Origin of the sequence: Aeromonas sp. QDB54 (assembly GCF_027707385.1) — a bacterium.
GTDB lineage: Bacteria > Pseudomonadota > Gammaproteobacteria > Enterobacterales > Aeromonadaceae > Aeromonas > Aeromonas hydrophila.
Genome location: NZ_JAPCIT010000019.1, coordinates 1 through 55,744 on the forward strand (window position 1 = coordinate 1; position 55,744 = coordinate 55,744).

At 60.9% G+C, this 55,744-nt stretch carries 55 protein-coding genes (1 of these 55 cut by a window edge); 18 read left to right on the forward strand and 37 right to left on the reverse strand.

Features of this window, described 5'->3' with window-relative positions; all coding sequences use genetic code 11:
- Positions 1 to 151: 151 nt before the first annotated feature.
- Genes PG881_RS17520 through PG881_RS17545 form a run of 6 tightly spaced genes read right to left on the reverse strand, consistent with a single transcriptional unit; the run spans position 152 to position 4,982 of the window.
- On the reverse strand, positions 152 to 1,330 hold the full coding sequence (locus tag PG881_RS17520; protein ID WP_270801692.1) for a tetratricopeptide repeat protein: 1,179 nt from the start codon (positions 1,328 to 1,330) through the stop codon (positions 152 to 154).
- 2 nt (positions 1,331 to 1,332) lie between these two features.
- Positions 1,333 to 1,995, reverse strand: coding sequence for an energy transducer TonB (locus PG881_RS17525; protein ID WP_101150412.1), 663 nt, complete (start codon positions 1,993 to 1,995; stop codon positions 1,333 to 1,335).
- A complete protein-coding gene (locus tag PG881_RS17530; protein ID WP_005321875.1) occupies positions 1,992 to 2,393 on the reverse strand; it encodes an ExbD/TolR family protein in 402 nt (133 codons plus the stop codon). The genes PG881_RS17525 and PG881_RS17530 overlap by 4 nt, the downstream gene beginning before the upstream one ends.
- On the reverse strand, positions 2,390 to 2,920 hold the full coding sequence (locus PG881_RS17535) for a MotA/TolQ/ExbB proton channel family protein (RefSeq protein WP_005307253.1): 531 nt from the start codon (positions 2,918 to 2,920) through the stop codon (positions 2,390 to 2,392). The genes PG881_RS17530 and PG881_RS17535 overlap by 4 nt, the downstream gene beginning before the upstream one ends.
- Positions 2,917 to 4,224, reverse strand: a complete 1,308-nt coding sequence (locus PG881_RS17540; protein WP_270801701.1) for a MotA/TolQ/ExbB proton channel family protein — start codon at positions 4,222 to 4,224, stop codon at positions 2,917 to 2,919. Before PG881_RS17540 ends, PG881_RS17535 begins: the two co-directional genes overlap by 4 nt.
- On the reverse strand, positions 4,221 to 4,982 hold the full coding sequence (locus tag PG881_RS17545) for a DUF3450 domain-containing protein (protein ID WP_270801705.1): 762 nt from the start codon (positions 4,980 to 4,982) through the stop codon (positions 4,221 to 4,223). Before PG881_RS17545 ends, PG881_RS17540 begins: the two co-directional genes overlap by 4 nt.
- Positions 4,983 to 5,191: 209 nt before the next feature.
- Between PG881_RS17545 and PG881_RS17550 the strand changes: the two genes are divergently transcribed.
- Entirely contained in the window at positions 5,192 to 5,968 is a 777-nt protein-coding gene (locus tag PG881_RS17550; protein WP_016352388.1) for a helix-turn-helix transcriptional regulator, read from the forward strand.
- A 64-nt stretch (positions 5,969 to 6,032) separates the two neighbouring features.
- Here PG881_RS17550 and glmS read toward each other — a convergent pair whose 3' ends face one another.
- Together glmS and PG881_RS17560 are read right to left on the reverse strand one after the other, a co-directional pair.
- Positions 6,033 to 7,865: a glutamine--fructose-6-phosphate transaminase (isomerizing) gene (gene glmS, locus PG881_RS17555; RefSeq protein WP_017410462.1), complete on the reverse strand. Its 1,833-nt coding sequence runs from the start codon at positions 7,863 to 7,865 to the stop codon at positions 6,033 to 6,035.
- A 55-nt stretch (positions 7,866 to 7,920) separates the two neighbouring features.
- On the reverse strand, positions 7,921 to 8,694 hold the full coding sequence (locus PG881_RS17560) for a DeoR/GlpR family DNA-binding transcription regulator (protein WP_017410463.1): 774 nt from the start codon (positions 8,692 to 8,694) through the stop codon (positions 7,921 to 7,923).
- Positions 8,695 to 8,817: 123 nt separating this feature from the next.
- On the opposite strand from PG881_RS17560, the gene blrA reads away from it, so the two are divergent.
- The 4 genes from blrA (at position 8,818) to creD (ending at position 13,297) form a co-directional block, all read left to right on the forward strand.
- Positions 8,818 to 9,492 (forward strand): beta-lactam response regulator transcription factor BlrA, encoded by a 675-nt coding sequence (gene blrA, locus PG881_RS17565; RefSeq protein WP_207138485.1) that lies wholly within the window; start codon positions 8,818 to 8,820, stop codon positions 9,490 to 9,492.
- A 34-nt stretch (positions 9,493 to 9,526) separates the two neighbouring features.
- Complete coding sequence (gene blrB, locus PG881_RS17570) at positions 9,527 to 10,948, forward strand: beta-lactam sensor histidine kinase BlrB (RefSeq protein ID WP_270801714.1); 1,422 nt, start codon at positions 9,527 to 9,529, stop codon at positions 10,946 to 10,948.
- Between the two features lie 75 nt (positions 10,949 to 11,023).
- Complete coding sequence (gene blaOXA / locus PG881_RS17575; RefSeq protein WP_270801719.1) at positions 11,024 to 11,818, forward strand: OXA-12 family class D beta-lactamase; 795 nt, start codon at positions 11,024 to 11,026, stop codon at positions 11,816 to 11,818.
- A gap of 117 nt (positions 11,819 to 11,935) precedes the next feature.
- Positions 11,936 to 13,297, forward strand: coding sequence for a cell envelope integrity protein CreD (creD, locus tag PG881_RS17580; RefSeq protein ID WP_270801722.1), 1,362 nt, complete (start codon positions 11,936 to 11,938; stop codon positions 13,295 to 13,297).
- Positions 13,298 to 13,347: 50 nt separating this feature from the next.
- Here creD and glmU read toward each other — a convergent pair whose 3' ends face one another.
- The 15 genes from glmU to mioC form a co-directional block, all read right to left on the reverse strand.
- Positions 13,348 to 14,709, reverse strand: a complete 1,362-nt coding sequence (gene glmU, locus PG881_RS17585) for a bifunctional UDP-N-acetylglucosamine diphosphorylase/glucosamine-1-phosphate N-acetyltransferase GlmU (protein WP_045525936.1) — start codon at positions 14,707 to 14,709, stop codon at positions 13,348 to 13,350.
- Between the two features lie 94 nt (positions 14,710 to 14,803).
- Positions 14,804 to 15,232 carry a F0F1 ATP synthase subunit epsilon gene (locus PG881_RS17590; RefSeq protein WP_005307217.1) on the reverse strand — a complete coding sequence of 143 codons (429 nt, stop codon included), beginning with the start codon at positions 15,230 to 15,232 and terminating at the stop codon, positions 14,804 to 14,806.
- Between the two features lie 18 nt (positions 15,233 to 15,250).
- Complete coding sequence (atpD, locus tag PG881_RS17595; RefSeq protein ID WP_005307215.1) at positions 15,251 to 16,639, reverse strand: F0F1 ATP synthase subunit beta; 1,389 nt, start codon at positions 16,637 to 16,639, stop codon at positions 15,251 to 15,253.
- A 33-nt stretch (positions 16,640 to 16,672) separates the two neighbouring features.
- Positions 16,673 to 17,539 (reverse strand): F0F1 ATP synthase subunit gamma, encoded by an 867-nt coding sequence (gene atpG / locus PG881_RS17600; RefSeq protein WP_011707909.1) that lies wholly within the window; start codon positions 17,537 to 17,539, stop codon positions 16,673 to 16,675.
- Positions 17,540 to 17,582: 43 nt separating this feature from the next.
- On the reverse strand, positions 17,583 to 19,124 hold the full coding sequence (gene atpA / locus PG881_RS17605) for a F0F1 ATP synthase subunit alpha (protein ID WP_011707910.1): 1,542 nt from the start codon (positions 19,122 to 19,124) through the stop codon (positions 17,583 to 17,585).
- A gap of 15 nt (positions 19,125 to 19,139) precedes the next feature.
- Positions 19,140 to 19,673: a F0F1 ATP synthase subunit delta gene (gene atpH, locus PG881_RS17610; protein ID WP_011707911.1), complete on the reverse strand. Its 534-nt coding sequence runs from the start codon at positions 19,671 to 19,673 to the stop codon at positions 19,140 to 19,142.
- Between the two features lie 13 nt (positions 19,674 to 19,686).
- Positions 19,687 to 20,157 carry a F0F1 ATP synthase subunit B gene (gene atpF, locus PG881_RS17615; RefSeq protein WP_011707912.1) on the reverse strand — a complete coding sequence of 157 codons (471 nt, stop codon included), beginning with the start codon at positions 20,155 to 20,157 and terminating at the stop codon, positions 19,687 to 19,689.
- Between the two features lie 52 nt (positions 20,158 to 20,209).
- Positions 20,210 to 20,452: a F0F1 ATP synthase subunit C gene (gene atpE, locus PG881_RS17620; RefSeq protein WP_005307205.1), complete on the reverse strand. Its 243-nt coding sequence runs from the start codon at positions 20,450 to 20,452 to the stop codon at positions 20,210 to 20,212.
- Between the two features lie 58 nt (positions 20,453 to 20,510).
- On the reverse strand, positions 20,511 to 21,293 hold the full coding sequence (atpB, locus tag PG881_RS17625; protein WP_270801731.1) for a F0F1 ATP synthase subunit A: 783 nt from the start codon (positions 21,291 to 21,293) through the stop codon (positions 20,511 to 20,513).
- Positions 21,294 to 21,301: 8 nt separating this feature from the next.
- Positions 21,302 to 21,712 carry an ATP synthase subunit I gene (locus PG881_RS17630; protein WP_270801734.1) on the reverse strand — a complete coding sequence of 137 codons (411 nt, stop codon included), beginning with the start codon at positions 21,710 to 21,712 and terminating at the stop codon, positions 21,302 to 21,304.
- Positions 21,713 to 21,902: 190 nt separating this feature from the next.
- Entirely contained in the window at positions 21,903 to 22,811 is a 909-nt protein-coding gene (locus tag PG881_RS17635) for a ParB/RepB/Spo0J family partition protein (protein WP_011707915.1), read from the reverse strand.
- On the reverse strand, positions 22,808 to 23,611 hold the full coding sequence (locus tag PG881_RS17640; protein WP_011707916.1) for a ParA family protein: 804 nt from the start codon (positions 23,609 to 23,611) through the stop codon (positions 22,808 to 22,810). Before PG881_RS17640 ends, PG881_RS17635 begins: the two co-directional genes overlap by 4 nt.
- A gap of 26 nt (positions 23,612 to 23,637) precedes the next feature.
- Positions 23,638 to 24,264 (reverse strand): 16S rRNA (guanine(527)-N(7))-methyltransferase RsmG, encoded by a 627-nt coding sequence (gene rsmG / locus PG881_RS17645; RefSeq protein WP_270801736.1) that lies wholly within the window; start codon positions 24,262 to 24,264, stop codon positions 23,638 to 23,640.
- Positions 24,265 to 24,284: 20 nt separating this feature from the next.
- Positions 24,285 to 26,174, reverse strand: a complete 1,890-nt coding sequence (gene mnmG / locus PG881_RS17650) for a tRNA uridine-5-carboxymethylaminomethyl(34) synthesis enzyme MnmG (RefSeq protein ID WP_270801738.1) — start codon at positions 26,172 to 26,174, stop codon at positions 24,285 to 24,287.
- Between the two features lie 509 nt (positions 26,175 to 26,683).
- Entirely contained in the window at positions 26,684 to 27,133 is a 450-nt protein-coding gene (gene mioC / locus PG881_RS17655; protein ID WP_270801740.1) for an FMN-binding protein MioC, read from the reverse strand.
- A 382-nt stretch (positions 27,134 to 27,515) separates the two neighbouring features.
- On the opposite strand from mioC, the gene PG881_RS17660 reads away from it, so the two are divergent.
- From PG881_RS17660 to fhuB, 5 genes are all read left to right on the forward strand, one after another.
- Entirely contained in the window at positions 27,516 to 29,624 is a 2,109-nt protein-coding gene (locus PG881_RS17660; RefSeq protein ID WP_029305116.1) for a TonB-dependent siderophore receptor, read from the forward strand.
- A 79-nt stretch (positions 29,625 to 29,703) separates the two neighbouring features.
- Positions 29,704 to 31,362, forward strand: a complete 1,659-nt coding sequence (locus PG881_RS17665) for a multidrug ABC transporter permease/ATP-binding protein (RefSeq protein WP_270801745.1) — start codon at positions 29,704 to 29,706, stop codon at positions 31,360 to 31,362.
- Between the two features lie 22 nt (positions 31,363 to 31,384).
- Entirely contained in the window at positions 31,385 to 32,149 is a 765-nt protein-coding gene (locus PG881_RS17670; protein WP_005307174.1) for an ATP-binding cassette domain-containing protein, read from the forward strand.
- 34 nt (positions 32,150 to 32,183) lie between these two features.
- A complete protein-coding gene (locus PG881_RS17675) occupies positions 32,184 to 33,068 on the forward strand; it encodes an ABC transporter substrate-binding protein (protein WP_270801825.1) in 885 nt (294 codons plus the stop codon).
- Positions 33,065 to 35,047, forward strand: a complete 1,983-nt coding sequence (gene fhuB, locus PG881_RS17680) for a Fe(3+)-hydroxamate ABC transporter permease FhuB (protein WP_270801749.1) — start codon at positions 33,065 to 33,067, stop codon at positions 35,045 to 35,047. Before PG881_RS17675 ends, fhuB begins: the two co-directional genes overlap by 4 nt.
- A gap of 71 nt (positions 35,048 to 35,118) precedes the next feature.
- Here the strand turns inward: fhuB and mnmE are convergent, their stop codons facing one another.
- The 8 genes from mnmE to PG881_RS17720 form a co-directional block, all read right to left on the reverse strand.
- Complete coding sequence (gene mnmE / locus PG881_RS17685; RefSeq protein ID WP_270801750.1) at positions 35,119 to 36,480, reverse strand: tRNA uridine-5-carboxymethylaminomethyl(34) synthesis GTPase MnmE; 1,362 nt, start codon at positions 36,478 to 36,480, stop codon at positions 35,119 to 35,121.
- A gap of 109 nt (positions 36,481 to 36,589) precedes the next feature.
- Positions 36,590 to 38,236: a membrane protein insertase YidC gene (gene yidC / locus PG881_RS17690; protein ID WP_011707925.1), complete on the reverse strand. Its 1,647-nt coding sequence runs from the start codon at positions 38,234 to 38,236 to the stop codon at positions 36,590 to 36,592.
- A gap of 5 nt (positions 38,237 to 38,241) precedes the next feature.
- On the reverse strand, positions 38,242 to 38,490 hold the full coding sequence (gene yidD / locus PG881_RS17695; RefSeq protein ID WP_010635605.1) for a membrane protein insertion efficiency factor YidD: 249 nt from the start codon (positions 38,488 to 38,490) through the stop codon (positions 38,242 to 38,244).
- A complete protein-coding gene (rnpA, locus tag PG881_RS17700; RefSeq protein ID WP_016352406.1) occupies positions 38,457 to 38,816 on the reverse strand; it encodes a ribonuclease P protein component in 360 nt (119 codons plus the stop codon). The genes yidD and rnpA overlap by 34 nt, the downstream gene beginning before the upstream one ends.
- Complete coding sequence (gene rpmH, locus PG881_RS17705) at positions 38,816 to 38,950, reverse strand: 50S ribosomal protein L34 (protein ID WP_005307156.1); 135 nt, start codon at positions 38,948 to 38,950, stop codon at positions 38,816 to 38,818. Before rpmH ends, rnpA begins: the two co-directional genes overlap by 1 nt.
- 269 nt (positions 38,951 to 39,219) lie before the next feature.
- On the reverse strand, positions 39,220 to 39,954 hold the full coding sequence (locus PG881_RS17710) for an amino acid ABC transporter ATP-binding protein (protein WP_017410488.1): 735 nt from the start codon (positions 39,952 to 39,954) through the stop codon (positions 39,220 to 39,222).
- Between the two features lie 87 nt (positions 39,955 to 40,041).
- Positions 40,042 to 40,710 (reverse strand): amino acid ABC transporter permease, encoded by a 669-nt coding sequence (locus PG881_RS17715; RefSeq protein ID WP_011707929.1) that lies wholly within the window; start codon positions 40,708 to 40,710, stop codon positions 40,042 to 40,044.
- Positions 40,711 to 41,469 carry an amino acid ABC transporter substrate-binding protein gene (locus tag PG881_RS17720; protein WP_005307144.1) on the reverse strand — a complete coding sequence of 253 codons (759 nt, stop codon included), beginning with the start codon at positions 41,467 to 41,469 and terminating at the stop codon, positions 40,711 to 40,713.
- 315 nt (positions 41,470 to 41,784) lie between these two features.
- Between PG881_RS17720 and dnaA the strand changes: the two genes are divergently transcribed.
- The 4 genes from dnaA to gyrB all read left to right on the forward strand — a co-directional run bounded on the left by dnaA (position 41,785) and on the right by gyrB (position 47,856).
- Positions 41,785 to 43,155, forward strand: a complete 1,371-nt coding sequence (gene dnaA, locus PG881_RS17725) for a chromosomal replication initiator protein DnaA (protein ID WP_005307141.1) — start codon at positions 41,785 to 41,787, stop codon at positions 43,153 to 43,155.
- Positions 43,156 to 43,238: 83 nt separating this feature from the next.
- Complete coding sequence (gene dnaN, locus PG881_RS17730) at positions 43,239 to 44,342, forward strand: DNA polymerase III subunit beta (RefSeq protein WP_011704048.1); 1,104 nt, start codon at positions 43,239 to 43,241, stop codon at positions 44,340 to 44,342.
- A gap of 2 nt (positions 44,343 to 44,344) precedes the next feature.
- A complete protein-coding gene (gene recF, locus PG881_RS17735; RefSeq protein WP_043161801.1) occupies positions 44,345 to 45,448 on the forward strand; it encodes a DNA replication/repair protein RecF in 1,104 nt (367 codons plus the stop codon).
- A complete protein-coding gene (gyrB, locus tag PG881_RS17740; protein WP_016348869.1) occupies positions 45,445 to 47,856 on the forward strand; it encodes a DNA topoisomerase (ATP-hydrolyzing) subunit B in 2,412 nt (803 codons plus the stop codon). The genes recF and gyrB overlap by 4 nt, the downstream gene beginning before the upstream one ends.
- Positions 47,857 to 47,972: 116 nt before the next feature.
- Here gyrB and PG881_RS17745 read toward each other — a convergent pair whose 3' ends face one another.
- Positions 47,973 to 48,350 (reverse strand): VOC family protein, encoded by a 378-nt coding sequence (locus PG881_RS17745; protein WP_270801758.1) that lies wholly within the window; start codon positions 48,348 to 48,350, stop codon positions 47,973 to 47,975.
- A 66-nt stretch (positions 48,351 to 48,416) separates the two neighbouring features.
- Positions 48,417 to 49,121, reverse strand: coding sequence for a helix-turn-helix transcriptional regulator (locus tag PG881_RS17750; RefSeq protein WP_270801761.1), 705 nt, complete (start codon positions 49,119 to 49,121; stop codon positions 48,417 to 48,419).
- Between the two features lie 234 nt (positions 49,122 to 49,355).
- Between PG881_RS17750 and PG881_RS17755 the strand changes: the two genes are divergently transcribed.
- Together PG881_RS17755 and PG881_RS17760 are read left to right on the forward strand one after the other, a co-directional pair.
- Positions 49,356 to 49,769 (forward strand): Hsp20 family protein, encoded by a 414-nt coding sequence (locus tag PG881_RS17755; protein ID WP_016348872.1) that lies wholly within the window; start codon positions 49,356 to 49,358, stop codon positions 49,767 to 49,769.
- 92 nt (positions 49,770 to 49,861) lie between these two features.
- On the forward strand, positions 49,862 to 50,299 hold the full coding sequence (locus PG881_RS17760) for an Hsp20 family protein (protein ID WP_270801763.1): 438 nt from the start codon (positions 49,862 to 49,864) through the stop codon (positions 50,297 to 50,299).
- A gap of 73 nt (positions 50,300 to 50,372) precedes the next feature.
- On the opposite strand, the gene PG881_RS17765 is transcribed toward PG881_RS17760, so the two are convergent.
- Positions 50,373 to 51,623, reverse strand: a complete 1,251-nt coding sequence (locus tag PG881_RS17765; RefSeq protein WP_270801767.1) for a valine--pyruvate transaminase — start codon at positions 51,621 to 51,623, stop codon at positions 50,373 to 50,375.
- 282 nt (positions 51,624 to 51,905) lie between these two features.
- Between PG881_RS17765 and PG881_RS17770 the strand changes: the two genes are divergently transcribed.
- Positions 51,906 to 52,139, forward strand: a complete 234-nt coding sequence (locus PG881_RS17770; RefSeq protein WP_016348875.1) for a hypothetical protein — start codon at positions 51,906 to 51,908, stop codon at positions 52,137 to 52,139.
- Here the strand turns inward: PG881_RS17770 and PG881_RS17775 are convergent.
- Entirely contained in the window at positions 52,069 to 52,893 is an 825-nt protein-coding gene (locus PG881_RS17775) for an AraC family transcriptional regulator (protein WP_270801770.1), read from the reverse strand. The two genes, PG881_RS17770 and PG881_RS17775, sit on opposite strands and share 71 nt — an antisense overlap.
- Positions 52,894 to 52,985: 92 nt before the next feature.
- Here PG881_RS17775 and PG881_RS17780 point away from each other — a divergent pair, with 92 nt between their 5' ends.
- On the forward strand, positions 52,986 to 54,113 hold the full coding sequence (locus tag PG881_RS17780; RefSeq protein ID WP_270801773.1) for a multidrug effflux MFS transporter: 1,128 nt from the start codon (positions 52,986 to 52,988) through the stop codon (positions 54,111 to 54,113).
- Positions 54,114 to 54,209: 96 nt separating this feature from the next.
- On the opposite strand, the gene PG881_RS17785 is transcribed toward PG881_RS17780, so the two are convergent.
- Together PG881_RS17785 and PG881_RS17790 are read right to left on the reverse strand one after the other, a co-directional pair.
- Positions 54,210 to 54,893, reverse strand: coding sequence for a response regulator (locus tag PG881_RS17785; RefSeq protein ID WP_011704058.1), 684 nt, complete (start codon positions 54,891 to 54,893; stop codon positions 54,210 to 54,212).
- Between the two features lie 30 nt (positions 54,894 to 54,923).
- On the reverse strand, positions 54,924 to 55,744 hold the 3' portion of the coding sequence (locus PG881_RS17790; protein ID WP_017410498.1) for a sensor histidine kinase. It continues 1,768 nt past the right edge of the window; 821 of the gene's 2,589 nt are visible here — the last part of the coding sequence; its start codon lies beyond the right edge, outside the window; its stop codon occupies positions 54,924 to 54,926.

Below are 55,744 nucleotides of genomic sequence, written 5' to 3' on the forward strand. Positions count from 1 at the left end.
AAGCTGGCTCATCAGGTTGGCGTGTTCCGCCGTGCTGGTAGGGGCGCATTATAGGGAGCCGCGCCGCGATGACAAGGGGAATTTTGCAAAAATGCGTTCGTTTGCTGAAAAAGCAAGCTGAAGCCTCTAAAACAAGGGCTTCAGCCTGCTTTCACGCCGCTTTTTTGCTCAATTCTTCGCTTTGCGCCTGGATATAGTTGACCCAGCTGGTCGCCCGCTGCTGCCAGTTATCCTGCTGCTGCAGTTCACGGGCCAGCTCCAGCGCCTGTGCATACTGCTCTTTATTGAGATGTGCCTGCACCAGCAGTGCCTTGGCGCGATTACCTTGCTCGCCTTTCACCGACTTGATAGCCGCGAGCTGGGTCATGGCCGCATCCGTTCTGCCTTGTTGCAACAGCAGCTCGGCGGCGCGCATGGCCGCCTTGGGTTGGGCATGCTCGCGGGCGAGCAGCTGCCAGCTGTCAACGGCCTTCGGCCACTCGCGCGCCCCTTCCCACAATTGAGCCAGCAGTTGCTGATTCTCGGCGCTCTGTTTCATCTGTCCCTTCGCCATGGCCGTTTCCAGCAGACGGGCACCGCGATAGGGCAGTCCCTGCCAGGCATAAAGACGGATCAGCTGGTTGCGGGTGGCGGCATCATCCATCAACTTCCTGTCGATGGCAGTTTGCAGCAGCGCCAACGCCTGATCGCCGCGCTTGGCGGAGAGGTTGAGCGACACCGCCTGCTGCCACCACTTGCTCTCTGTCGGCTCGTGGCGGATCAGCTCGGCGGCCTGATCGGCAGCTACACCATAACGTTGCTGGGCGGTGAGGGCCGAGAGGCGGATGATCGCAGCCTGCTTCTGCCAGCTCTTCTTCAACAGCTGTTCACTCTGGCTGGCCGCCTCACCGTACTGCTTGTTGTGGTAATAGAGGCCGGCCAGACGCAGGCGCAAGGCATCGTCAACCTTGATGGCCAATGCGGCCTTGTAGCTGGCGATGGCGCCGGCCCAGTTGGATTGCTGGGCCTGGATGTCACCGCGCAGCCGCAACAGTTGCAGCTGTTGCTGCTCGGGCCACTCTTTATAGGCCAGCGCCTGTTCCACGTAGCGGCTTGCTTGGGCGGTCTGCTGCAGGTTGGCGGCCAGGGACGCCTGCAACTGAGCCAGCCAGGCGCGCTCGGCCTCGGAATTGGGCTTGAGGCCGGATGCCTTGCTCTGGGCCTGTTGCCACTGCCCGGATTGATAGAGCTTCATGACGGGCTCCAGCTGGCGGGAGAAATGAGGGCTCACCTCCATCGCCAGACAGGCTTGGCTGACCAGGGCCAGCACACAGATCCAGATCCGCAACATAGTTATGACTCCAGTTTGAATTTGAGCGTGATGACTTGCACCAGCTTGTCGGTGGCGCCCGGTCTTGGCTGGTAGCGCCACTTGTTGATCGCCTGAATGGCCGCCCGCTCGAACTGACGCTTCGGCTTGGCCTCGACCACTTCCACATCCTGCACTCGGCCGTCGGCATCGACGCTGAAACGCAAGGTCACCGACCCTTCGATGCCGGCCTGCTGGGCCCGATAGGGATAGACCGGCTCGATCCGCTGCAGCGGCATCAACATGTCACCGGCGCCAATCCCGGCCCCCTGTTGCTGACCATGGAAATTGCCGCTCGCGACCGGGCTAGGGCTGGTCGCAACGCCAGGGGCATAGACCTGCACCGCACTGAGGCTGGAGACCAGATCCAGGCTCGGCTGCACCGAGGGCAGCGGGGCCGCCGCAGGCATAGGCAGCGGCGTCGAGGCCAGCGCGGCAGGCGGCTCCGGCAAGGGTTCCGGCTCCTGGGGTACCGGGCGCTCGCGCACCTGTACTTCGGTCACCTCGTTCTGCATGTTGATGACGATGGATTTCTGCTCGGCGCTCGCCTTCTCCCCTCTGGGCGGCTCCACCAGGGTGGCCATGAACAGCAGGATCCCCAGACTGAGGGCAATCCCCAGTCCCAGGCTCATCAGCTTGTATTTCATTTCGGTGCCACCGCCACGGCGATGTTGGCGATACCCGCCGCCTTGGCCTCATCCATCACCCGCACCACCTTGCCGTGGGGCACCCGCTCGTCGGCCTGGATCACCAGGCTGGCATCGGGCTGTTCCGCCAGCAGGCGGGCGATACTGGCCTGCACCCGCTCCACGTCGATCTGCTTGCGGTCGAGGAAGATCTGCCCCTGGGCGCCGATCGCCAGCATGATGCTGGAGGACTTCTGCGCCTTGGCCTGACTGGCCTGGGGCCTGTGCACCTCGAGCCCGGCTTCGCGCACGAAGGAGGTGGTGACAATAAAGAAGATCAGCATGATGAACACGATATCCAGCATGGGGGTCATGTCGATCTGCACTTCGTCGCGCTGGCGTTTGGATTGCCGTCTCATTGCATTACCTTCTCTTCTCGCAGGCCGTCCCGGGTTTTGGCCAGCGCACGCTTGGCCTGGCTCTCGAGCCGGCTGAGTAACAACACGCCGGAAAGCGCGACCACCATGCCAGCCATGGTGGGGATGGTGGCGCGGGAGATCCCGCCTGCCATGCTCTCCGGGTTAAAGCGGTTGGCCGCAGCCAACGCATCGAATACGCCTATCATGCCGGTCACGGTACCCAGCAGCCCCAGCATGGGGCAAAGCACCACCAGGGTGCGGATGAAGATCAGATGACGGTTGAGCTCAAGCTCGGCCTCGGCCAGCCAGCGCCCGCGGATCGCCCGCGCGTGCCAGCTGTGGCGCTCGCTACGGGCCTGCCAACGGCCAAGCAGCTGGCGCTGCAGCGGGGCAAACCCCAGGTTGAGGTAGAGCAGCCGCTCGATCATCAGAATCCACATCAGCACCAGCAGGGCCAGAATGACCCAGAGCACCGGGCCGCCGCGGCCCATGAAGCTCTGCAGCTGTTGCCAGATGTCGAGCATCATGCCGCCCGCTCCATCCCGTCACGGTTGCTTTCGGCCCGCTCGGCCAGAATGCCGGCCACCTGCTGCTCCAGCACGTTGGAGAGTTCGGTGAAGCGGGATTGCAGCAGGCTGTGGGCCAGGATCAGCGGAATGGCCGCTACCAGACCCTGTACCGTGGTGACCAGCGCCATGGAGATGCCGCCCGCCATGATCTTGGGATCGCCGGTGCCGAACTGGGTGATGGCCTGGAAGGTGCCGATCATCCCGGTCACGGTGCCGAGCAGACCCAGCATGGGGGCGATGGCCGCGATCACCTTGACCATGCCGATGCCGCGCTCCATGCGAGGGGTCTCCTGCAGAATCGCCTCGTCGAGACGCAGTTCGAGGGTCTCCATGCTCAGCTCGGGGTGCTTGTCGGCCACCGTCAGCACCCGGCCGAGGGCGTTGTCGGCATGATATTCACCGCTCTTGAGCTGGCGACGAACCCGACCCAGTTCGCGGGAGAGGCTCCACAGCCTTACCCCGGCGATCCCCAGGCCGATGGCGGCCAGCAGCACTATGATGGCGCCGACCTGGCCACCCTGCTGGACTTGCTGCCAGAAGGTGGGGGCTTGTGCCAGCATCTCCAGCAGGGTGCCGTGGGAGGGATCCAGCGGCAGCGCTTCCCCCTCCTTACCCTGATAGGCGGCCGCGGCGGAGAGCATACTGCCGGGCAGACCCAGCACAGGGCTCAGGCCTTCGGCGGTGGGTTGCAGGAAGCCTGCGCTCCCCAGCAGAGCAAAGCTGCCGACCCGGGTCAGCGGCTGCTCGCTGGCAGCCCCCTGGGCATCGAGCACCTTGCCGGTGAACTGGGCAACCCGGCCCGATTCGCGGATCTCTTGCAGCAGGGTGGCGGGCAGCAGGGCGAGGGCGGCGCGATCCGGCACCTGCTTCTCCTGCGCCATGGCCTTGAGCGGGGCGAGGCGATCTGGGTACTGGCCCTCGACGGCGGATTCACTCAGCAGCTTGACCGCATCGCTGGCCCCCTGACGGGTCACCGCGAAGATCTCGTTCATGTCGCCGGAGGCCTGCTCCCACTCAGCGTTGAGCTCCACCAGCTGTTTTTCATTGGCCGCGAACTGACTTGCCAGCTGCTTGCTGAGGCTCTGGGCCGCAGCCAGCCTGGCACGGGCACTGTTCAGCTCCTTGGAGACAGACGCCAGATCCTGCTGGGCCTGCTGTTCACGGGCTTGCTCCTGCTGCTGCCAGGCTTCATCGGCAACGGCAGTGGTGGTGCCCAGAGAGAGGGCAATGGCGAGGGGGAACCACTTCATGGTGATGCTCATGACTGGGCCTCCTGACCACGGCTGACGGAGAGGGGGACATTCAACAACTGGGGAACCTTCTTGTCGGCAGCCATCTCCAGCGCCTCGGCGATGGGAGAGAGCCACTGGCTGTCGAGGGCTTGCCATTGCTTGCTCTGCGCAGACCAGCGCCATGCCTGGGAACGATCGGCGGTCATCGCCAGCAGGGAGACCCGACCCACCGCCAGCACATCGACCCGGCGCGGTGCGCCGTCCAGCGCCAGCTCAGTAGAGTAGCTATCCAACCGGCTGCCGTATTCGGCTTCAATCTGGTAGGCCTGCAGTAGCTGGCGGAACTTCTCCGCCTCGCTCACGTCGGCGCGGGCCAGGGTCACTTTCAACAGTTCAACCCGCGCCAGGCGATCTTCCTTGCGCAGCGGCATGTCATTTTGTACCAGCTGCTCCAGATCGGCCTGCATCTGCAGCATCAGCGGGATCAGGCCCTGCCGGGTCTCTTGTACCGCCTCCAGCTGCTGGCTCAGCTTGCCAAGCTCATTTTGCTGATCGGCCACCAGAGACTGCATGTAGCGGTTGTAGGCTTCCAGATCGCGCAGTTGCAGCTGGGCATTTTGCAGCTCCAGCCGGGCAGCAACGGCCGCATCGGCGGCTTTTTCCACGCGCTGCTGGGAGGCTTTCCCGGCAGCTATGCTGTTTTTCAGTGCCGGTGCGACCAGCTCGTCGGCGCCAGCAGCGAAGTGGACTGACAGTGGCAACAAGGCCAAACCCCAAAACTTATTCATGATATAAATCTTAACAATGATAACTATTCTCATTGTCTCAAAGAGTGGGGGCAGTGGCAATCAGATGATTTTGTTGGCCTTCGGCCGAAAAAACAGGATAATTTTTAAGCAAGCACGGGAGTCACTGGCGTTGGTTCTCACCACACCAAATTAATAAATAAAAAATATCTTTTCGATCAATGTGATAGAGATCGAAAAAGGAGAAGTTCATGTTCAACGATGCGATCTGGGAACACATCGATCGGTTCACCAAGGCCAAGAAGACCAGCGACATCCAGCAGCAGCTGGAGCGCTTCAGTCATCAGATGGGCTTTGATTACTTCCGTTTGCTGATTATTTTCCCCATCAGCATGCAGAAATCCCATGTGGCGTTGTTCAACAACTGCCCCACCAGCTGGTTCGATGCCTATTCAGAGCGGCACTACCTGACCCAGGACCCGGTCGTCTTCCTGGGACTGAAGCAGACCCAGCCCATCTTCTGGAACAAGCTCGACTGCGACTCTCCCTGGCTGCCCAGCGCCAGTCGGGAGGTGATGAACCTGGCGGCCGACTTCGGGGTGAGAAACGGTGTCTCCTTCCCGCTGCACACGCCACAGGGGGAACACGGCATCCTCTCGTTCATCAGCAAGGAGAAGTCCAATTCCGATCTGATGTTTGAAAACGTTCCCTTGCTGTCGTTTTGCGCCAGCTACATCTTCAACTCGGCGCTGCAGCTGATAAAGAGCAGGCCGGATCTGATGAAGTACCTGACCGAGCTGTCAGATCGGGAGAAGGAGTGCCTGTTCTGGGCCAGCGAGGGCAAGACCTCCTGGGAGATCGCCACCATCCTCGGCATCAGCGAGCGAACCGTGAACTTCCACCTCAATCAGGTCACCAACAAGACCGACTCGAAGAACCGCAACCAGGCGATCGCCAAGAGCATCTCCAGCGGCATCATAGTGCCCTCGCTGGACGACGTGACCATCACCAACCTGCGGCTGTCATAGCAACCACCGAGCCAGACAAACAAAAAGAGCCGCAATGCGGCTCTTTTTCATTTCCGGCGACGGCTTATTCCACGGTCACGGATTTTGCCAGGTTGCGCGGCTGATCCACGTCGGTGCCCTTGATGAGGGCAACGTGGTAGGAGAGCAGCTGCAGCGGCACGGTATAGACGATCGGCGCGATCATCTCTTCCACGTGGTTCAGGCTCATCACCCGCATGGTTTCGTCGCTCTTGAAGCCGGCGTCGGCATCGGCGAACACGTAGAGGATACCGCCACGGGCGCGCACCTCTTCCACGTTGGACTTGAGCTTCTCCAGCAGATCGTTGTTCGGCGCCACGACGATGATGGGCATCTCGGCATCGATCAGCGCCAGCGGGCCGTGCTTGAGCTCACCGGCGGCATAGGCCTCGGCGTGGATGTAGGAGATCTCTTTGAGCTTCAATGCCCCTTCCATGGCGATGGGGTACTGGCTGCCACGACCGAGGAACAGGCTGTGGTGCTTGTCGGCAAACTCTTCGGCCAGGGCTTCGATATCCTTAGCCAGCGCCAGGCTCTCTTTAATACGCAGCGGCAGGGCTTGCAGCGCCTTGACCAGTTCGGCCTCGGCGGCGGCACTCAGGTTACCACGGCAGTGACCGACCGAAGCCACCAACATCAGCAGACCAGCCAGCTGGGTGGTGAACGCCTTGGTGGAGGCCACCCCGATCTCGGCACCAGCCCGGGTCATAAAGGCCAGATCCGATTCACGCACCAGGGAAGAGCCCGGCACGTTGCAGATGGCCAGCGAGCTCATGTAGCCGGACTCCTTGGCCAGGCGCAGGGCGGCCAGGGTGTCGGCGGTCTCGCCGCTCTGGGACAGGGTCACCAACAGGCTGTTGGGGCGCACCACCGACTTGCGGTAGCGGAACTCGGAGGCGATCTCCACGTCGCAGGAGACGCCGGCGATCTCTTCAAACCAGTAGCGCGCCACCATGCCGGAGTTGTAGGAGGTGCCGCAGGCGACGATCTGGACGTGCTCGACCTTGTCGAAGATGGCGCGGGCGCCGTTGCCGAACGACTCGACCACCACGTGATCCGAACCCAGACGACCTTCCAGGGTATTGGTGATGGCCTTGGGTTGCTCGTAGATCTCTTTCAGCATGTAGTGACGGTATTCACCCTTGTCACCGGCATCGTGGGAGAGCTCGGACTCCAGCTCCTCGCGCACCACGGCCTCGCCGTGGGTATCGAAGATGTGTACGTCGCGGCGGGTCACTTCGGCCACGTCACCCTCTTCCAGGAAGATGAAGCGGCGGGTCACCGGCAGCAGTGCCATCTGGTCGGAGGCGATGAAGTTCTCGCCGATGCCGCGGCCGATCACCAGCGGGGAGCCGGAGCGGGCCACCACCACACGGCTGTCGTCACGGCTGTCCATCACCACGGTGCCGTAGGCGCCGCGCAGCTGCTTCACCGCTACCTGCATGGCCGCCAGCAGGCTGGGAGCGGATTTCAGCTCGTGGTGCACCAGGTGGGCAATCACCTCGGTGTCGGTGTCGGAGCTGAACACATAGCCCAGCGCCTTGAGCTCTTCACGCAGCTCTTCATGGTTCTCGATGATGCCGTTGTGCACCACCACGATATGCTCGGAGACGTGAGGGTGAGCGTTGCGCTCGGACGGCTCGCCATGGGTAGCCCAGCGGGTGTGGGCAATGCCGGTACCACCGTGGACGGACTGCTCTTCCAGCGCCTTGGCCAGCTCGGCCACCTTGCCCAGCCGACGCACCCGCTGCAGCGGCTGGTTGGCGCTGAACACGGCGACACCGGCCGAATCGTAGCCACGGTATTCCAGACGGCGCAGGCCCTCTACCAGGATTTCAGCCACATCACGTTGGGCGACGGCCCCGACGATGCCACACATACACTTCTCCTTGAGACGTAAGACGTTAATTCGGTTGGATAATGGTTTGTTCAGGTCAAACGGCCACGGGGGCGCAAATCAGCTGGATCCCCCTGGCCTGGATCTGTTCTCTGGCCGCACTGGCCAGCCCCTCGTCGGTCACCAGGGTATGGATGCCGGACCAGGGCAGTTCGAGATTGGGGATCTTGCGGCCGATCTTCTCCGACTCCACCATGACGATGACCTCCCGCGACACCTCGGCCATGACCCGGGAGAGGCCCACCAGCTCGTTGAAGGTGGTGGTACCGCGCTCCGGATCGATGCCGTCGGCACCGATGAACAGCTGGTCGAAGTCATAGGAGCGCAGCACCTGCTCCGCCACCTGTCCCTGGAAGGATTCGGAGTGGGGATCCCAGGTACCGCCGGTCATCAGCAGGGTGGGTTCGTTCTCCAGCTCGCGCAGGGCGCCGGCCACGTTGAGGGAGTTGGTCATCACGATGAGACCGCGCTTGTTGCCCAGCATGGGGATCATGGCGCTGGTCGTACTGCCGCTGTCGATGATGACGCGATTGTGATCACGGATCCGTTCGGCGGCGGCTCGGGCGATCGCCAGCTTTCGTTTCGAAACTTGCTCGGGATTGCTCTCCACCACCATCTCTGAGGGCAGGGGAACGGCACCACCGTAACGGCGCAGCAGCAGGCCACCGGTCTCCAGCACCGCCAGATCTTTGCGGATGGTCACTTCGGAGGTGGCGAAGTGTTTGGCCAAGGCATCGACGCTGACTTCACCTTGCTCCTGCACCAGGCTCACTATGGTGTGACGGCGCTGCTGAGTATTACGTTTGGTCATCTTTAAGTTTCGATTCGAAAGAATGGCGAAATATTAATACCTTTTTTGAAAAAATCAAACGGCAAATAGGATCCGATTTGGTTCGATGCCAGAATGGGGCTGCTGATTTGCGACGAGGATGCCATGCAAAAACGAACCATCTGGCTGGTGGAAGATGAAGCCAGCATCGCCGACACCTTGATTTATGCGCTGCAGACCGACGGTTTCGAGGTGGAGTGGTTTTCCCTCGGCCAGCCGCTGCTGGCACGACTGGAACAGACGCGACCCGACTTCCTGATCCTGGATGTGGGGCTGCCGGACATCAGCGGTTTCGAGTTGTGCAAGCAGGTTCGGGCACGGTGCGATACCCCGCTGATGTTTCTCACCGCCCGCAGCGAGGAGATAGACCGGCTGATCGGACTGGAGATCGGCGCCGACGACTATGTGGCCAAGCCCTTCTCGCCGCGGGAGGTGTGCGCCCGGGTGCGGGTCATCCTGCGCCGCAGCCAGCCGGCCACGCCCCCGCCGAGCCAGTTGCTGGCGCTGGACGAGGAGCGGGCCCGCATCAGCTTTCACGGCCAGCCGCTGGCGCTCACCCGTTACGAATATCTGCTGCTCAAGACCCTGATGCTGGCGCCGGGCCGGGTCTACTCCCGCCAGCAGCTGATGGATCTGGTGTGGAGCGGGGCGGAGGAGAGCCTGGATCGTACCGTGGATACCCATATCAAGACCATCCGTGCCAAGCTGCGGGAGCGGGATCCCCACGCCAACCTGATCCTGACCCATCGTGGGCTGGGCTACAGCCTGGAGCTGGCATGAACAGACAGTGGCCTGACACCGGCCGGAGGACGCCATGAGGATTGGGCTGCAACTGCTGTGCGGGCTGGTGTTGATCTTCGCGCTGGCCGCCTGGTTCGTGCTGGAAATCTTCGTCGAGGAGATCAAACCCGGGGTGCGCAGCGCCACCGAAGATACCCTGGTGGACATGGCCCAGATGCTGGCACCGCTGGCGCTGGATGACCTGCAGGAAGGCAAGATGGCGGATGGCCGGCTGGCCAGCGCCTTCGCCCGCCTCAACCAGAGCCCCATCAACGCCCTGATCGACGGCCACCTCAAACAGCAGGCGGAGTACCGCATCTATGTGGTCGATCGATGGGGCAAGGTGGTGTACGACTCGGACGGGGTGGATCTGGGCAAGGACTACTCGCGCTGGAACGACGTCTATCGCACCCTGCGCGGCGAATACGGCGCCCGCAGCACCCGCAGCGACCCCGACGATCCCGCCAGTTCGGTGATGCACGTGGCCGCGCCACTGCGGGAGGGGGACGACATCCTTGGCTCCCTCACCGTCGCCAAGCCGAACCGCACCCTGCTGCCCATGATAGAGCGCAGCGAACACCAGCTGCTGCAGGGGGCGGCCCTGCTGCTGTTCATCTCGCTGCTGATCGGCGCCCTGCTGGTGTGGTGGCTCAACCGCGCCATCGGCAAGCTGGTGCACTACGCCGATGCGGTCAGCCAGGGTCAGCCCGCCAGCCTGCCGCGCCTCTACAGCCCGGAACTGGATCGGCTCGGCCGCTCCCTGGAAACCATGCGCCGCCAGCTGGACGGCAAGGCCTACATCGAAGCCTATGTACACAGCCTGACCCACGAGCTCAAGAGCCCGCTGGCCGCCATTCGCGGGGCAGGGGAAATACTGACCGAGGCCCCGCCGCTGGACGTGGCAAAGCGCTTTATCGGCAACATCAATCTGGAGACGGCCCGCATGCAGCAGCTGATCGAGCGGATGCTGCAGCTGGCCAAACTGGAGTCGGGGCAGGGGCTGGACAGACAGGCCGTCGAGCCGGCCAGGCTGGGCAGACAGGTGCTCGATGCCCGCCAGATCCTGGCCCAGCGCCGTCAGGTGACCCTGCACGCCGAATTGGGGGAGGCCCAGAAACAGAAGTGGGACTCGCTGCTGGTGGAGCAGGCGCTCGGCAACCTGCTGGACAACGCCCTCGACTTCTCCCCCATCGGCAGCACCCTGGCGCTGAGCGGGACCATGGAGGAGGGGGGTTACTGCTTCCGGGTGCGGGATCAGGGGCCCGGCATTCCGGACTATGCCCTGCCGCGCATCTTCGAGCGCTTCTATTCGTTGCCCAGACCCGACAAGGGCAAGAGCAGCGGCCTCGGGCTCAGCTTCGCCACCGAGGTGGCGCGCCAGCACGGTGGCCGGTTGACCCTCGCCAACCAGCCTGACGGCGGGGTGCTGGCCGAGCTCTGGTTGCCGGCGGGCTGACACTTCACACTGGCCACATAAAGCGGCGCTATGCTGATGTTTTCCCAGCGAACTCAATGTGCTCAAGGAGACCCCATGTCCCGCCTTCTGTTATCCGGCCTGCTCGGCACAGGCCTGCTGTTCTCGCTGCCCGCCAGCGCCGCCGCCGGCTGCTTTCTCTATGCCGACGGCAACGGCCAGACCCTCTCCAGCGAAGGGGATTGTTCAAGCCAGCTGCCACCCGCGTCCACCTTCAAGATCCCGCTGGCGCTGATGGGCTACGACAGCGGCTTTCTGGTGGACGAAGAACACCCGGCACTGCCCTTCAAACCCGGTTACGACGACTGGCTGCCCGCCTGGCGGGAAACCACCACCCCGCGCCGCTGGGAAACCTACTCGGTGGTCTGGTTCTCCCAGCAGATCACCGAATGGCTGGGGATGGAGCGCTTCCAGCAGTACGTCGACCGCTTTGACTACGGCAACCGGGATCTCTCCGGCAATCCTGGCAAGCACGATGGTCTGACCCAGGCCTGGCTCAGTTCCAGCCTTGCCATCAGCCCACAGGAACAGGCCCGCTTCCTCGGCAAGATGGTGAGCGGCAAGCTGCCGGTGTCGGCGCAGACCCTGCAGTACACCGCCAACATCCTCAAGGTGAGCGAGATCGACGGCTGGCAGATCCACGGCAAGACCGGCATGGGCTACCCGAAGAAGCTGGATGGCAGCCTCAACCGGGAGCAGCAGATCGGCTGGTTCGTCGGCTGGGCCAGCAAGCCGGGCAAGCAGCTCATCTTCGTCCATACCGTGGTGCAGAAACCCGGCAAGCAGTTCGCCTCGCTCAAGGCCAAGGAAGAGGTGCTGGCCGCCCTGCCGGCCAAACTGAAAACCCTGTAATACCCAGACCGGCGCCAGGCGCCGGTTTTTTTATCCCCTTAACCCCCGCTTCACACAGCCCCATCTCCGCTTCACCCACGACTGTCACACTCGGTTCCATCAACAAGGAGACGTGTCATGGTCAAACAGATATTCAGCCACAAGATCTTTCTGCTGCTGTTGCTCAGCCTGCTGCTGATGGTGCCGGTGCAATCCATCATGGAGCTGAACCGGGAGCGCCAGGCCTATCGCAGCCAGGCCATCCACAGCATCATGGCCAGCAGCAGCGGCCCGCAGCGACTGCTGGGGCCGGTCGTGGTGCAGCCTTATACCCGCACCGTCACGGTGGAGCAGGATGGCAAGCGCTTCGAGCGCAAGCTGCAGCTCTACCGCTACCTGCTGCCGGAGCAGCTGGATGTGCAGGCCAGCATGGAAGTGACCCCGCGCAAGCTCGGCATCTACCAGGCCCAGGTCTATCACACCCGGCTCTCCCTCTCCGGGCGACTGCCTGCCGAACTGAACGGTAAAACCCTGATCAGCGGCGAGCCGGATCTGACCGTCGATGGCGCCGATCCCGCCCTGGTGGCGGGCAAACCCTATCTGAGCCTGGTGCTGTCCGATGCCCGCGGCATCAACCGGGTGCCTGAGCTGCAACTGGGGGAGCAGCGCATTCCGTTTGCTCCCGGCGCCCTGCTGGGTGACGGGCTGGCTGGCATCCATGCACCGCTTGCCACCCTGCCGGGAGCAGACGGCGCCTTTCACATCGAGCTGGATCTGCAGGGGATGAACCAGCTGGAAGTGGTGCCGATCGGCCAGGACAGCAGGCTCAACCTCGCCAGCAACTGGCCCCACCCCAACTTCATCGGTGACTTTCTGCCGGGCAGCCGCACCCTTACCAACAGCGGTTTCGAGGCCAGCTGGCAGAGCAGCTGGTTTGCCACCGACATGGAGAGCCGTTTCAACCGGATGATGAAAGGTGCCAGCGGCGATCTGCCGGCCTTCAGCGTCAGCCTGGTGCAGCCGGTGGATCACTACCAGCAGAACGAGCGGGCCGCCAAGTATGCGCTGCTGTTCATCGGCCTCACCTTCCTCAGCTTCTTCATGTTCGAGCTGCTCAAGGGGCTGCGGGTGCACCCGATCCAGTACGCGCTGGTGGGCATGGGGCTGGCCATCTTCTATCTGGTGCTGCTGGCCCTGACCGAACATCTCGGCTTTGGCTGGGCCTATCTGATTGCCGCCCTGGCCAGCGTGGCCCTCAACGGCTTCTACCTCAGCCATGTGCTGGGCGGCCCTAAACAGGGGCTCGGCTTCGCGGCCCTGCTCGGGCTGGTCTACGCCGTCCTGTTCGGCTTGCTGCAGGCCGAGGAGATAGCCCTGCTGCTCGGCGCCCTGCTGCTGTTCGCCATCCTGGCGCTGGTCATGGTGCTGACCCGCAAGCTGGACTGGTATCGGGTGATGGGGAATGCCCCGACGCCCCCCGCCAGCGGGCAGGAGAACTGAAAACAAAACCGGCGCCATCAGGCGCCGGTTTGCATTTCATTGATCGGGCATCACTTCTTCTTGACCGGGCGAGCCCAGTTTTTGATGTGACGCTGGGGAACCCGGGTGATCACCAGCTCGTTCTCGGCCACGTCCTTGGTGATGGTGGAGCCGGCCCCCAGGGTCGCCCCCTTGCCGATGCGCACCGGCGCCACCAGCTGGGTATCGGAGCCGACGAAGACGTCGTCCTCGATGATTGTCTGGAACTTGTTCACCCCGTCGTAGTTGCAGGTGATGGTGCCAGCCCCGATGTTCACCTTGGCACCCACTTCGGCATCCCCCAGATAGGTCAGATGACCACACTTGGAGCCAACCCCCAGTCGGGCCTTCTTCATCTCGACGAAGTTGCCGACATGGGCATCCTGCTCCAGCACGGCACCCGGGCGCAGCCGGGTAAAGGGACCGACCGAGCACTGATCGGCGATCTGTGCCCCTTCGATGACGGAGTAGGGTTTCACCTCGGTGTGGTCGCCAATCACGCAATCCTTCAGCACGCTGCCGGCCCCGATACGGACGTGGTTGCCCAGCACTACCTTGCCTTCGATGATGACGTTGACGTCGATCACTACCTCTTCCCCGATTTCCAGGGTGCCGCGCAGATCGAAGCGGGCCGGGTCGATCAGGGTGGCGCCAGCTATCATCAGCCGCTCGGCCTGCATCTTCTGGTAACTGCGCTCGAGCTGAGCCAGCTGTACCCGGTTGTTAGCCCCTTCCACTTCCATGGCGTCGTCCGGGTGAACTGCGGCGATGGGGCAGTTGTCGGCATGGGCCATGGCGATCACGTCAGTCAGATAGAACTCGCCCTGGGCATTCTTGTTGTCCAGACGCGACAGCCAGCTGCGCAGCTGGCCACCGTTGGCCACCAGCACGCCGGTGTTCACTTCGCGGATCGCCAGCTGCTCGGCATTGGCATCCTTCTGCTCGACGATGCCGACCACCTGGCCGTTACTGCGCACGATGCGGCCATAACCGGTCGGGTTGTCCAGCACCACAGTCAGCAGAGCCATGCCGTCGGCGGCCTTGGCCGCCAGCAGCCGCTGCAGGGTTTCCGGCTGGATCAGCGGGGTATCGCCGTACAGCACCAGCACGTCGTCTTCGTCCTGCCAGAACGGGATGGCCTGGGCGACGGCGTGGCCGGTACCCAGTTGCTGGGCCTGCAGCACCCAGTTCAGGTCAGATGCCTGGATCCGCTCCTTCAGCAGTTCGGCACCGTGGCCATACACCAGATGCAGCTGCTCGGCACCGACCTTGCGGGCAGTCTCGATCACATGGGAAACCATTGGCTTGTTGGCGACCGGGTGCAGCACCTTGGGCAGGGAGGAGCGCATACGGGTACCTTTACCCGCAGCCAGGATCACGACGTTGAGAGACATAATTCGACCTTTGGAACATGAAGAAATACTCGGCGGAGTCTATCCAACGAGTAAAAAAAAAGCGACCCGCAGGTCGCTTTTTACCTCACCGTTATTAACGGTAATTCTTTTTGACGATATCGATGACCCGCAGTTGAGCCATCGCCTTGGCCAGCTCGGTGGCGGCCTGGGCGTAGTCGATATCACCATGGGAGCTGTGGATCCGCTCTTCCGCCGCGCGTTTGGCTTCCTGGGCTTTCGCCTCATCCAAATCGTCGGCACGAATCGCGGTGTCCGCCAGCACGGTCACGGCTTCGGGTTGTACTTCCAGCATGCCGCCGGAGATGTACAGCACCTCTTCAGTTCCATTCTGCTTCACCAAGCGGACCAGGCCCGGCTTGATGGCAGTCAGCAACGGAGCATGACCGTGGCGGAGACCCAGCTCACCTTCGGAGCCTGATACCTGAGCGGACTGCACGCGACCGGAAAACAGTTTTCCTTCAGCGCTCACCACGTCCAAGTGAAAGGAGATCATCTCTGCCATGGGCCCTCCTATCGAGGCTTACAGTTTCTTGGCTTTCTCGACAACTTCGTCGATGCTGCCAACCATGTAAAACGCCTGCTCCGGCAGATCGTCGTACTCGCCTTTCAGGATGCCCTGGAAACCACGGATGGTCTCTTTCAGCGGCACGTATTTGCCCGGGGAACCGGTAAACACTTCTGCCACGAAGAACGGCTGGGACAGGAAACGCTCGATCTTACGGGCACGGGCTACGGTCAGTTTGTCTTCTTCTGACAGTTCATCCATACCCAGGATGGCGATGATGTCCTTCAGCTCTTTGTAGCGCTGCAGTACGGTCTGAACGCCACGAGCAGTCTCGTAGTGCTCCTTGCCAACCACCAGCGGATCCAGCTGACGGGAGGTGGAGTCCAGCGGGTCAACGGCCGGGTAGATACCCAGTGCCGCGATCTGACGGGACAGTACGACGGTCGCATCCAGGTGGGCGAAGGTGGTCGCCGGAGACGGGTCGGTCAAGTCATCCGCAGGCACGTAAACGGCCTGTACGGAGGTGATGGAACCAGTCTTGGTGGAGGTGATACGTTCCTGCAGAACACCCATCTCCTCGGCCAGGGTCGGCTGGTAGCCTACTGCGGAAGGCATACGGCCCAGCAGTGCGGATACTTCAGTACCGGCCAGGGTGTAACGGTAGATGTTGTCCACGAAGAACAGCACGTCACGACCTTCGTCACGGAACTTCTCGGCCATGGTCAGACCGGTCAGCGCCACGCGCAGACGGTTTCCGGGCGGCTCGTTCATCTGACCGTAAACCAGAGATACTTTGTCCAGTACGTTGGACTCCATCATCTCGTGGTAGAAGTCGTTACCCTCACGGGTACGCTCACCTACACCGGCGAACACGGAGTAACCGCTGTGTTCGATCGCGATGTTACGGATCAGCTCCATCATGTTGACGGTCTTGCCTACACCGGCACCACCGAACAGACCAACCTTACCACCCTTGGCGAACGGGCATACCAGGTCGATAACCTTGATGCCGGTCTCCAGCAGGTCGTTGCTGTTGGACTGATCTTCGTAGCTGGGAGCCGCGCGGTGGATGGACCAACGCTCTTCTTCACCGATCGGACCTTTTTCGTCGATCGGATCGCCCAGTACGTTCATGATCCGACCCAGAGTCGATACACCGACCGGCACCTGGATGGATTTACCGCTATTCACTACTTCCAACCCACGACGCAGACCGTCGGAGGAGCCCATGGTGATGCAACGAACGACGCCGCCACCGATCTGTTGCTGAACTTCCAGCACCAGACCCTGGCCTTGACCTTCGCTGACAACCTTCAGTGCATCGTACACCTGGGGCACGGCATCTTGCGGGAACTCGATGTCCACCACAGCGCCGATGATTTGGACGATGAAACCGTTACTCATGTCAAATCCTCTAAACCTTTGATAACCCTTGCCTTACACCGCAGCAGCACCGGATACGATCTCTGTCAGTTCCTGGGTAATACTGGCCTGACGGGCCTTGTTGTATACCAGTTGCAGATCGTTAATCAGGTTACCGGCGTTGTCAGTCGCGGCTTGCATGGCAACCATTCGGGCTGCCTGTTCACTTGCCAAGTTTTCCACTACCCCCTGGTAGACCTGGGATTCGACGTAGCGAATCAGCAGGGTATCCAGCAGTTGCTTGGGATCCGGCTCATAGAGGTAATCCCAGTGGTGTTTCTTGGCAAGCTTGCTGTCTTCAGTTACGGGCAAAGGCAGCAGTTGATCGACTCGTGGTTGCTGAACCATGGTGTTGACGAACTTGTTGTACACCAGGTACAGCCTGTCAATCTCACCGTTGTCGTAAGCCTTCAGCATGACCTTGACTGAACCAATCAGGTCATTGACGCTCGGGTTATCGCCCAGTCCTGCGACATGAGCTTTCACCTTGGCGCCGTGCCGTTCAAAGAAGTTGGAGGCCTTGTTGCCGATCAGAGCCAGGTCAACCTTGGCTCCTTTCGCGCTCCATTGCTTCATATCATTGAGGGCAGCCTTGAACAGGTTGATGTTCAAACCGCCACACAGGCCACGGTCGGTGGAGACGACGATGTAACCCACTCGCTTGACCTCACGTTCGATGAGGTAGGGGTGCTTGTATTCCAAGTTCCCCTGAGCGATATGGCCGATCACCTTGCGCATGGTTTCAGCGTACGGACGGCTGGCAGACATGCGATCTTGCGCACGGCGCATCTTGCTTGCTGCCACCATTTCCATAGCGCCGGTGATCTTCTGAGTGTTTTTCACACTCCCGATCTTGTTACGTATCTCTTTTGCGCCGGCCATCTCTTACTCTCCATCAGGTGGCAGCTCGCGCTGCCACACACGCTTACCAGGTCTGGGTTGCCTTGAAGTCATCCAGCAACGCAGTCAGCTTGCCAACGATCGCGTCGTTGTAGTCGGCCTTGGCATTGATTTCAGCCATCAGCTCAGCATGCTGGGTATTGGCGTAAGAGAGCAGAGCGGCTTCGAAGTCGACGATCTTGTTCAGCTCGACATCGGAGAGATAGCCTTTTTCCGCGGCGAACAGCACCAGAGACTGGTGAGCCACGCTCAGCGGAGAGTACTGTTTCTGCTTCATCAGCTCGGTCACTTTCTGACCGTGGTCCAGCTGCTTGCGGGTTGCGTCGTCCAGATCGGAGGAGAACTGGGCGAATGCCGCCAGTTCGCGATACTGGGCCAGCGCAGTACGGATACCACCGGACAGCTTCTTGACGATCTTGGTCTGAGCAGCACCGCCCACACGGGATACGGAGATACCCGGGTCAACCGCCGGACGAATACCGGAGTTGAACAGCTGTGAGGTCAGGAAGATCTGACCATCGGTGATGGAGATCACGTTGGTCGGTACGAATGCAGATACGTCACCCGCCTGGGTTTCGATGATCGGCAGCGCGGTCAGAGAACCGGTCTGGCCTTTCACGGCACCATTGGTGAACTTCTCTACGTACTCGGCGTTGACGCGAGCAGCACGCTCCAGCAGACGGGAGTGCAGATAGAAAACGTCACCCGGGTAAGCTTCACGTCCTGGCGGACGGCGCAGCAGCAGGGAGATCTGGCGATAAGCTACGGCCTGCTTGGACAGGTCATCATAGATGATCAGCGCGTCTTCACCGCGGTCACGGAAGTACTCACCCATGGAGCAGCCGGCATACGGAGCCAGGTACTGCAGAGCGGCAGCTTCGGAAGCAGAGGCAACCACCACTATGGTGTTGGCCAGGGCGCCGTGCTCTTCCAGCTTGCGCACCACGTTGGCGATGGTGGAGGCCTTCTGGCCAATCGCAACGTAGACACACTTAATGCCGGAGTCTTTCTGGTTGATGATGGTGTCGATCGCGATGGCGGTCTTACCAACCTGACGGTCACCGATGATCAGCTCACGCTGGCCACGACCGATAGGGATCATGGCATCGATGGCTTTCAGACCGGTCTGGACCGGCTGGTCAACAGACTTACGCTCGATAACGCCCGGTGCAATCACTTCGATCGGCGAGAAGCCGTCGTTGTCGATTGGACCTTTACCGTCGATCGGCTGACCCAGGGTGTTCAACACCCGGCCCAACAGACCACGACCGACCGGCACTTCCAGAATGCGGCCAGTCCCTTTTACTTTCATTCCTTCTGACAGACCGTCATAGGAACCCATGATCACCGCACCGACGGAGTCACGCTCCAGGTTCAATGCCAGAGCGTAGCGGTTGCCCGGCAGCTCGATCATCTCACCTTGCATGGCATCGGCCAGGCCGTGAATACGAATGATACCGTCGCTCACAGAGACGATGGTACCTTCGTTACGCGCTTCGCTCTTGATATCAAACTGCGCAATGCGCTGCTTGATCAGCTCGGCGATTTCAGTGGAATTCAGTTGCATGCTCTAATACCCCAATCAAGATTGCAGCGCGTCAGCCATGCGATCCAGCTTACCGCGGACTGTACCGTCGATAACCAGATCACCGGCCTTGATGAGCACCCCGGCCATCAAGGACGCATCCATGCTGCAATTCAGCTTCACTTTGCGCGCGAGACGTTGTTCCAGAGAAGCCTGAATATTGGCTTTCTGCTGGTCGGTCAGTTCGATCGCCGAAATCACGTCAGCCTGAACTTCTTTATCCAGTTCAGCCTTGAACGCGACGAATTCAGCAACGACCGCCGGCAGCACACCCAAGCGACCATTCTCAGCCATCACCCGGATCAGGTTCTGACCATGCTCGTCGAGTTGCTCACCGCAGATACCGACAAAGATACTTGCCAGTTCTTCAGCAGCCACAGAGCCGTTTACCAGGTTGTGGATGGTCTCGTTCTCCGCTACTTGTGCAGCGAAGCCGAGCATCCCCAGCCACTGGTCAACCGCCTTGTGCTCAACAGCAAACTCGAAAGCAGCCTTGGCGTAGGGGCGAGCGATTGTAGTCAGTTCAGACATAGCCCCGTTCCCGTTACAGTTCTGCTACCAGTTTGTCGACGATGTCGCTGTTGGCAGCCTGGTCGATTTGACGCGCCAGGATCTTCTCTGCACCAGCAATGGCAAGAGCAGCAACCTGCTTACGCAGTTCTTCTTTGGCACGATGACGTTCAGCTTCGATCTCGGCACGGCCCTGAGCCAGGATTTTTTCCCGCTCAGAGTGGGCACCGGCAGCAGCCTCATCAATGATCTGGGCTTTACGTTTGTTAGCCTGTTCAATGATTTCTGCAGCCTGGAGCTTGGCTTCTTTCAGCTGATCGGTGGCGTTGGCCTTGGCCAAATCCAGATCTTTCTTGGCACGCTCCGCGGAAGAGAGACCGTCAGCAATGGCTTTCTGACGGGCTTCGATGGCTGCCATCAGCGGCGGCCATACGTACTTCATGCAAAACACTACGAAGATGAAAAAAGCAATTGCTTGGCCGAGGAGGGTGGCGTTGATATTCACAGCCTATGTCCTCTTAGTTAGTTAATGGGTTATGTCCGGGAGTCGTTGAGACTTAGCCAGCAACCGCAAACATCACGTACAGACCCAGACCAACGGCGATCATCGGGATCGCATCCACCAGACCCATCACGATGAAGAACTGGGTACGCAGAACAGGGATCAGGTCAGGTTGACGAGCAGCGCCTTCCAGGAACTTGCCACCCAGGATACCGATACCGATGGACGCGCCGATAGCCGCCAGACCCATCATCATTGCAGCAGCGATGTACAGCAGGTCCATGTTCAAGTTTTCCATGAGGATCTCCATTTATTTAGATGTAATTGATTGTATAAAAAGGATTATTTGAGTTGCATCAACCATGGTCTTCTTGTGCCATCGACAGATAGACGATGGTCAGCACCATGAAGATAAACGCCTGCAAAGTGATGATCAGGATGTGGAAAATTGCCCAAGGCACGGACAGGATCCACTGTGACCACCAGGGTAGCAAACCCGCAATCAGGATAAAGATCAGTTCGCCAGCATACATGTTGCCGAACAGTCGAAGACCCAGAGAAACAGGTTTGGAAATCAGCGTAACAGTTTCCAGGATGAGGTTAACCGGGATGGCCGCCGGGTGGTTGAAAGGCTGAAGCGTCAGCTCCTTCACGAACCCGCCGATACCCTTGACCTTGATGCTGTAGTACAGGATCAAGAAGAACACGCCCAAAGCCATGGACATGGTGATGTTAACGTCAGCAGAGGGAACCACACGCAGATAGGGAACACCCATCAACTGTGCAGCGTGGGGGATAAAGTCAACGGGGATCAGATCCATCAGGTTCATCAGGAAGATCCACACGAACACTGTCAGGCCCAAAGGTGCGATGACCTTGTTACGACCGTTAAAGATGTCCTTGACGTTACCACTCACAAACTCGACCAGCATCTCCACAAAGCACTGCAGTTTGCCGGGCACACCGCTGGTAGCCTTGACGGCGACACGGCGGAACGACCAGATAAACAGAGCGCCTAGCAAGACGGAAAATATCATGGAATCGATATTCACCGTCCAGAACCCAGACCCGACTTGCAGATGGGTCAGATGGTGGGAGATATATCCCTGAGGAGTCAGGACTTCTCCGGTTGCAGACATGAGTTTTCCTAATAGTGGTTGTTAAGCGTGAATGAGACTATCCACTGTACAACGAGGGCGAGGATATAAGTGGCGAAGAACGAGACGGTATCGACCTCGATCCCGGCGCCAAACATCAGGGCGAAAAGTCCTGTTGTAGTAATGAGCTTAATCCCTGCCCCACCATAAAAGTCCCGCAGAACCAGGCCCACACTCTCCTTCGTCACCTTGCGGCGCAGAACCCAGAGCGTGAACAGGGCTTGAGGAACCCAGTACATGCCCCCCCCGAAGAGGGAGGAGCGTCCGGCAAACGCACCGGTCTGGTAAAACCAGATGGTACTGATCGCCAGGATCAGGACGAGCTGACAAACGAGCATAGCCAAGGCCAGCGTCAAACCTTCCAAGGCTATTTTCTGCTTCACCAACCTACCCCTGAACATTACAGAACTGTAAAAAATCGGGATCCGAAGACCCCGCGTTTACAGCCCCAAAAGCCGGTCAAATTATACCCTTGAAGACAGCTATTGCAACATGGCAAAAATCCTTAATTTTTGCGGCTTTCCGCACAGAATTAAGGTTATGTTCATATCAAAAGGAATGGATGTTTTATTACTACAAAAAGCGTAAAAATCACGTTTCTGACAGGCCAAAATAGCCCAATACCCGGTCCAAATCCGCCAAGTTCTCGTAACTTATTACTAACTTACCGCTATCCTGTTTTCCCGGCTGAAGTTGTACCTGATTGCCAATTTTTTCTGAAATCTGGCGCTCGAGATAACCAAACTGGGGATCACGGACGGGCTCGACCTTGGCTTTTGCCGGTTCCAGCGCTTTTTGCACCAGCTTCTCGGTATCTCGCACTGTCAGCCCCTTCTGGGCCACCAGTTTCGCCAGTTCGGACTGGGCCTGGCCGCTCAGGGCCAGCAGGGCGCGGGCATGACCCATGTCGAGGTCGCCGTGCTCGACGAAGCGCTTCACGTCGTCGTTGAGCTGATTGAGGCGCAGCAGGTTGGTGACCGTGGTACGGGACTTGCCCACCGCCTCGGCCACCTGCTGGTGGGTCAGTTCGAATTCGGTCAGCAGCCGCTGCAGGGCGACCGCCTCTTCGATGGCATTGAGATCCTCGCGCTGGATGTTCTCAATCAGCGCGATGGCGACGGCCGCCTCGTCAGGCACGTCCTTGACCAGGCAGGGCACCACTTCGAGGCGGGCCAGCTGGGAGGCGCGCCAGCGCCGCTCGCCAGCGATGATTTCGAAGGAGTGCTCGCCGAGCGGACGCACCACGATGGGCTGGATCACCCCCTGGGCACGGATGGAGTTGGCCAGATCTTCCAGCGCATCCTGCGACATATCCTTGCGCGGCTGGTACTTGCCGGATTGCAGCCACTCCACCGGCAGCTTGCGCAGCTCGCCCTGGTTGGTCGGGGCCATGGCCTGCTCGGTGCGCTGGTCGCTCATCACCTGTTTCTGGCGCGCGGCCGTGCTGGTGCTGAGCAGAGCGTCCAGCCCCTTGCCCAGCCCACGTTTTTTCGGCGTCATATGCTCTCTCGGTCTGCGATGGTCACCTGACGTTCCTGCTCCTGACGGCGCAGGATCTCGCCAGCCAGAGCCAGATAGGCCTTGGCGCCCACCGATGATTTGTCATAGTGCATGGCCGGCGCACCGAAGCTCGGCGCCTCAGCCAGTCTTACGTTGCGGGGAATGATGGTGCGATAGACCTTGTCCCCGAAGTGCTGTTTAAGCTGATCGGACACATCATTGGCCAGCCGGTTGCGGTGATCGAACATGGTGCGCAGCACCCCCTCGATCTTCAGCTCCGGGTTGACCACGGCTGCCAGCTTGCTGATGGTGTCGACCAGGGCGGTGAGCCCTTCCAGCGCATAGTATTCGCACTGCATGGGCACCAGCACGGAATCGGCGGCGGCCATGGCGTTAACGGTCAGCATGTTGAGAGAAGGCGGGCAGTCGATGAAGACGTAGTCGTATTTGTCCCGTACCGAGGCCAGCGCATTGCGCAGGCGGATCTCGCGGGCGAAAAATTCCATCAGCCGGATTTCGGCTGCGGTCACGTCGGCGTTGGCGGCGATCAGGTGATAGCCCCCGGAGGTTTCGGGGATGATCACCTCGCCGATGGGGGCGTCCTCGATCAGCAGCTCATAGGCGGTGCGCTCGACGTCGTACTTGTCGACACCGCTACCCATGGTGGCATTGCCCTGCGGATCCAGATCGATCACCAGCACCTTGCGGCGGGTAGCGGCCATGGAGGCGGCCAAGTTCACACAGGTGGTGGTTTTACCCACTCCACCCTTCTGGTTGGCTATGGCGATGACTTTTCCCACACTGTCCCCTAAATGAAACTGCGACCCTATTCGGGCTGGATATGTTTGAATTCCAGCAGATGACGTTCGCCTTCCAGCTCCGGTACCACCAGTTGATGGGAGGCGACCAGATGGATGTTGGCGGGCAACCGGGCCAGCTCCTGCTCGGGGAATTGTCCCTTGAGCGCCAGGAAGCTGCCCTGGGCCGACGGCAGATGGTGACACCAGCTCAGCATGTCTTCCAGCGAGGCGAATGCCCGGCTCAGCACGCCGTCAAAACCGACCTCGGGCTGATACTCCTCGACCCTGGATTTGACCGGCGTCACGTTGGTCAAACCCAGCTCCAGGATCACCTGGCGGATGAAGTTGATCCGCTTGCCCAGACTGTCCAGCAGCACGAATTGCTTGTCCGGGTTGATGATCGCCAGCGGCAGGCCGGGCAGGCCCGGGCCGGTGCCCACATCGATGAAGCGCTCACCGTGCAGGTGCTGGCTCACCACCAGGCTGTCGAGGATATGCTTGACCAGCATGGCGTCCGGATCTCGTACCGAGGTGAGATTGTAAGCCTTGTTCCACTTGTGCAGCAACTCGACAAGCTGAACCAACTGGGTCTTTTGGGTATCGGTGATAACAATTCCGGCCTGCATGAGCAGGCCGTTCAATCTTTCCAGCATGTTTTGCAACGGTAGGATCCTCAGGCGGTTTTACGCAGCAGGCCGTGTTTTTTCAGATGAACCAGCAGGATGGAGATGGCCGCCGGGGTGATGCCGGAGATGCGGGACGCCTGACCTATGGTCTGCGGCTTGGCATCGTTGAGCTTGGCGATCACCTCGTTGGAGAGGCCGTTGACGTCGCGGTAGTTCATGTCCAGCGGCAACAGGGTGTTCTCGTTGCGCAGCTGCTTCTCCACTTCGTCGTGCTGGCGTTCGATGTAGCCGGCGTACTTGATCTGGATCTCCACCTGATCGGCGGCTGCCGTATCGGGCAGGGCCGGACCGACCCCCTCGATGGCCATCAGGGCCTCATAGGTCACCTCGGGGCGACGCAGCAGCTCTTCCAGGCTCTGCTCGCGGGTCAACGGGGTGTTGACCAGGGCATTGACGGCTTCCAGCGACGGATGCTGCGGGTAGATCCAGGTCGAGCGCATACGCTGACGCTCCTGCTCCACCAGCTCCATCTTGGCGTTGAACTTGCCCCAGCGCTCGTCGTCCACCAGACCCAGTTCACGACCGATGCCGGTCAGACGCAGGTCGGCGTTGTCTTCGCGCAGCAGCAGACGATATTCGGCGCGGCTGGTGAACATGCGGTAGGGCTCGCGAGTCCCCAGGGTGGAGAGATCGTCCATCATCACGCCGATGTAGGCCTGATCCCGGCGCGGATGCCAGGCATCTTTCTCCTGCGCTCGCAGACCGGCGTTCAGACCGGCCAGCAGACCCTGGGCGGCCGCCTCTTCATAACCGGTGGTGCCGTTGATCTGGCCGGCGAAGAACAGGTTTGGAATGCACTTGCTCTCCATGTTGGCCTTGAGATCCCGCGGATCGAAGAAGTCATATTCGATGGCATAGCCGGGACGGGTGATATGGGCATTCTCGAAGCCGCGCACGGAACGGACGATCTGCACCTGCACGTCGAACGGCAGGCTGGTGGAGATCCCGTTCGGGTAGAGTTCGTGGGTGGTCAGGCCTTCCGGCTCGACGAAGATCTGGTGCGCCGTCTTGTCGGCAAAACGGGTAATCTTGTCCTCGATCGACGGGCAGTAACGCGGCCCAATTCCCTCGATCACCCCGGCGTACATGGGGCTGCGATCCAGGTTGTTGCGGATCACCTCGTGGGTGCGCTCGTTGGTATGCGTAACATAACAGGGCACCTGACGCGGGTGCTGGCTGGCGTCGCCGATGAAGGAGAAGACCGGACGCGGATCGTCGCCGTACTGGGCCTGCATCACCGATAAATCGACACTGCGGGCATCGATGCGCGGCGGTGTGCCGGTCTTGAGGCGATCGATGCGCAGTGGCAGTTCCCGCAGGCGCTGGGCGAGAGCGATCGAGGGAGGATCCCCGGCGCGGCCGCCCTTGTAGTTCTCCATCCCGATGTGGATCAGGCCGTTCAGGAAGGTGCCGACGGTCAGAACTACCGTCTTGCCACTGATGCGGATCCCGCTCTGGGTGACCACGCCGGCAACCCGCTCCCCGTCCATGATCAGATCGTCACAGGCCTGCTGGAAGATCTTCAGGTTGGGGTAGTTCTCCAGCATCTGGCGTACGACGGCCTTGTACAGCAGGCGATCCGCCTGGGCACGGGTGGCGCGCACTGCCGGTCCTTTGGAGGAGTTGAGGGTGCGGAACTGGATCCCGCCAAGATCGATGGCGCGTGCCATGATCCCGCCGAGGGCATCTACTTCCTTGACCAGGTGTCCCTTGCCGATCCCGCCGATCGCCGGATTACAGGACATGTGTCCCAGCGTATCGATATTGTGGGTCAGCAACAGGGTATTCAGCCCCATCCGGGCTGCCGCTGTTGCTGCTTCGGTTCCTGCATGACCGCCGCCAACGACGATCACATCAAATTGTTCATGGTATTGCATTGGGGATCACCTTGATCTGCACGCCTGAAGATCTTTATTTGCCTGGGCTGAAGGGCGGAACATTCTATCTGTTTCACGCCCTGAGGGGAACGTCTACTTAGCGTTCAGTATGGAGGGAGGATCCACTAAATAGATCTTAAGGATCTTTAGATCGATCTTTTATTGGATCTTTTATTAGGATCCGCCACTTCTGTTGATAAGCTCTTTTTGATCATAAAGATCATCGTGTTAAAGACGATCCCAGGTTGTGGAAAAGCTTGGATCCTGGCCCCGTGAACTGGGGGATAACAAGGGTTTTTATACACAGAGGCTTGCCGCTCTGGATCTCATACATGGATAACTATAGGTTTTACAGAGTTTCACACCATAGTTATACACATTTTTCGGCGGCGTTGTGGGTAACGGCGTAGAACAACTTATCCGGATCCATCTGTTAATAACCTGGTGGATAGCGATCTGGGGATAAGCGGGGAGATCAAGGCCTTTTTTACCGGATCTCCCGCTCCCGTTCAGGCGATCAATGCCAGCCAGTCCCGGATCCAGCCTTCAGCGGCATCTTCCGGGATCTCGTGCTGGGTCACGTCGATGTCCAGACGATCTCCAATCCGGCTGGCGCCGCACTCGGCCAGCAGTCGATCCAGCGTCTTGCCGCCCTGGCAAAAGGTGTCATAACTGCTGTCACCCAGCGCGATCACGCTATATTTCAATGTTTTAAGATCCGGATGCTGCTCGGCAAGATCCTTGGCGAAGGGCTGCAGGTTGTCCGGCACATCGCCGGCGCCGTGGGTGGAGGTGACCACCAGCAGTATGGCTTCGGGCTCGGCGAGCACCTCGGCCAGGCTGGCCGGATTGTGGATCTCGGCCTGATGGCCTGCCTGTTCCAGCAGGCTGGCGACGTGGTCTGCGACATATTCGGCGGCTCCCAGCATGGAACCGACGACGAGATTGAGTTTGGCCATGGAATGGATCCTGATTTCTGACGAAGCGAGGGAAAGCCGGATTCTACCGCCAAAGGGTGTGGATAAATATGGATAAAGCTTGGGGATAATGGATCCTCGGTGCTTTTTGCCCATCAATGGGGATCCCCGACGCTCCGTTGACGCCTTCTTGCCGATTGGCAGAAAAAGATCGGCTCCCCCCTTCATATGCTGCTCAATCGACGCCTTGATACGTTAAGTAACAATGCAGATGCAAATGATTAGCAATTATTGAATCGATTCGATCATGGCTCCTGTAGTAGCATGTCGCTGCTTTATTCGCCTGAGGAACCGGGCAACCGGCATGACCGGGCACCAATAATAAGAAATCAGAAACAACTAATTGATATTTGAGACACTTACTATGATTGCGCAAAAAGACACCCCCATCGCAGCAATGCGAAAGAGAGGCGCACAGCAACTGTTGCCGCTCTCCTGCCTGTTGGCCAGCCTGCCCGTGCTGGCGGCCGAACAACCGAAAGAACTGCCCAAGGCCAGCGAGACCATGGTGGTCACCGGCACCGCCATGAAGGTGGAAGTGCCGATGGCCGAGACGCCTCGCGCCGTCTCCGTGGTCAATCGCGAGGACCTGGATCAGCACGCCGTGCAGCAGCTTGACGAGTCCCTGCGCTATCGCTCCGGCGTGCTCAGCGGCCTCTATGGCTCCGACAACAATACCGACTGGTTCAAGGTGCGTGGCTTCGATGCCGCCTCCTATCTGGACGGCAACCGCCTGTTCGGCACCGGTTACTATGTCTGGACGCCGGAGCCGTTCGGCCTGGAGAGCGTGGAAGTGCTGAAAGGGCCGGCCTCGATCCTCTACGGGGAGGCGCCTCCCGGTGGCGTGATCAATGCCATCAGCAAACGGCCGACCGCCACCCCGCAGGGGCTGCTGGATCTGCAGCTCGGCAGCCGGGATCACCGCCAGATCGGGGTGGATGTCTCCGATGCGCTGACCGACAACAGCCGCTACCGCATGGTTGCTCTTTATAAAGAGCGTGACGGCGTGCTGGACGGTACTTACAACGATCGCGTCTATCTGGCGCCGAGCGTGACCTTCGATCTCTCGGATCGCACCAGCCTGACCCTGCTGGCCAGCTTCCTGCACGACGAAGGGGTGCCGACCAACGGCTTCTTCCCGGTTTACGGCACCCTCAATACCAGCGGTGGCCAGATCGATCCCAGCACCAACCTGAGCCAGCCGGATTACGATCGCAACCGCAACACCCAGATCTCCACCGGTTACGAGCTGGCCCACCAGCTCAACCAGACCTGGGAGTTCAAGCAGAACGTCCGCTTCAACTACAACGATCTGCTGCTGCGCCAGACCTATATCTTCCCGACCTATGAAGGCACTACCGCCTTCCGTGGCCTGGTCTATCGCGATGGCACCACCAAGAGCGCCACCATGGACAACCAGATGGTGGGTTACTGGAACACCGACAGCACCGAGCAGACCCTGCTGCTGGGGGTGGATCTGCAGCGCCATGTCAATGAAGGCCAGGAAGCCGACAACTACGGCATGGGCTCCATCAATACCATGAACCCGGATTACAGCGGCTTCCCCGGTTTTGATGAATCCACCGCCACCCATCAGAAGAGCACCAAGGGCCAGAGCGGCCTCTACGCCCAGCACCAGATCCGCTGGGACGATCGCTGGTTGCTGACCGGTGGTGGTCGCTTCGACTACGTGGAGACCCACAACATCAGCGAAGCCAAGGGCAAGAACGAGAAGCAGTATGATCACGAGCTCTCCCTCTCCGGCAGCTTGATGTACCTGGCCGACAACGGTCTCTCTCCTTATATTGCCTATGCCGAGTCGTTCGAGGTGCTGCCGGGGATCGACCCCAACACCAGCCAATCCTACAAGCCGCTCAAGGGCACTCTGTACGAGACCGGCGTCAAGTACGCGCCGAGTTTCCTCGATGGCTACATCAACCTGGCCCTGTTCGATCTGGAACAGACCAACTCGCTGGTCTCCACCGGTTCCGGCCAGCAGACCCAGGCCGGTGAAGTGACCTCCCAGGGGGTCGAACTGGAAGGGAGCGTGCAGGCCACCGAGGCGCTGCGCCTGACCGCCGCCTACACCTATACCGATGCCAAGACCAACGACACCGGCAAGGGGGATCGCCGTGCCAGCCTGATCCCGCGCCACCAGGCCTCCTTCTGGGGCAACTACAAGGTGCAGCAGGGTCCGGTCTCCGGTCTGGAACTGGGTAGCGGCGTGCGCTACGTCGGCTCCAGCGTCGGCATCGGTGCCGTGAATGCGGACTACACCCCCATCTACGGCTCGGCCGAGGTGCCGGCCCATACCGTGTGGGATGCGATGATCGGGTATGACTTTGCCAAGAACTGGCGTGCTCAGCTCAACGTCAACAACCTGCTGGGTGATACCTACGTGGCCAGCTGCGACTACTACTGCTACTACGGCGAGCCGCGTAGCGTAGTGGGCAGCATCAACTACCGCTGGTAATCGAAGTCGGGCGGGAACCCGGTTCCCGCCCTTCTTTTCACCTGCAGTTGCTCTGATCTCTCTGGAATACCGGTCCGTTATGGAACTCTTGTCTCTGGTTTATCGCCAATATCGTTGGCCCTTCATCGCCATTACCCTGCTCAGCCTGCTCAGTGCCGTCAGCGGGATTGGTGTCATTGCCTTTATCAATCAGTCTCTCGTCGAATCAGTCGGCGATCCGCTACCGGTGCTCGGCCAGCTGATCGGCCTCATCTTATTGCTGCTGGTGATCACGCTCGGCTCTCAGCTGGCGCTGACCACCCTCGGCCATCATTTCGTCTACCGGCTGCGCGGCCGCCTGCTCAAGCAGTTGCTGGATACCGATGTCGCCCGCCTGCGCCAGATTGGCCAGGGGCCGCTGCTGGCCTCTCTTTCCAGCGACATCGGCCAGATCACCATCGCCTTCGTGCGCCTGCCTGAGCTGGTGCAGGGGCTGGTGCTCACCCTGGGGTCGGCCCTCTACCTCGGCTGGCTGTCGCCGGCTCTGCTCGGCGTCACCACCCTCTGGGTCACCTTCACCATGGTGGTGGGCTGGCTGCTGGTGAACCGGGTCTATCGCCATCTCTCCCACATGCGTCAGGCCGAGGATCGGCTCTATCAGAACTATCAGGCCATCATCGCCGGCAGCAAGGAGCTGGCGCTCAACCGTGAGCGGGCCCACTTCGTCTATCACCAGCTTTATCAGCAGAATGCGCAGGACTACCGCCAGCAGATCATCCGCGCCGATACCTATCACCTGAGCGCGGTGAACTGGTCGAATATCATGATGCTGGGGGCCATCGGTCTGGTCTTCTTCCTGGCCAACGGGCTGGGCTGGGCCGACACCCAGGTGGCCGCCACCTTCGCGCTGACCCTGCTGTTCTTGCGCACCCCCTTGCTGCAGGGCATTGGCGCCCTGCCGACTCTGCTCTCCGCCCAGGTGGCGTTCGACAAAATAGCGGCCCTCAATCTGGCCGCGCCGGACGCCAACTTCCCGCTGCCGTCCGCGCCCCGCGCCTGGCAGCGCATCGAGCTGGAGCAGGTGAGCTTTCACTATCAGGGGGAGGGTGGCTTTGCCGTCGGCCCTATCGATCTGGTCATCGAAAAGGGGGAGCAGATCTTCATCATCGGTGGCAACGGCTCCGGCAAGTCGACCCTAGCCATGCTGCTGACCGGCCTCTATCAGCCGGTAGCGGGCCGGATCCTGCTGGATGGGGAGCCGGTCACCAATCGCAACGCCTATCTGGCGCTCTTCTCCGCCATTTTCACCGACTATCACCTGTTCCAGCACCTGCTGGGGCCGGAACCCAAGGATGAGCTGGTGGCCGAGTGGCTGGAGCGGCTGCAGATGGGCAGCAAGCTCACCATCGAAGATGGCTTCATCGCCGATATCGACCTCTCCCAGGGGCAGCGCAAGCGGGTCGCCCTGCTGCTGGCGCTGGCCGAGCAGCGCGAGGTGATGTTGTTCGACGAGTGGGCCGCGGATCAGGATCCCCAGTTCCGCCGCATCTTCTATCAGCTGCTGCTGCCGCGCCTGAAGGAGATGGGCAAGACGGTGATCGCCATCAGCCACGACGATCTCTACTTCTCCCAGGCCGACCGGTTGCTGGAGATGCGCCAGGGCCGGCTCAGCGAGCTGACCGGCGAGCGGCGCGAGCAGGTGAGCCGCGATGCGGTCGCCCATCTGGATTGTGACTTGAATGCAGAGGTGCCGGTTTGAACCCGGCCAACAGGAACCGCTTATGTTTGAGATGAAATCAGCCAGCTTCGCGGTCAATGACCGCACGCTGCTGCACCCCACCGATCTCTGTTTCGAGCAGGGCAAGGTCTATGGCCTCATCGGCCACAACGGTTCGGGCAAATCCACCCTGCTCAAGCTGCTGGCACGCCAGCAGCCGCTCAGTGACGGCGAGATCCGGTTCGATGACAAGCCGCTGCCGGCGTGGGGGGCGCGCGACTTCGCCCGTCAGGTGGCCTATCTGCCCCAGCATCTGCCGAGCGCCGAAAACCTGCTCGGGCGGGAGCTGGTGGAGATGGGTCGCTACCCCTGGCGCGGCCTGCTGGGCCGGATGGGGGCGGAGGATCACCGCCAGGTCGAACGGGCCATCGCTCTTACTCATACTGAACGCTTTGCCGATCGGCTGGTGGATACCCTCTCCGGTGGCGAGCGGGGGCGGGTCTGGCTGGCCATGCTTCTGGCCCAGGAGAGCCGTTTCATCCTGCTGGACGAGCCGCTGGCCGCGTTGGACGTGGCCCATCAGGTGGAGGTGCTCACGCTCGTCAAGCAGTTGAGCCGTCAGCTCAAGCTCGGGGTCATCATCGTCATTCACGACATCAACATGGCCTCCCGCTTCTGCGATCGGCTGGTGGCGCTGCACTCCGGCCGCCTGCTCACCCACGGCGAACCCGAGCAGATCATGACCGGCGAGACCCTGCACGCCATCTATGGCATCCCGATGGAGGTCATTCGCCACCCGGCCCATGACCACGCCATCGCCATCGTCTGACCGGGGGCCTCTCGTGAACCGTTTATTGAAGAAGATGGGGTCCTGCCTTGTCGGCCTGCTGCTGCCGCTTGCAGCGCAGGCAGACACATCCCAGACCGCCTCCGCGCCGGTACCCCGTATCGCTACCGTCGACTGGACCATAGCCGAAACCCTGCTGGCGCTCGGGGTGACGCCGCTGGCGGTGGGGGATGTCGGCTCCTACCGCGCCTGGGTCGGCGAACCGCTGCTGCCGGCCGCCGTGGTGGATATCGGCCAGCGCGCCCAGCCCAACCGCGAGCTGCTGGCCGAGCTCAAACCCGATCGCATCCTCATCTCGCCGCTGGCGGCCCCGCTGGCGCCGACCCTCTCCCGCATCGCGCCGGTACAATCCATCGCGCTCTACGAGCCGGATGCCGATCTATGGCTGCGGCTGCATGAGGCGACCCTGACCATCGCCGCGCTGGTGGACAAAACCGCCGAAGCCGAGCAACTGCTGGCCGGGCTGGACCAGGATCTGGCGCAGATGCGGGCCACATTACCCGAAGATCTGCCGCCCCTACTGGTGGTGCAGTTCATCGATGAGCGCCATGTGCGGGTATTTGGCCGCCACAGCCTGTTCGAGGCGGTGATGCAGCTGCTCGGCCTGCGCAATGGCTGGCAGGGGGAAACCAATGCCTGGGGCTTTGCCGTGGCCAGCCTGGAGCAGTTGATGGCGCTGCCGCAAGCGCGGCTGGTGGTGGTCGATCCGATCCCGGTCGGGGTGAGCGAGCGGCTGCAGGAACCCGGTCTGTGGCAACAGCTGCCACAGGTGAGGGCGGCGGCCGTGCTGCACCTGCCTGCGGTGTGGAGTTTTGGCGGCGTGCTGGCGGCGCGCCGCTTCGCCGTGCAGCTCAGTACTGCGCTGCAGCAGGATGGGCAAAGCGGGGAGGGGCTGCAATGAACCAGATTTTTCCATTGCCGCTGCGACTGCCTGTCAGCCTGCTGCTGGGGCTGACGCTGGCGCTCGCCGGTTGGGAGCTGGCCGGTCAGTTGCCGGTGGCGCGTTGGCTCGCGGCCCTGTTTTCGCCGGATCTGACCGATGCCAGCCAGGCGGTGGTCCACTTCAGCTGGCTGCCGCGTCTTGCCGTCTGCCTGCTGGCTGGCGCCGCCCTCGGGCTGGCCGGCACCCTGATGCAGCAGGTGCTGCGCAACCCGCTGGCCTCGCCCACCACCCTGGGGGTGGCCTCCGGCGCCCAGCTGGCGCTGATGATGGTGACCCTGTTTGCCCCCTCCTGGCTGCTGCTGGGGCGAGAGTGGATCGCCATGGCCGGCGGCAGCCTCGCCATGGGCCTGGTGTTTGCCCTGGCCTGGCGTCGCCAGCTCAATCCGGTGGTCATCGTCTTTGCCGGGCTGGTGATCAACCTCTATCTGGCGGCCATCAGCATGGGGCTCCTGCTGTTCTTTCAGGAGGAGCTGAAAGGCTTGCTGGTGTGGGGCAGTGGCTCGCTGGTGCAGAACAGCTGGAGCGGGGTGAGCTACCTGCTGCCCCGTCTGCTGCTGGCTGGCGTGCTGGCCGCGGTGCTGGTGCGCCCGCTGGCGGTGCTGGAGCTGGATGATGCCAGCGCCCGCAGCCTGGGGGTCTCCCTTCAACACCTGCGTTTCGCCGGGCTGGGGCTGGCGGTGTTCGTCACCGCCTGCGTGGTGAGCGTGGTGGGGCTGATCGGCTTCATCGGGTTGGCGGCGCCCGCCCTGGTGCGCTTGCTGGGGGTGAGAAAACTGGCCCTGCGGCTGCTGTGGGCCCCGGTACTGGGTGCTCTGCTGCTGGCGGCTACCGATCTGCTGCTGCAATCCCTGAGCCGCAGCGGCTCTGTGCTCATCCCGACCGGTGCCATGACGGCATTGCTGGGGGCGCCACTGCTGCTGTGGCTGATCCCGCGCCTGGGCATCAAGTCGGGCACGCCGAAGGCGAATGCCGCCCTGCTGGTGGCCCGCCACCCGGCGCCGGCCCGCCTTGTCGGCCTGATGTTGATGGGGCTGGTATTGGCGGTGATCGCCTCCCTGCTGTTTGGACAGGGGATGGACGGCTGGCACTGGCCGAGCTGGCTGCGCTGGCAGGCCCAGCTGGAGTGGCGGCTGCCGCGCACCCTGGCGGCCGGTGCTGCGGGCGTGCTGCTGGCATTGGCGGGCACCCTGCTGCAACGGGTCAGCAGCAACCCGATGGCGAGCCCAGAGCTGCTGGGGGTGAGTGGTGGCACCTTCATGGGGGTGATTGCCACGGCGCTGCTGCTGCCCGCCCTGCCGCTGCCCATGATGCTGGTCGGCGGCCTGCTCGGTGCCTTCGGTTGTCTGCTGCTGTTGCTGCTGGTCAATCGCAGCCACGGCTTCCAGCCGGAACGGCTGTTGCTCTCCGGCATCGCCATCACGGCGCTGTTCGAGCCGTTGCAGGCCATCGCGCTGGCCAACGGTGACCTGCGGGTACAACAACTGCTCTCCTGGATGTCCGGTTCCACCTATTACGTCACCCTGCCGATCGCCGGCGGGTTGGTCGTGCTGGCGCTGACGCTGCTGGCGGCCTGTCTGCTGCTCAGCCGCTGGCTCGATCTGCTGCCGATGGGACCGGCGGTGGCCGCCGCGCTCGGCATTCGGCTCAACCGGGCCCAACTCGCCATCCTGCTGCTGGTGGCCGTGCTGACCGCCAGCGCGACCCTGGTGGTGGGGCCGCTCTCCTTCGTCGGCCTGCTGGCGCCGCACATGGCCAAGCTGATGGGACTGGTGCGGGCACGCTGGCATCTGCTCGGTGCCGCCGTCTCCGGCGCCCTGCTGATGGTGTCGGCGGACTGGATTGGCCAGCAGATCCTGTTCCCGCAGGAGGTGCCGGTGGGGCTGGTCTCCACCTTGTTAGGGGGCGCTTACTTCATGTGGTGCCTGCGCCGCCTCTAGGTTGGTGGATGAAAAATGCGCAATAAAAAGCCCGGGATGAACCCGGGCTTTTTATTGCCTGCCGTGCGGCGTTATTTGCCGATGCAGAAGCTGGAGAAGATGCGACCCAGCAGATCGTCGGAGCTGAACTCACCGGTGATCTCGGAGAGGGACTCCTGCGCCAGGCGCAGCTCTTCGGCCACCAGCTCGCCGGCCACGAACACCTCCAGCTGCTCCTTGGCCACCAGCAGCCGCTCGGCGGCGCGTTCCAGCGCATCCAGGTGACGGCGGCGGGCCATGAAGCCCCCCTCGGTGTTGCCCTGGAAGCCCATGCAAGCCTTCAGGTGCTCGCGCAGGGCGGGCAGCCCCAGCTCGGTCTTGGCGGAGATGCGGTAGACTGCGTGGCCCTTCTCCTGACTCGGAGCCAGATCTTCGCCGGTCAGGTCGGCCTTGTTGCGCACCACGGTGAGGCCGATCTTTTTTGGCAACCGATCAACAAATTCCGGCCAGATCTCCCGCGGGTCGACCGCATCCGTGGTGGTGCCATCCACCATGAACAGCACCCGGTCGGCCTGCTCAATCTCGGCCCAGGCACGCTCGATGCCGATCTGCTCCACCTTGTCCTGGGTATCGCGCAGGCCGGCGGTGTCGATGATGTGCAGCGGCATGCCATCCAGATGGATGTGCTCGCGCAGCACGTCACGGGTGGTGCCGGCGATCTCGGTGACGATGGCGGACTCGCGGCCGGCCAGGGCGTTGAGCAGGCTCGATTTGCCGGCGTTGGGACGACCGGCGATCACCACCTTCATCCCTTCCCGCAGCAGGGCACCCTGCTTGGCCTCGCCGCGTACGTCGTCTAGCTCCGCCATGATGGCGTAGAGATCACCCGCCACCTTGCCGTCGGAGAGAAAATCGATCTCCTCGTCCGGGAAGTCGATGGCGGCCTCCACATAGATACGCAGCCGGGTGAGACTCTCCACCAGCTGCTGGATCTTGCCGGAGAACTGCCCCTGCAGGGAGTGCATGGCACTGCGGGCCGCCTGCTCGCTGGATGCCTCGATAAGGTCGGCGATGGCCTCGGCCTGGGCCAGATCCAGCTTGTCGTTCATGAAGGCGCGTTCGCTGAACTCGCCGGGGCGGGCAGGGCGCAGCCCTTTTATCTGCAGTATGCGGCGCACCAGCATGTCCATGATCACCGGGCCGCCATGGCCCTGCAGTTCCAGCACATCTTCGCCGGTGAAGCTGTTGGGGGCCTTGAACAGCAGGGCGATGCCCTGATCCAGCGGCTGGCCTTGCTCATCCCTGAACGGCAGATATTCGGCATAACGCACCCGGGGGAGCTTGCCGAGCACTATCTCGGCGACCTGTTCGGCGGCGGGACCGGAGACGCGGACTATGCCGACGCCACCCCGGCCGGGGGCGGTGGCCTGGGCCACGATGGTATCTGTAGTCATCTTGCTTGGCTCATTTGTTCGCTGATGGTTCACAGCAGTGGGGTCATTGTAATAAAAAAGGCGGCCCGAAGGCCGCCTCTTTTGTCATCCATCTTGCCATCGGGAGCGATTAGCTGCGGGTATGCAGGCCTTTCTTCTCAAGCTGACGGTAGATGATGGTCTGCTGGGTAATGGAGATGACGTTGCTCACCAGCCAGTACAGGGTCAGACCTGCCGGGAACCAGAGGAACATGAAAGTGAAGATGATCGGCATGAACTGCATCACTTTCTGCTGCATCGGGTCGGTAATGGTGGTCGGGCTCATCTTCTGCAGGTACCACATGGACGCACCCATGAGGATCGGCAGCACGAAGAAGGGGTCCTTCACCGACAGGTCGGTGATCCACAGGGCGAACGGCGCGTGGCGCAGCTCAACGGATTCCATCAGTGCCCAGTAGAGGGCGATGAAGATCGGCATCTGCACCAGGATCGGCAGACAGCCACCCAGCGGGTTGACCTTCTCCTTCTTGTACAGCTCCATCATGCCCTGAGACATCTTCTGGCGATCGTCGCCGAAGCGCTCACGCAGTGCGGCCAGCTTGGGCTGCAGCATGCGCATCTTGGCCATGGAGGTGTACTGGGCCTTGGTCAGCGGGAACATGATGCCGCGTACCAGCAGGGTCAGCATGATGATGGCCACACCCCAGTTCTGGACGAAACCGTGGAACACGGTCAGCAGCCAGTGCAGCGGTTGGGCTATGAACCAGAGCCAGCCGTAGTCGACGGTCAGGTCGAGGTGGTTTGCCACCTTGGCCATCTGGTCTTGCAGCTTGGGACCGACCCACAGCTTGCTGGTCACTTCGGCCTGCTGGCCGGCAGCCACGTCAACCAGCGGCGCCTTGTAGCCGATGATGGCCTGGTCTTTGCCAGGGATCACGCGGCTGTAGAAGCTGTTGGTATCGTCGGCATTCGGTGCCCAAGCAGAGACGAAGTAGTGTTGCAGCATGGCGACCCAACCACCCTTGGTGGTCTTGTTCAGGTCGGCATCCTTCATCTCGTCGAAGGTGTACTTCTTGTAGCGGGTATCTTCGCTGGAGAAGGCACCACCACGGTAGGCACTGGCCACCATGGCATGACCCTGCTGGTCTTTCGGGGTAGTCACGGTCTGCTTCAGCTGACCGTAGAACTGCACCTGGACCGGCTCGGCGGACTTGTTGTCGATCTTGTAATCGACGCCAACGGCGTAGTCACCACGCTTGAGGACGAACTCCTTGGTGAAGACCACGCCCTTGCTGTCGGTCCAGGTCATCGGTACGACGACTTGATCCTGACCATCGGCCAGCTGGTAGCTGGTCTGGGCGGCTTCGTAGGTGGGACGACCCTGGGCCTGGCTGTCAGGACCATTGCGACCAACCAGACCGCTCTGGGCAACGTAGAGGTGCTCAGGTTGGCTGGTCAGCAGTACGAACGGTTGATCCTTGCCCTCTTCCAGCTTGTGGGCCAGCAGATCGGCAGAGACGATGTCGCCACCCTGGGTATCCAGGGTCAGCTTGAGCACGTCGGAGGAGACGGTGATCAGCTTGCGTGCGGTGTTCGCATTGGCTTGCTCGGAAACCTGAGGAATATCACCGGTCTGACCGGCTTCAGGTACGAAATGTTCGGTTTGGGCCACGGTAGTCGGGGCCGGCTTCGGAGCCTTGTCGGACTCCCACTGTTGCCAGAGCAAAAAGCTCACGAACAGCAAACCGATCAGGATGAGATTGCGTTGTGATTCCATAGTCTTCAGTTTCTTCGCTTTGGTTGCGGAACCGGGTCATAACCACCCTCGGATAAGGGATGGCATTTTAATAGACGTTTGCTGGCTAACCAAACGCCTTTTATGAAACCGTGAAGTCGGATTGCTTCTATCGCAAATTGGGAACAAGTCGGAGTGAAACGGCAGCGCGGCCCGAGCAGCGGGCTAATGATTAGCTGATACAGGCGTATCAGTTTGACAGCTACCCATTGCAACGGCGTGACAGAGTGCGCCATAGCTTTTCCAGTAACTTGAACAGTTCCTCGTTATCCATCTCTTTCACACCGGCCTTGGCGATCACGACGATGTCGATAGCGGGCAGATTGGCCTGATTGAGGCGGAAACTTTCCCGAACCACCCGTTTTACACGGTTGCGCCAGACGGCACGCTTGAGTGCTTTTTTGGGCACAGCGAGACCAAGGCGAGGATGTTCGAGGGTATTGGGACAGGCGAGAAGCGTAATTTGCGGAGAAGCGGCCCGGACAGGCTCGGCGAAAACGCGTTTGAAGTGTTCGGGAGTTAACAGACGTAACTCCCGAGAAAAGGCGTGCTGGGTAGGCATTAGACTACCAGGCGGGCACGACCCTTGGCACGACGAGCGGCCAGAACTTTACGACCGTTGGCAGTTGCCATGCGGGCGCGGAAACCGTGAGAGCGCTTGCGCTTCAGGTTGGACGGTTGAAAAGTACGTTTCATGATTCGATTCCGTATTTCTGTACAGTTTTGATTGTCACACTTAGCCGACGCGCCAGCTATAGCGTGTGACGACTAGCAAAAGAGGCCGAATTCTAAACAGAGTTCGGCTTTTAGTCAATCCGCCGTTCCCTCTCTTCCTGTCCTGACCTTGCAAAGGCCCGAACCGGCAGTGAGGATCCAGAGGATCGAGGGCTCCGGATTATACTGGCAACCCGGGGTTTAACAAGGATCCTCCAATAAAAAAGGCGGCAATGCCGCCAAAGAGAGAGCTATTTAAGCACTTTGCGCAGGAACTCCCGGGTACGGGGATCCTGCGGATCGACCAATATCTGATCCGGCGGGCCCTGTTCCACGATCCGGCCCCCTTCCATGAAGATCACCCGATCGGCAACATCTCGAGCAAATTCAATCTCATGGGTTACCACCACCATGGTCTGGTGCTGGCGGGCCAGCTCCTTCATCAGACCCAGTACCTCGTCGACCCACTCGGGGTCGAGAGCCGACGTGGGCTCGTCAAACAGGATCACCTTGGAGTGTGCGGCCATGGCCCGGCCGATGCCGACCCGCTGCTGCTGACCACCCGACAGGGAAGCCGGATAGGCGTCCTGCTTGTCGGCGAGGCCGATGTCCTTGAGGATGCCGAGGGCGGTGGCACGGGCCTCTGCCTTCGGCTGTTTCCAGACGGTGATCAGCCCTTCGGCGATGTTGTCCAGCGCCGTCTTGTTGGCAAACAGGGCGTAGTTCTGGAACACGAAGGAGGCCCGCTTGCGCAGCTCAATGGCCTGCTGCTCGCTGGCCCTGGCCAGGTTGAGCTGCAGATCGTCGATGGCGAGGTTGCCGGCATCCGGGGTTTCCAGCAGGTTGAGACAGCGCAGCAGGGTCGACTTGCCGGTGCCGGAGGGGCCGATGATGACCACTATCTCCCCCTTTTTCACCTCCAGATCGATGCTGTTCAGCACCTGATTGCCGTCATATGCCTTGGACAGGCCGGTTAACTTGATCATGATGGCCCTCCTTTAAACAGGCGCAGTGTTAAAGCGTACTGCCTGCGTGCATGGCAGGCGGGTCGGTTGCGTTGTCATGGCAACCCCCTAATAAGCGCGGTTGAGCCGCACTTCCAGCAGATGCTGCAAGCGGGTAAAGAAGATCACCACCACCCAGTAGACCAGCGCCACCGCCATGAAGCTCTCGAAGAACTTGAAGGAGGAGGAGGCTTCCATCTGCGCCTTGCCCATGATCTCGGCCACCCCCAGAGTAAAGGCCAGCGAGGTGCTCTTGATCATGTCGATGAAGTAGTTCATCAGCGACGGCGTCGCAATGCGGGCCGCCTGCGGCAATATGATCCGCTGCATCGCCTGGTAGCGGCTCATGCCGATACTGAGGGCGGCTTCCATCTGGCTCTTGTGGATGCCGATGATGGAGGCGCGGATCGATTCGGCCATGTAGGCGGCGAAGTGCAGGGTCAGGCCGACGATGGCGGCGGTAAAGGCATCCATCCCCACGAAGATGGGGAACAGCTGTGGCAGCCCGTAATAGAGCAGGAACAGCTGGACGAGTAGCGGTGTACCCCGGAAAAACGAGATATAGAGCATCGCCAGCCAGTGGATCACGGGAACGCGAAACACCCGTACTATCGCTAGGGCCAGCGACAGTACGAGTGCCAGGACGAATCCCCACAGGGCCATCTCCATCGTGGTGCCCAGATATTTGAGCAGGATGGGAAACAGCCCCAGCGTGTATTCGAGGTCAAATTCCATCATTTATTTGTCGGTGATGTCGGAAGCGAACCATTTTTCAGAGATCTGACGCAGGGAACCATCCTTGCGCATGGCGGTGAGGGCATCGTCGACCTTCTTCAGCAGCGCCTGCTTTTCAGGGGTCTTCAGGAAGGGCAGGGCGTTCTCGATGGTTTCAAACGGTGCGCCGGCCTGCTGCAGCGGCAGCTTGGACTCTTTGATCAGTTGGGCGGTGGAGACGCGGTCCATCACGAAGGCGTCGATCCGGCCCAGGGCAACGTCCTGCTCGAAGGCGGAGTCATAGGTGCGGATGTCGATCTTCTTGTTCGGGTCGTTCTTGCGCAGCAGTTCTTCGAAGTTGGAGCCTAGGTTCACCGCCACCTTCTTGCCTTCCAGATCCTTGATGCCGTGAATGGTGCTGTTGCCCTTGCGGACCACGATCTGGGCACCGTCATAGACGTAGGGCTGGGAGAAGGCGTACTTGGCCTTGCGCTCGTCGGTGATGGTGATCTGGTTGGAGATGGTATCGACGCGGCCGGTTTCCAGCATGCCGAACAGGCCGGAGAAGCTGGCGGTCACGAATTCTACCTTGTAGCCGGTGCGCTCACCGATCTGGTTCCACATATCCACCTCGAAGCCCTGCAGCTTGTCCTGCTTGACGAAGGTGAACGGGAAGTACTTGCCGGACATGCCGACCTTGATGGTTTCCTGGGCGATGGCTTGACCGGACAGGGCGGCCAGCAAAATGGCTGCGCCGGAGACCAGCTTGATGGATGACGTCATGGGGATTCCTCTCTCTCTCTGTTGTTCTGTATTTTTAGTTGTAAACACTGGATTTGCGCTGATGTTATTGGAATAAAAGCTAAAGAATAAATGATATTTGGTTATATAAAATAACCGCTTCAGGTCTGGATCTTTGGTGCCCCTGTCGATGGATCTGGCTGTGGGTAACTTTGGGGATGAAATCGGATTCGGCGCTGCTGGATCCTTGAAAGTCAAGGATCTTATTTGCTGGATCCGCGAGGTCGCGGCTAGAGATCCAGCCGCTAAAAACGTAGAATAGCCGGTCTTTAGTTAATCAATCGACGGGAGTTTAGAGTGACTGCTTCGCTATGGCAGCAGTGCCTTAACCGGCTGCAAGATGAGTTGCCCTCGGCAGAATTCAGCATGTGGATCCGGCCGCTTCAAGCGGAGTTGAGTGACAATACTCTGACCCTGTATGCACCGAATCGCTTTGTTCTGGACTGGGTTCGAGACAAGTATCTCATCCGGGTGAACGGCATCATCAATGAACTCTGCGGGGTCGACGGCCCCACTCTGCGTTTTGACATTGGTAATCGTCCCCATCCCGTCGCGGTCGCCAGAGCGCCGGCGCGGGGTGCGGATCCTGTGAATAACTCGCAGAAGAGCTGGGAAAGCAAGGCCGAGGCCAAACCCGAGCCGAACCACAAGAGCAACACCAACGTGAACTATACCTTCGAGAATTTCGTCGAAGGTAAGTCCAACCAGTTGGCTCGTGCGGCTGCCCGTCAGGTTGCCGACAATCCGGGCGGGGCCTACAACCCGCTGTTCCTCTATGGCGGCACCGGTCTGGGCAAAACCCACCTGCTGCATGCGGTCGGCAATGCCATCAAGGAGCGCAAGCAGGACGCCAAGGTCATCTACATGCACTCCGAACGGTTTGTGCAGGACATGGTGAAGGCGCTGCAGAATAACGCCATTGAAGAGTTCAAGCGTTATTACCGTAGCGTCGATGCCCTGCTCATCGATGACATCCAGTTCTTTGCCAACAAGGAGCGCTCCCAGGAGGAGTTCTTCCACACCTTCAACGCCCTACTCGAAGGCAACCAGCAGATCATCCTGACCTCGGATCGTTATCCGAAGGAGATCAACGGGGTGGAAGATCGTCTCAAGTCCCGCTTCGGCTGGGGCCTGACGGTGGCGATCGAACCGCCGGAGCTGGAAACCCGGGTGGCGATCCTGATGCGCAAGGCGGACGAGAACCAGATCCACCTGCCGGACGAAGTGGCCTTCTTCATCGCCAAGCGGCTGCGCTCCAACGTGCGTGAGCTGGAAGGTGCCCTCAACCGGGTGATTGCCAACGCCAACTTTACCGGTCGGGCGATCAATATCGACTTCGTGCGCGAAGCGCTGCGCGACCTGCTGGCGCTGCAGGAGAAGCTGGTCACCATCGACAACATCCAGAAGACGGTGGCGGAGTACTACAAGATCAAGCTGGCGGATCTGCTCTCCAAGCGGCGTTCCCGCTCCGTTGCCCGCCCACGCCAGCTGGCGATGGCGCTGGCCAAGGAGCTGACCAACCATAGCTTGCCGGAGATAGGTGATGCCTTTGGTGGTCGTGACCACACTACCGTGCTTCATGCCTGCCGCAAGATCGAGCAGCTGAAGGAAGAGAGTCACGACATCAAGGAAGACTATTCCAACCTGATCCGTACCCTTTCTTCCTGACAACGGAACGGAGTGGACAGATGCAGTTCGAATATTCCAACCTGATCCGAACCTTTTCCTCCTAATAACAACGGAGAGCACAGATGCAGCTCGAAATTAGCCGTGAGGCCCTGTTACGTCCTCTGCAACTGGTGTCCGGTGCCCTCGGTGGCCGGCCGACCCTGCCAATCCTCGGGAACGTGCTGCTGGATGTGAGCAACGGTCTGCTGTCACTGACCGGGACCGACCTCGAAGTGGAGATGATCGGTCAGGTCTATCTCAACAGCGACAGTCAGGATGGCCGCACCACAGTGCCGGCGCGCAAGCTGCTGGATATCTGCCGTGGTCTGCCGGAGGGGGCGGACATTCGCCTCAATACCGAAGGCGAGCGTCTGATCATCCGTTCCGGCCGCTCCCGCTTCAACCTATCGACCCTGCCGGCCACCGAATACCCGAACATCGAGGATTGGGAATCCGTGCTCGAGTTCGACATCGGCCAGCTGGAGCTGAAAAAGCTCATCGATGCTACCCAGTTCTCCATGGCCAGCCAGGATGTGCGTTACTACCTGAACGGCATGCTGTTCGAGAGCGAGGGCCACGGTCTGCGCACCGTGGCGACCGACGGTCACCGGCTGGCGACCTGCCGCCGCGAGGTGGTAACGGAATCGCTGCCCGATCATCAGGTCATCCTGCCGCGCAAGGGCGTGCTGGAACTGGTGCGCCTGTTGGAAGCGGAAGACAAGCCGGTACGGCTGCAGATCGGCCGCAGCAACCTGCGTGCAGCCCTAGATGGCTTCATCTTTACCTCCAAGCTGGTGGATGGCCGCTTCCCGGACTGGCGCCGCGTCATTCCGCGCAACAGCGACAAGGCCCTGATCGCCGGTCGTGAGGATCTGCGCCAGGCCTTTGCCCGTGCCGCCATCCTCTCCAACGAGAAATTCCGTGGGGTGCGTCTCAATCTGCAGGAAAACCTGCTGCGCATCACCGCCAACAACCCGGAACAGGAAGAAGCCGAAGAGCTGCTTGACGTACAATACGAAGCCGGCGAGATGGAGATTGGTTTCAACGTCTCTTATGTGCTGGACGTGCTGAATACGTTAAAATGTGACCAAATCCGGATCAGCCTGAGCGATTCCATCAGCAGCGCCATTATTGAGGATTTTGACAGTCAGGATGCTCAGTACGTGGTAATGCCGATGCGGATCTAGTCGTGTCCCTGGTCAAACTCCAGCTCAGCGACTTTCGCAATATCCAGCAGGCCAGTCTCGCGCTGTCGCCCGGCCTCAATATCCTGGTCGGGTGCAATGGCAGCGGCAAGACCAGCGTGCTGGAAGCCATTCACTACCTCGGTCTCGGTCGCTCCTTTCGTACTCACCTGACCGGGCGGGTCATCCGCCAGGGGGAGAGGGCGTTTACCCTGTTTGCCCAGTGTGAACTGGAAGGGCGCCAGGTGCCCATCGGCCTTGCCAAGGACAAGAGTGGCGAGACCCAGCTCAAGATTGCCGGGGCGCAGGCCCAGCGGCTGGCAGATTTGGCGGAGCTGTTGCCGGTGCAGTTGATCCATCCCGATGGCTTCAACCTGCTGACGGGCGGGCCTCAGGCTCGCCGTGCCTGGCTCGATTGGGGTGTCTTCCATCAGGAGCCGACCTTCTTTGCCCTGTGGGGGCGAGTGCGGCGGCTGCTGAAACAGCGCAATGCGCTGCTGCGTCAGAGCAGCCAGTATCGCCAGCTGGCGTACTGGGATCAGGAATTGGTACGGTTGGGCGGTGAATTGGCCGAGTTTCGCGCCAGTTATTGTCAGGCCATTACGCCCCTGATCAAGGAGATGACGGCGGATTTTTTGCCGGAATTCGATATCAGCCTTGGATTCTATCGAGGCTGGGAAAAAGATACCCCGCTCAATGAATTGCTGGAGGCGGGGTTTGAGCGGGATCGGGCGCTGGGTTACACAGGAGTAGGCCCACAGAAGGCCGATGTGCGACTCAAGGCGAACGGCGTCCCCGCGCAGGATATTTTGTCCAGGGGTCAGTTGAAGTTGCTGGTCTGTGCCATGCGACTGGCCCAAGGGCTCTATTTGAATCAACATAGCAGCCGTGGCTGTATTTTTTTAATTGATGATTTTGCCTCTGAACTGGATGTCGACAAGCGCCGGTTGCTGGCCGCAAGGCTGAAGCAGTGTGCGTCCCAGGTATTCATTACCGCCATCGACACCGGTCAGCTCGCAGACATGATGGATGCGAATGACTGCAAGTTGTTCCACGTGGAACAAGGCAAGATCTCCGAAACGTTAGAGAAGGCAGAGAGTAAGCTATGAGTGAAAATACTTACGACTCCTCGAATATCAAGGTACTGAAGGGCCTGGATGCGGTCCGCAAGCGCCCGGGGATGTATATCGGCGATACGGATGATGGCTCGGGTCTGCACCACATGGTGTTCGAGGTCGTCGACAACTCCATTGACGAGGCTCTGGCCGGCTACTGCTCCGATATTCAGGTCAAGATCCATTCCGACGGTTCCGTCTCCGTCCGTGACAACGGTCGTGGTATTCCAGTCGACATCCACCCGGAAGAGGGTCGCTCCGCTGCCGAGGTCATCATGACCGTGCTGCACGCGGGCGGCAAGTTCGACGACAACTCCTACAAGGTCTCCGGTGGTCTGCACGGTGTCGGCGTCTCCGTGGTAAACGCCCTCTCTGACAAGCTGCTGCTGACCATCCGTCGCAATGGCCATGTCTACGAGCAGACCTATCACCTGGGTGAGCCGCAGGCACCGCTCAAGCAGATTGGCGATAGCACCGGCACCGGAACCGAAGTCCGCTTCTGGCCGAGCCCGACCATCTTCAGCGATACCCTGTTCCACTACGAGATCCTGGCCAAGCGTCTGCGCGAGCTCTCCTTCCTCAACTCCGGCGTCTCCATCCGCCTGTTGGATGAGCGTGACGGCCGTGAGGCGCACTTCTGCTACGAAGGCGGCATCAAGGCGTTCGTCGAATACCTGAACCAGAACAAAACCCCGATCCACCCGAAGGTGTTCCACTTCACCACCGAGCAGGACGGCATCGGCGTCGAAGTGGCGATGCAGTGGAACGACGCCTATCAGGAAGGGGTCTACTGCTTTACCAACAACATTCCGCAGCGTGATGGTGGTACTCACCTGGTGGGCTTCCGTACTGCGCTGACCCGTACTCTGAACTCCTACATGGACAAAGAGGACTACAGCAAGAAGGCCAAGTCTGCCGCCAGTGGCGACGACGTGCGTGAAGGTCTGATTGCCGTTATCTCCGTCAAGGTGCCGGATCCCAAGTTCTCCTCCCAGACCAAGGACAAGCTGGTCTCTTCCGAAGTGAAGACCGCCGTCGAACAGGCGATGGGTGAGAAGCTGGCCGACTTCCTGCTGGAAAACCCGGGCGATGCCAAGATCGTGGTCAACAAGATCATCGATGCGGCCCGTGCCCGTGAGGCGGCCCGCAAGGCGCGAGAACTGACTCGCCGCAAAGGCGCGCTGGATATCGCCGGTCTACCCGGCAAGCTGGCTGACTGTCAGGAAAAAGACCCGGCGCTCTCCGAACTCTACATAGTGGAAGGGGACTCTGCTGGCGGTTCCGCCAAGCAGGGTCGCAACCGGAAGAACCAGGCCATCCTGCCGCTCAAGGGCAAGATCCTGAACGTGGAGAAGGCCCGTTTCGACAAGATGATCTCCTCCCAGGAGGTGGGCACCCTGATCACCGCACTGGGCTGCGGCATCGGTCGCGACGAGTACAACCCGGACAAGCTGCGTTATCACAACATCATCATCATGACCGATGCGGACGTCGATGGTGCACACATCCGTACCCTGCTGCTGACCTTCTTCTATCGTCAGATGCCGGAAATCATCGAACGTGGCTACGTCTACATCGCTCAGCCGCCGCTCTACAAGGTGAAGAAGGGCAAGCAGGAGCAGTATCTGAAAGACGAAGACGCGCTGCTGCAATACCAGACTGCCATGGCGCTGGATGGTGCGACTCTGCATGTCAACGAGTCCGCTCCGGCCATCGGTGGCGAGGCGCTGGAGCGCCTGGTCAACCAGCATCGCTCGGTGACTCACCTGATCACCCGCATGTCTCGCCGCGCGCCGGAAGCCGTGCTGACCCAGCTGATCTATCAGCCGGAGCTGAACGAAGCGCTGCTGAGCAGCGAGAGCGATCTGCTGGCCTGGTGTCAGAGCATGGAAGCCGTGCTCAACGAGAGCAACCACGGCATCCAGTACCAGATGCAGGTACGCCACGACGAAGAGCGCCGTCTGTTCGTGCCGCACGCCGTGGTACGCCAGCACGGGGTCGACCGCGAATACCCGCTCAGCTACGACTTCCTGCAATCCTCCGAGTACCGTCAACTGGTCTCGTTGGGCAAGGAGATCGCCAACCTGATCGAGGAAGGTGGTTACATCAAGCGTGGCGAGAAGGTGAAGCCGGTCGCCAGCTTCGTCGAAGCGGTCGAGTGGCTGATGGGCGAAGGCAAGCGTGGCATCTACATCCAGCGCTATAAAGGGCTGGGCGAGATGAACCCGGACCAGCTGTGGGAAACCACCATGGATCCGGAAGCCCGTCGCATGCTGCGCGTCACCATCGACGACGCCGTCGGTGCGGACCAACTCTTCTCCACCCTGATGGGTGATGCCGTTGAGCCGCGTCGTGATTTCATCGAGACCAACGCCCTGCGCGTGGCCAACCTCGACGTCTAATTCGGCGCTGTCAGCTCGATATAAAAAAGCCGCTCCCTGTGAGCGGCTTTTTGTTTTCCTGGTGAAGAAGGTTGCACGTTCCACGTGAAACATGGCTCCGTCTTGATGGTGCCGGCTCAGCCCAGTTCGGGGGCCGGGCAGTAGAGGCGCAGACGATGGCCATCCGGATCGAGCGCCATGCAGGTGTAGCCAAACTCCATCCGGGTCGGTGCCTGGATCAGGGTGAGCCCGCGCGCCAGCCACTCGTCAGACTGTCTATCGACCGCGGCATCATCGGGGAGGGCTAAGGCCAGCTCCATGGCCCCGGCCGTTTGGGTCACGGCGGGCTCGACCGTGGCGCTGGACCAGAGTGCCAGTCTGGCGCCCGATTCGAACACGAACATGGCAAAGGTGGGGGACTCCTCCACCGGTGGGCGTCCGAACAGCTCGCGATAGAAGAGCGCGCTGCGAGCCGGGTTGGCAACGTAGAGGATGGTGAACTGGGGGATTAACATGGTGATGCTCCTTGCTGATGAGATGACGCATCGGCGCCTACCCCGTCAGCATGGCGCTGCCTGCTGTCAGTTTCTGTCAGCAATGAATCTGGGCTGCGGGATCTGCTGGTTGTCCCGCCACTCCTTGAGCAGCCGCTCTCGATTGCCCGGATAAGATTCCGCCTCCAGCCGCATCGCGCTGATCCTGTCCACCCGAAAGTGGCGAAAGTCCTGGCGCAGCTCGCACCAGGCCACCAGTACCCGCACCTGGTCGAAGTAGCCGAGGGCACAGGGCCAGACAGTGCGCTCCGAACTCTCCTCCTTGAGATCCCGATAGCTCAGGGTCACCTTGCGCTGCTGGCGGATGGCGTTGCGCAGTGGAGCCTCGTCGACGGGGCTGTCACCGCGAGAGGTACCGATCAGCAGGGCATTGGCATGCAGCTGTTGACGGTAGTCGGCGGGCAGCACGGCCTCTATCTTGGCCAGCGCGCTGCTGGCGGCGGTGCTGAGGGCATGGTCGGCATGGGCCGCCACCCAGCGTGAGCCCAGCACCAGTGCATCCAGCTCCTCTTCGCTGAACATCAGCGGCGGCAGCATGAAGCCGGGGCGCAGCACATAGCCGATGCCCGCTTCCCCCTCGATGTGGGCGCCCTGTGCCTGCAGGGTAGCGATATCCCGATAGAGGGTGCGCAGACTGATGCCAAGCTGGCTGGCCAGCTCGCTGCCGGTGATGGCGTAGCGGTGGCCGCGCAGCAGCTGCAGCAGGGCCAGCAGGCGTTCGGAACGGGACATGATGTGGCTCCTCAAGATCTCCGCTCAGGGTGCCATGTTGTGACTGGGGGAGAAAGTTGAATGTGGAAAAAGCCTGCAACGGGCGGCGAGAAGATTTTTCGATCAGGGCCCTTGAAAGCCGAAAGCGGGCCCCTATATAGATAACAAGGCCGGAACGCTCGACAGAGGTTTCGACCAGGCGCCCGTCCATCAGGAGGGCAAACAATCAGTTATCGCTCAAAAGAGGATAATACTATGCGCTCTATCGACTTTTCTCCGCTCTATCGTTCTGCCATCGGTTTCGATCGTCTGGCCAATCTCATCGAATCTGCGGCCAGCAATGGCAATGCCGGTTATCCCCCCTACAACATCGAGCAGCTGGGTGATAGCGACTACCGCATCAGCATGGCGGTGGCGGGCTTTACTCAGGAAGAGCTGGAGCTGAGCTTCCAGGAAAATCTGCTGACGGTGAAGGGCAACAAGCAGGCCGATAGCGAGCGCAACTACCTCTACCAAGGCATAGCCGAACGCGGTTTCGAGCGTCGCTTCCAGCTGGCCGACTATGTGCGGGTGAAGGGCGCCGATCTGAAAAACGGTCTGCTGCACATCGACCTGGTGCGCGAAGTGCCCGAGGCGATGAAGCCCCGCAAGATCGAGATCAACGGCTGATAGCCTGACCTCATTGAATTGATGACGTTTTCCGGGTGCCGATGACGGGCCCGTGGAGAAGTGAAACCTGTTGCTTATAGAAGGATAGGATTATGCGTAACCTCGATTTTTCTCATCTCTATTCCAACGCCGTCGGCTTCGAGCGGATGGCCCGTGAGCTGGAAGGTCTGTTCGAGCAGAAGACCGCCGCTTACCCCCCGTACAACATCGAAAAGCGCGATCACGACGGCTATCGCATCACGGTTGCCGTGGCCGGCTTCGAGCGCGAAGAGCTGGAGCTGGAGACCGAAAACGGCACCCTCAAGGTGATGGGGCGCAAGGCCGCCGCCGATGAACGCCAGTTCCTCCATCAGGGGATCGCCGAGCGAGACTTCGAGCTCGCCTTCAAGCTGAGCCAGCACGTGGAAGTGCAGGGCGCCAAGCTGGAGCATGGGTTGCTGACCATCGATCTGGCGCGTGAGCTGCCGGAGGCGCTCAAGCCCCGTGCCATCCCCATCGGCAAGCCCGAGCAGCTGGCACTGCCCGGTTAAGCCAATCGGCGCGCGATAAACAAGAGAGGCCTGCATGTGCAGGCCTCTCTGTTTTTGTATCGCCGAACTGGGCTTAGCCGGCGTAGAGGGCGTTGATTTCGTCGGCCAGGATGGCGATGCCGCGCCGTACCAGCTCCTCGCTCTGGGAGTAGTTGAGGCGGATGCACTCCTGGCTGTGGCGCCACTCGGGGTCGTCGATGCCGGGGAAGAAGTAGTGGCCCGGCACGATCAGCAGGTTCTTCGCCTTCAATCGCTCGTACAGCTCCTGGCAGTGGATCGGCAAGCCTTCGAACCAGAGCCAGAGGAAGAGGGCGCCTTCCGGCTTGTGGATGTGGAAGCGCGGGTCGGGGATCGCTTCGCGCAGCAGTTGCACCGCCAGCTCCGCCTTCTGCTGATAGAAGGGTTTCACCACCTGTTTGCTGAGGGCGATGATCTCGCCGCTCTCGATCATCGGGATGGTGATAGCGGGCCCCAGACTGCCCGGTGCCAGATTGATGATGCCGCTCAGGTTGGTGATGGCCTGAATGATCTTCTCGTCGGCGATGACGATGCCGCAGCGAGTGCCCGGCAGGCCGAGCTTGGAGAGGCTCATGCAGAGGATGGTATTGGCGTTCCAGAACGGCTTGGCTTCGCTGAAGATGATGCCCGGGAAGGGGACGCCGTAGGCGTTGTCGATCAGCAGCGGAATGCCCTTGTCGCGGGCAATCTGATCGAGGTGTTCGATCTCTTCATCGGTCAGCACGTTGCCGGTGGGGTTGGTGGGGCGGGAGACGCAGATCACCCCGATGTCGTCGCCCACCTGCAGGCTCTCGAAGTCCACGTGGTACTTGAACTGGCCGTCGGCCAGCTTCTCGATGGTGGGTTTGTAGGCCACGAAGTAGTCGTCCGCCAGTGCCGAGTCGGCATAGCCGATGTACTCGGGGGCGAGCGGGAACAGCACCTTTTTCTTGCGGCCATCGGCAAATTCGCCCGCCAACAGGTTGAACAGATAGAAGAAGGCGTTCTGGCTGCCGTTGGTCAGGGCGATGTTGCGGGCGGAGATGTCCCAGCCCAGCTCTTTGCTGAGCAGGGCCGCCAGCGCCTTGGTGAACCTGTCCTTGCCTTGGGGGCCATCGTAGTTGGCCATCGCCTTCACCAGCTCGCCGTTGTCGAGCAGGCTCTTGGCCTCGGCCTGAAAGCGTTCCAGCATGGCGGGGATGGGGGCCGGGTTGCCGCCACCCAGCATGATGGCGTCCGGATTGGTCAGCCCCTGATTAAGGTCATCCATGAGTTGGGTAATACCGGCATGGCGAGTGAACTTCTCGCCGAACAAGGAAAATTCCATTCGGTGACAGATCCAGAGTCAGTTACGGGGGAGCTAGCACCATAGCTCAGTTTAAAAGCGGGTGTCGATCAAAAAAATGGGACGTTCCACGTGGAACAGCAGACAAAATTAAGCGTGGTGAAAATGACCACTTGTTGGTTCAATCCTGACTACAGGATGTTGTCCAACTGGGGCCATTTATCATCTGAAAACAATTAATTTAAACAAAATCATGTCGTTATAGATGTGGCACAACAATTGGAATAGCTATCTGGTCATCTCAACCACACCGGAGCACACCAGATGAAAATCCTGATCGCAACCTTGATTGCCAGCAGCCTGAGCCTGAACGTCATGGCCGACGAGTACCCCAGACCCGAACTGGACAGCGCCAAGCTGGCGCAGGAGATAGCGGCCCAGCAGCAGCAGGCCTCCCATGCGGTGGTGGAGGAGGCGATCCACAACCTCAAACCGCTGGCGCTGGAGACCCTGGTGGTGGAGGCGAGCTCGGCCGATGCGACTCACCCCGAGAGTTGAGATAGCGCAGCGGGGTCTGCCCCGTGTCTTGTCTGAAGAAGCTGATGAAGGCGCTGTCGCTGGCGAACTCCAGCGTTGCCGCTACCCGGCTGATGGGTTCGGCCTCGGCCAGCAGTTCCAGCGCCCGCAACAGTCGCCACTGCTGGCGCCAGGCCTGGTAGCTCATGCCGGTCTCTCGCATGAAGATGCGACCTATGGTCTTGTCACTGGCACCCACCCGTTCGGCCAGCCGGTTGAGCCGATCGGGCAGGGTGTCGCCCCGCTTCACTTCCTGCAGCCAGCCGGCCAGACGCGAGTCTGACGGCAGCGGTAACTGCCAGGATTCCCGCGGCGCTTGCGCCAGCTCCTCCTGCAACAGCGCCAGCGTGCAATGCTGCTCCGCTGCCGGCTTGTCCCACGGCCAGATCGCCATCCGCTCGATGATCTCCCGCAACAGCGGGTTGACCGCCAGCACCGCCATCTCGGTCGGCAAGCCGGGCTCCGGCTGGAAGTAGAGGGAGCGATACGCCACCACCCCGCGCATCAGCACCCGATGGGGCAGGCCTGCCGGCAGCCAGGCCGCTCGTGTCGGCGGCAGCAGGCAGACCTGATCGTCCAGCTCTATGGTCATGCAACCGGCCTGGGCGAACAGCAGCTGATGGCGCCTGTGCTGATGACGGCCAGAGTCGTGCCAGCCGAGGGCGGAGGCAATCCCGATGGCGCTGCCATCGTGCTGATCCGGGTCAAAAGGGTGATCGGGAAGAATAAAGGCCATGTGTCCTATTATTGATGTTTATAGTCCTGCTTATTGTAATCGGACAATCGGCATCACTCTAGAATGACGGCCTCTTGTGAAGGAGGTTTGTCATGAACAACAAGTTGCCACCGCTCTGGCTGGTGGTCGGATTGATGATGTTTCCGCAGATAGTGGAGACCATCTACAGCCCGGTGCTGACCCATATCGCCAGTCAGTTTCGGGTGAGCGAAGGGCAGGCATCCCAGACCCTGTCGGTCTATTTTCTGGCGTTTGCGGCGGGCGTGGTCTGCTGGGGCCGACTGTGCGATCTGGTCGGGCGGCGTCCCGCCATGCTGGCGGGGCTGATGACCTATGGTGCTGGCACTCTGCTGGCTTTGCTGGCCACTGAGTTTGAAACCCTGTTGCTGGCCCGGGTCATCGCGGCCTTCGGCGCCGCCGTGGGCTCCGTGGTGACCCAGACCATGCTGCGCGACAGCTATCAGGGCAGTGATCTGGCGCGGGTCTTTTCGGTGATGGGCATCGCGCTCTCCCTCAGTCCGGTGCTGGGGCTGGTGAGCGGCGGCCAGCTGGCGAGCGGGTTCGGCTATCTCGGGGTATTCAGCGCCCTGCTGGTGTTGGCAGTCGGATTGCTGCTGGTCACTTGCTGGCAACTGCCGGAAACCCGGCCGGCCATCACCCAGCGGGTGGCGCTCTGGCCGCTGGCACAACGGATGATGCGTGATGCAGCCTTGTGGCGCAGCGCGGCTCTGGTGGCGCTGTTCAACACCATGCTGTTTGGCTACTACAGCCTGGCGCCCTTCCTGTTTGCCGGGCTGGGGTTGAGCGCGGGTGAGTTTGGTTACTCCGGCATCTTGCTGGCGCTGGCGACCCTGGGGGGCAGCCTGCTCAACAAGCGCCTGCTAGGGCGTGGCTGGTCGCCTGCCTCGCTGGTCCGGCTCGCCGCCGCGTTGGCGCTGGGGTCCGGCTGGCTGGTGTGGGTCAGTCAGACTTCGCTCTGGTTCCTGCTGCCGATGATGGGGGTGGTGGTGGCGTTCGGGTTGGCGATCCCCAATGTGCTGAGCCAGGCGCTGCTGGCCTATCGGGAGGTGGCAGGCAGTGCCGGTGCCCTGTTCGGGCTGGCCTACTACCTGTTGCTCAGCCTGGGGCTGGCGGTTGCAGCCTGCTTGCAGGATCTCGGTCTGCTGCTCGGCGGCTGTGGTCTGTTGGCTCTTTGCTGCGGTTGGCGTCGTTCCACGTGAAACATCAGCTGCCGATAAAACGGTAGCCGATACCGGATTCGGTTTCGATCAGCGTAGATTGCTGGGAATGTTGCCGCCCAGCTTCTTGCTACAACATCAGCTGCCGATAAAGCGGTAGCCGATGCCGGATTCGGTCTCGATCAGCGTGGGTTGCTGGGGGTTATCTCCCAGCTTCTTGCGCAGGCTGGCGATGACGATGCGCAGGTAGTGGGTGTCTTCCTTGTGGCTCGGTCCCCAGATGTCGTTGAGCAGCTGGGTCTGCAGCACCAGCTTGCCGGGGTGGCACACCAGGGCCTGCAGCAGGGCGAACTCCTTGCGGGAGAGAGGCACCTCTTCCTCTCCCAGGGTGACCCTGTGGCTGCTGCTGTCCAGGGTCAGCCCGCACTGGGGGAAGTGGCGCTGCTCACCGCTGCTGACCCCGGCCCGCTGGCGCAGCAGCACCCGAATGCGAGCCATCATCTCGCCGATGCCGAACGGCTTGCTCATGTAGTCGTTGGCGCCGGCATCCAGCAAGCGCACCTTCTCCTGTTCAGAATCCCGCGCCGACAGCACCAGTACCGGGTGCTGATGGTGCTCGCGAATGGCCTGCAACACCTGGATGCCGTCCCCGTCCGGCAGGCCCAGATCCAGGATCACCAGATCGGGATTGAGGTGGCGATACTGCGCCAGCCCCTCGTTGACGCCGACCGCCTCGCTCACCTGATGCCCCTCGGCGATCAGGCTGATCCGCAAAAAACGGCGGATGGCCGCCTCGTCATCGATGACCAGTATGTGAGCCATTCAGCCTCCAGCTGGATAGAGTAAAAGGGTTCAGGCCGCCGCTGCATTGAGCGCCAGCGGCAGGGAGATGCGCATGCAGGTGCCGTTGCCGTTGGGGCCGGAAAATGCCCAGATGCGGCCGCCGTGGGCCTCTATCATAGCGCGGGAAATGGCGAGGCCAAGCCCGGTGCCGCGGCTGCCGCAGTCGCCGACCGGCTGGGTATAGAACAGATTGAAGATCTTGTCCCGGTCCGACTCGGCGATGCCGACCCCGATATCGATGATGTCGAGGATGAGATCGGGGTCCGCCAGCATTACCTTGAACTCGATGGGGGTGCCGGCCGGCGAGTAGCGGGAGGCGTTGTCGAGGATGTTGACCAGCACCTGCTCGATCAGGGCGCCGTGCACATAGAGGCGGGGGATCTGCTGATCGAAGTGCACCAGCAGCTTGTGCTGGCGCCAGGAGGAGTCGAGCCGGCGGCGGGCGTTTTCCACCAGATCCGCCAGGTCGACCCAGTCCCGTTTCAGCTGGAAATCCGGCGAGCCGATGCGGGTCATGTCCAGCAGGTTCTGCACATAGCTGTGCAGGCGGCGCGCCTCGTCCTGCACCGAGTGCAGCAGCTCGCTGCGATCTTCGCTGCTGATCCGGTCACCATATTCCAGCAGAGTGCTGCCGGCCCCCATGATGGTGGCCAGTGGCGTCTTCAGATCGTGCGAAACCGAGGAGAGCAGGGCGGCGCGCATCCGGTCGGTCTCCGCCTGCAGCTGGCTGTCGGCCAGCCGTTCGTTGAGATCGATCCGGGCCAGCGCGGCGCGGATATCGGTGAGCAGGGCCTGCAGCTGATGCTCGGCCGAGGAGGCGAGCGGATTGG

Excerpts from the sequence above, each read along its gene's own strand:
- PG881_RS17675 (WP_270801825.1), top strand. The coding sequence starts at position 32,184 with ATGGGGTCCTGCCTTGTCGGCCTGCTGCTGCCGCTTGCAGCGCAGGCA.
- glmU (WP_045525936.1), bottom strand. The coding sequence starts at position 14,709 with ATGTCTCTCAACGTCGTGATCCTGGCTGCGGGTAAAGGTACCCGTATG.
- PG881_RS17745 (WP_270801758.1), bottom strand. The coding sequence starts at position 48,350 with ATGTTAATCCCCCAGTTCACCATCCTCTACGTTGCCAACCCGGCTCGC.
- PG881_RS17525 (WP_101150412.1), bottom strand. The coding sequence starts at position 1,995 with ATGAAATACAAGCTGATGAGCCTGGGACTGGGGATTGCCCTCAGTCTG.
- PG881_RS17720 (WP_005307144.1), bottom strand. The coding sequence starts at position 41,469 with ATGACGTCATCCATCAAGCTGGTCTCCGGCGCAGCCATTTTGCTGGCC.
- PG881_RS17780 (WP_270801773.1), top strand. The coding sequence starts at position 52,986 with ATGAACAACAAGTTGCCACCGCTCTGGCTGGTGGTCGGATTGATGATG.
- rnpA (WP_016352406.1), bottom strand. The coding sequence starts at position 38,816 with ATGCCTACCCAGCACGCCTTTTCTCGGGAGTTACGTCTGTTAACTCCC.
- PG881_RS17755 (WP_016348872.1), top strand. The coding sequence starts at position 49,356 with ATGCGCTCTATCGACTTTTCTCCGCTCTATCGTTCTGCCATCGGTTTC.
- PG881_RS17785 (WP_011704058.1), bottom strand. The coding sequence starts at position 54,893 with ATGGCTCACATACTGGTCATCGATGACGAGGCGGCCATCCGCCGTTTT.
- PG881_RS17530 (WP_005321875.1), bottom strand. The coding sequence starts at position 2,393 with ATGAGACGGCAATCCAAACGCCAGCGCGACGAAGTGCAGATCGACATG.
- atpB (WP_270801731.1), bottom strand. The coding sequence starts at position 21,293 with ATGTCTGCAACCGGAGAAGTCCTGACTCCTCAGGGATATATCTCCCAC.
- PG881_RS17635 (WP_011707915.1), bottom strand. The coding sequence starts at position 22,811 with ATGACGCCGAAAAAACGTGGGCTGGGCAAGGGGCTGGACGCTCTGCTC.
- fhuB (WP_270801749.1), top strand. The coding sequence starts at position 33,065 with ATGAACCAGATTTTTCCATTGCCGCTGCGACTGCCTGTCAGCCTGCTG.
- blaOXA (WP_270801719.1), top strand. The coding sequence starts at position 11,024 with ATGTCCCGCCTTCTGTTATCCGGCCTGCTCGGCACAGGCCTGCTGTTC.
- PG881_RS17760 (WP_270801763.1), top strand. The coding sequence starts at position 49,862 with ATGCGTAACCTCGATTTTTCTCATCTCTATTCCAACGCCGTCGGCTTC.
- PG881_RS17710 (WP_017410488.1), bottom strand. The coding sequence starts at position 39,954 with ATGATCAAGTTAACCGGCCTGTCCAAGGCATATGACGGCAATCAGGTG.
- yidD (WP_010635605.1), bottom strand. The coding sequence starts at position 38,490 with ATGGCGCACTCTGTCACGCCGTTGCAATGGGTAGCTGTCAAACTGATA.
- glmS (WP_017410462.1), bottom strand. The coding sequence starts at position 7,865 with ATGTGTGGCATCGTCGGGGCCGTCGCCCAACGTGATGTGGCTGAAATC.
- PG881_RS17590 (WP_005307217.1), bottom strand. The coding sequence starts at position 15,232 with ATGGCAGAGATGATCTCCTTTCACTTGGACGTGGTGAGCGCTGAAGGA.
- PG881_RS17520 (WP_270801692.1), bottom strand. The coding sequence starts at position 1,330 with ATGTTGCGGATCTGGATCTGTGTGCTGGCCCTGGTCAGCCAAGCCTGT.
- PG881_RS17660 (WP_029305116.1), top strand. The coding sequence starts at position 27,516 with ATGATTGCGCAAAAAGACACCCCCATCGCAGCAATGCGAAAGAGAGGC.
- PG881_RS17715 (WP_011707929.1), bottom strand. The coding sequence starts at position 40,710 with ATGATGGAATTTGACCTCGAATACACGCTGGGGCTGTTTCCCATCCTG.
- PG881_RS17750 (WP_270801761.1), bottom strand. The coding sequence starts at position 49,121 with ATGTCCCGTTCCGAACGCCTGCTGGCCCTGCTGCAGCTGCTGCGCGGC.
- mnmG (WP_270801738.1), bottom strand. The coding sequence starts at position 26,174 with ATGCAATACCATGAACAATTTGATGTGATCGTCGTTGGCGGCGGTCAT.
- dnaN (WP_011704048.1), top strand. The coding sequence starts at position 43,239 with ATGCAGCTCGAAATTAGCCGTGAGGCCCTGTTACGTCCTCTGCAACTG.
- creD (WP_270801722.1), top strand. The coding sequence starts at position 11,936 with ATGGTCAAACAGATATTCAGCCACAAGATCTTTCTGCTGCTGTTGCTC.
- PG881_RS17560 (WP_017410463.1), bottom strand. The coding sequence starts at position 8,694 with ATGACCAAACGTAATACTCAGCAGCGCCGTCACACCATAGTGAGCCTG.
- mioC (WP_270801740.1), bottom strand. The coding sequence starts at position 27,133 with ATGGCCAAACTCAATCTCGTCGTCGGTTCCATGCTGGGAGCCGCCGAA.
- rpmH (WP_005307156.1), bottom strand. The coding sequence starts at position 38,950 with ATGAAACGTACTTTTCAACCGTCCAACCTGAAGCGCAAGCGCTCTCAC.
- PG881_RS17770 (WP_016348875.1), top strand. The coding sequence starts at position 51,906 with ATGAAAATCCTGATCGCAACCTTGATTGCCAGCAGCCTGAGCCTGAAC.
- PG881_RS17545 (WP_270801705.1), bottom strand. The coding sequence starts at position 4,982 with ATGAATAAGTTTTGGGGTTTGGCCTTGTTGCCACTGTCAGTCCACTTC.
- atpD (WP_005307215.1), bottom strand. The coding sequence starts at position 16,639 with ATGAGTAACGGTTTCATCGTCCAAATCATCGGCGCTGTGGTGGACATC.
- atpA (WP_011707910.1), bottom strand. The coding sequence starts at position 19,124 with ATGCAACTGAATTCCACTGAAATCGCCGAGCTGATCAAGCAGCGCATT.
- PG881_RS17540 (WP_270801701.1), bottom strand. The coding sequence starts at position 4,224 with ATGAGCATCACCATGAAGTGGTTCCCCCTCGCCATTGCCCTCTCTCTG.
- blrB (WP_270801714.1), top strand. The coding sequence starts at position 9,527 with ATGAGGATTGGGCTGCAACTGCTGTGCGGGCTGGTGTTGATCTTCGCG.
- PG881_RS17630 (WP_270801734.1), bottom strand. The coding sequence starts at position 21,712 with ATGTTCAGGGGTAGGTTGGTGAAGCAGAAAATAGCCTTGGAAGGTTTG.
- blrA (WP_207138485.1), top strand. The coding sequence starts at position 8,818 with ATGCAAAAACGAACCATCTGGCTGGTGGAAGATGAAGCCAGCATCGCC.
- atpG (WP_011707909.1), bottom strand. The coding sequence starts at position 17,539 with ATGGCCGGCGCAAAAGAGATACGTAACAAGATCGGGAGTGTGAAAAAC.
- mnmE (WP_270801750.1), bottom strand. The coding sequence starts at position 36,480 with ATGACTACAGATACCATCGTGGCCCAGGCCACCGCCCCCGGCCGGGGT.
- atpE (WP_005307205.1), bottom strand. The coding sequence starts at position 20,452 with ATGGAAAACTTGAACATGGACCTGCTGTACATCGCTGCTGCAATGATG.
- PG881_RS17550 (WP_016352388.1), top strand. The coding sequence starts at position 5,192 with ATGTTCAACGATGCGATCTGGGAACACATCGATCGGTTCACCAAGGCC.
- PG881_RS17775 (WP_270801770.1), bottom strand. The coding sequence starts at position 52,893 with ATGGCCTTTATTCTTCCCGATCACCCTTTTGACCCGGATCAGCACGAT.
- atpH (WP_011707911.1), bottom strand. The coding sequence starts at position 19,673 with ATGTCTGAACTGACTACAATCGCTCGCCCCTACGCCAAGGCTGCTTTC.
- gyrB (WP_016348869.1), top strand. The coding sequence starts at position 45,445 with ATGAGTGAAAATACTTACGACTCCTCGAATATCAAGGTACTGAAGGGC.
- PG881_RS17535 (WP_005307253.1), bottom strand. The coding sequence starts at position 2,920 with ATGATGCTCGACATCTGGCAACAGCTGCAGAGCTTCATGGGCCGCGGC.
- PG881_RS17670 (WP_005307174.1), top strand. The coding sequence starts at position 31,385 with ATGTTTGAGATGAAATCAGCCAGCTTCGCGGTCAATGACCGCACGCTG.
- yidC (WP_011707925.1), bottom strand. The coding sequence starts at position 38,236 with ATGGAATCACAACGCAATCTCATCCTGATCGGTTTGCTGTTCGTGAGC.
- PG881_RS17665 (WP_270801745.1), top strand. The coding sequence starts at position 29,704 with ATGGAACTCTTGTCTCTGGTTTATCGCCAATATCGTTGGCCCTTCATC.
- PG881_RS17765 (WP_270801767.1), bottom strand. The coding sequence starts at position 51,623 with ATGGAATTTTCCTTGTTCGGCGAGAAGTTCACTCGCCATGCCGGTATT.
- rsmG (WP_270801736.1), bottom strand. The coding sequence starts at position 24,264 with ATGCTGGAAAGATTGAACGGCCTGCTCATGCAGGCCGGAATTGTTATC.